At 43.3% G+C, this 57,671-nt stretch carries 53 protein-coding genes and 5 pseudogenes (1 of these 58 only partly in view); 19 read left to right on the forward strand and 39 right to left on the reverse strand.

The annotated features are described in order from the left end of the window. Positions 1-33: 33 nt before the first annotated feature. From F6K64_RS09920 to F6K64_RS09980, 12 genes and pseudogenes are all read right to left on the reverse strand, one after another. Complete coding sequence (locus F6K64_RS09920; RefSeq protein ID WP_008182081.1) at positions 34-210, reverse strand: hypothetical protein; 177 nt, start codon at positions 208-210, stop codon at positions 34-36. Positions 211-272: 62 nt separating this feature from the next. Continuing rightward, complete coding sequence (locus tag F6K64_RS09925; RefSeq protein WP_008182083.1) at positions 273-539, reverse strand: MerR family transcriptional regulator; 267 nt, start codon at positions 537-539, stop codon at positions 273-275. 103 nt (positions 540-642) lie between these two features. Beyond that, the gene (locus tag F6K64_RS09930; protein ID WP_008182085.1) at positions 643-1,440 is read right to left on the reverse strand and encodes a PD-(D/E)XK nuclease family protein; all 798 of its coding nucleotides are present in this window, start codon (positions 1,438-1,440) and stop codon (positions 643-645) included. Between the two features lie 347 nt (positions 1,441-1,787). Beyond that, positions 1,788-2,483: pseudogene (locus tag F6K64_RS38835) on the reverse strand (peptidylprolyl isomerase). A 165-nt stretch (positions 2,484-2,648) separates the two neighbouring features. Continuing rightward, a pseudogene (locus tag F6K64_RS38840) lies at positions 2,649-3,059 on the reverse strand (beta-barrel domain-containing protein); the annotation flags it as partial. 4 nt (positions 3,060-3,063) lie between these two features. Next, positions 3,064-3,210: a hypothetical protein gene (locus tag F6K64_RS09950; protein ID WP_207554292.1), complete on the reverse strand. Its 147-nt coding sequence runs from the start codon at positions 3,208-3,210 to the stop codon at positions 3,064-3,066. Between the two features lie 224 nt (positions 3,211-3,434). Beyond that, positions 3,435-3,626 (reverse strand): hypothetical protein, encoded by a 192-nt coding sequence (locus tag F6K64_RS09955; protein WP_008182093.1) that lies wholly within the window; start codon positions 3,624-3,626, stop codon positions 3,435-3,437. A gap of 189 nt (positions 3,627-3,815) precedes the next feature. Next, the gene (locus F6K64_RS09960; RefSeq protein ID WP_008182097.1) at positions 3,816-3,938 is read right to left on the reverse strand and encodes a hypothetical protein; all 123 of its coding nucleotides are present in this window, start codon (positions 3,936-3,938) and stop codon (positions 3,816-3,818) included. A gap of 18 nt (positions 3,939-3,956) precedes the next feature. Then, positions 3,957-4,388, reverse strand: a complete 432-nt coding sequence (locus F6K64_RS09965) for a biotin/lipoyl-containing protein (RefSeq protein WP_008182098.1) — start codon at positions 4,386-4,388, stop codon at positions 3,957-3,959. A gap of 191 nt (positions 4,389-4,579) precedes the next feature. Continuing rightward, a pseudogene (locus F6K64_RS09970) lies at positions 4,580-5,843 on the reverse strand (peptidase domain-containing ABC transporter); the annotation flags it as partial. Positions 5,844-6,035: 192 nt separating this feature from the next. Next, a pseudogene (locus F6K64_RS09975) lies at positions 6,036-6,398 on the reverse strand (ABC transporter transmembrane domain-containing protein); the annotation flags it as partial. A 345-nt stretch (positions 6,399-6,743) separates the two neighbouring features. Then, the gene (locus F6K64_RS09980) at positions 6,744-6,884 is read right to left on the reverse strand and encodes a hypothetical protein (RefSeq protein ID WP_154659743.1); all 141 of its coding nucleotides are present in this window, start codon (positions 6,882-6,884) and stop codon (positions 6,744-6,746) included. Between the two features lie 527 nt (positions 6,885-7,411). Here F6K64_RS09980 and F6K64_RS09985 point away from each other — a divergent pair. Continuing rightward, the gene (locus tag F6K64_RS09985) at positions 7,412-7,588 is read left to right on the forward strand and encodes a hypothetical protein (protein WP_008182110.1); all 177 of its coding nucleotides are present in this window, start codon (positions 7,412-7,414) and stop codon (positions 7,586-7,588) included. Positions 7,589-7,871: 283 nt separating this feature from the next. On the opposite strand, the gene F6K64_RS09990 is transcribed toward F6K64_RS09985, so the two are convergent. Further along, a complete protein-coding gene (locus F6K64_RS09990; protein WP_287265361.1) occupies positions 7,872-10,637 on the reverse strand; it encodes an FG-GAP-like repeat-containing protein in 2,766 nt (921 codons plus the stop codon). Positions 10,638-11,371: 734 nt separating this feature from the next. Here F6K64_RS09990 and cbiQ point away from each other — a divergent pair. Further along, a complete protein-coding gene (cbiQ, locus tag F6K64_RS09995; RefSeq protein ID WP_008182118.1) occupies positions 11,372-12,289 on the forward strand; it encodes a cobalt ECF transporter T component CbiQ in 918 nt (305 codons plus the stop codon). A gap of 196 nt (positions 12,290-12,485) precedes the next feature. Then, the gene (locus F6K64_RS10000; protein ID WP_008182120.1) at positions 12,486-13,385 is read left to right on the forward strand and encodes an energy-coupling factor ABC transporter ATP-binding protein; all 900 of its coding nucleotides are present in this window, start codon (positions 12,486-12,488) and stop codon (positions 13,383-13,385) included. Positions 13,386-13,489: 104 nt separating this feature from the next. On the opposite strand, the gene F6K64_RS10005 is transcribed toward F6K64_RS10000, so the two are convergent. Continuing rightward, positions 13,490-14,488: a beta-ketoacyl-ACP synthase III gene (locus F6K64_RS10005; RefSeq protein ID WP_008182122.1), complete on the reverse strand. Its 999-nt coding sequence runs from the start codon at positions 14,486-14,488 to the stop codon at positions 13,490-13,492. A gap of 413 nt (positions 14,489-14,901) precedes the next feature. Then, a complete protein-coding gene (plsX, locus tag F6K64_RS10010; RefSeq protein ID WP_071986850.1) occupies positions 14,902-15,951 on the reverse strand; it encodes a phosphate acyltransferase PlsX in 1,050 nt (349 codons plus the stop codon). A 508-nt stretch (positions 15,952-16,459) separates the two neighbouring features. On the opposite strand from plsX, the gene F6K64_RS10015 reads away from it, so the two are divergent. Further along, on the forward strand, positions 16,460-17,791 hold the full coding sequence (locus F6K64_RS10015; RefSeq protein ID WP_008182125.1) for a D-alanyl-D-alanine carboxypeptidase: 1,332 nt from the start codon (positions 16,460-16,462) through the stop codon (positions 17,789-17,791). A gap of 129 nt (positions 17,792-17,920) precedes the next feature. On the opposite strand, the gene F6K64_RS10020 is transcribed toward F6K64_RS10015, so the two are convergent. Then, complete coding sequence (locus tag F6K64_RS10020; protein WP_287265363.1) at positions 17,921-18,283, reverse strand: hypothetical protein; 363 nt, start codon at positions 18,281-18,283, stop codon at positions 17,921-17,923. A gap of 105 nt (positions 18,284-18,388) precedes the next feature. Beyond that, the gene (locus F6K64_RS10025; RefSeq protein WP_287265364.1) at positions 18,389-19,249 is read right to left on the reverse strand and encodes a sensor histidine kinase; all 861 of its coding nucleotides are present in this window, start codon (positions 19,247-19,249) and stop codon (positions 18,389-18,391) included. A gap of 515 nt (positions 19,250-19,764) precedes the next feature. On the opposite strand from F6K64_RS10025, the gene accA reads away from it, so the two are divergent. From accA to F6K64_RS10045, 4 genes are all read left to right on the forward strand, one after another. Then, the gene (gene accA, locus F6K64_RS10030; RefSeq protein WP_008179444.1) at positions 19,765-20,739 is read left to right on the forward strand and encodes an acetyl-CoA carboxylase carboxyl transferase subunit alpha; all 975 of its coding nucleotides are present in this window, start codon (positions 19,765-19,767) and stop codon (positions 20,737-20,739) included. 633 nt (positions 20,740-21,372) lie between these two features. Further along, positions 21,373-22,101: an SDR family oxidoreductase gene (locus tag F6K64_RS10035; RefSeq protein ID WP_008179450.1), complete on the forward strand. Its 729-nt coding sequence runs from the start codon at positions 21,373-21,375 to the stop codon at positions 22,099-22,101. Between the two features lie 121 nt (positions 22,102-22,222). Then, positions 22,223-22,945 (forward strand): GTP cyclohydrolase I FolE, encoded by a 723-nt coding sequence (gene folE, locus F6K64_RS10040; protein WP_008179451.1) that lies wholly within the window; start codon positions 22,223-22,225, stop codon positions 22,943-22,945. A gap of 180 nt (positions 22,946-23,125) precedes the next feature. Next, on the forward strand, positions 23,126-23,257 hold the full coding sequence (locus tag F6K64_RS10045) for a hypothetical protein (protein ID WP_287249212.1): 132 nt from the start codon (positions 23,126-23,128) through the stop codon (positions 23,255-23,257). 79 nt (positions 23,258-23,336) lie between these two features. Here F6K64_RS10045 and F6K64_RS10050 read toward each other — a convergent pair whose 3' ends face one another. Next, on the reverse strand, positions 23,337-23,534 hold the full coding sequence (locus F6K64_RS10050) for a hypothetical protein (RefSeq protein ID WP_008179452.1): 198 nt from the start codon (positions 23,532-23,534) through the stop codon (positions 23,337-23,339). A gap of 948 nt (positions 23,535-24,482) precedes the next feature. On the opposite strand from F6K64_RS10050, the gene F6K64_RS10055 reads away from it, so the two are divergent. After that, complete coding sequence (locus tag F6K64_RS10055; protein WP_008179453.1) at positions 24,483-24,713, forward strand: helix-turn-helix domain-containing protein; 231 nt, start codon at positions 24,483-24,485, stop codon at positions 24,711-24,713. A 19-nt stretch (positions 24,714-24,732) separates the two neighbouring features. On the opposite strand, the gene F6K64_RS10060 is transcribed toward F6K64_RS10055, so the two are convergent. The 8 genes from F6K64_RS10060 to F6K64_RS10095 form a co-directional block, all read right to left on the reverse strand. After that, on the reverse strand, positions 24,733-25,005 hold the full coding sequence (locus F6K64_RS10060) for a hypothetical protein (protein ID WP_131826936.1): 273 nt from the start codon (positions 25,003-25,005) through the stop codon (positions 24,733-24,735). A 29-nt stretch (positions 25,006-25,034) separates the two neighbouring features. Next, a complete protein-coding gene (locus F6K64_RS10065) occupies positions 25,035-26,507 on the reverse strand; it encodes a zinc ribbon domain-containing protein (RefSeq protein ID WP_044492192.1) in 1,473 nt (490 codons plus the stop codon). A gap of 29 nt (positions 26,508-26,536) precedes the next feature. Then, a complete protein-coding gene (locus F6K64_RS10070; RefSeq protein ID WP_008179455.1) occupies positions 26,537-27,133 on the reverse strand; it encodes an IS607 family transposase in 597 nt (198 codons plus the stop codon). Between the two features lie 141 nt (positions 27,134-27,274). Continuing rightward, positions 27,275-28,441 (reverse strand): endo-1,4-beta-xylanase, encoded by a 1,167-nt coding sequence (locus tag F6K64_RS10075; protein WP_229414292.1) that lies wholly within the window; start codon positions 28,439-28,441, stop codon positions 27,275-27,277. Positions 28,442-28,781: 340 nt separating this feature from the next. Beyond that, positions 28,782-29,846, reverse strand: coding sequence for a glycosyltransferase family 4 protein (locus F6K64_RS10080; protein ID WP_044492252.1), 1,065 nt, complete (start codon positions 29,844-29,846; stop codon positions 28,782-28,784). A 144-nt stretch (positions 29,847-29,990) separates the two neighbouring features. Next, positions 29,991-30,914 carry a sulfotransferase family protein gene (locus F6K64_RS10085; RefSeq protein ID WP_008179461.1) on the reverse strand — a complete coding sequence of 308 codons (924 nt, stop codon included), beginning with the start codon at positions 30,912-30,914 and terminating at the stop codon, positions 29,991-29,993. A 303-nt stretch (positions 30,915-31,217) separates the two neighbouring features. Then, a complete protein-coding gene (locus F6K64_RS10090) occupies positions 31,218-32,453 on the reverse strand; it encodes a glycosyltransferase (protein ID WP_044492195.1) in 1,236 nt (411 codons plus the stop codon). Between the two features lie 213 nt (positions 32,454-32,666). Next, positions 32,667-32,855, reverse strand: coding sequence for a hypothetical protein (locus F6K64_RS10095; protein WP_008179465.1), 189 nt, complete (start codon positions 32,853-32,855; stop codon positions 32,667-32,669). Between the two features lie 35 nt (positions 32,856-32,890). On the opposite strand from F6K64_RS10095, the gene F6K64_RS10100 reads away from it, so the two are divergent. Next, complete coding sequence (locus tag F6K64_RS10100) at positions 32,891-33,031, forward strand: hypothetical protein (RefSeq protein WP_161603126.1); 141 nt, start codon at positions 32,891-32,893, stop codon at positions 33,029-33,031. Between the two features lie 462 nt (positions 33,032-33,493). Here the strand turns inward: F6K64_RS10100 and F6K64_RS10105 are convergent, their stop codons facing one another. From F6K64_RS10105 to F6K64_RS10135, 7 genes are all read right to left on the reverse strand, one after another. Further along, positions 33,494-34,798: an oligosaccharide flippase family protein gene (locus tag F6K64_RS10105; protein WP_008179467.1), complete on the reverse strand. Its 1,305-nt coding sequence runs from the start codon at positions 34,796-34,798 to the stop codon at positions 33,494-33,496. 250 nt (positions 34,799-35,048) lie between these two features. Next, the gene (locus tag F6K64_RS10110; RefSeq protein WP_008179470.1) at positions 35,049-35,939 is read right to left on the reverse strand and encodes a sulfotransferase domain-containing protein; all 891 of its coding nucleotides are present in this window, start codon (positions 35,937-35,939) and stop codon (positions 35,049-35,051) included. Positions 35,940-36,556: 617 nt separating this feature from the next. Continuing rightward, positions 36,557-37,651, reverse strand: coding sequence for a glycosyltransferase family 2 protein (locus tag F6K64_RS10115; RefSeq protein WP_008179474.1), 1,095 nt, complete (start codon positions 37,649-37,651; stop codon positions 36,557-36,559). Beyond that, on the reverse strand, positions 37,648-38,895 hold the full coding sequence (locus F6K64_RS10120) for an O-antigen ligase family protein (protein WP_008179476.1): 1,248 nt from the start codon (positions 38,893-38,895) through the stop codon (positions 37,648-37,650). Before F6K64_RS10120 ends, F6K64_RS10115 begins: the two co-directional genes overlap by 4 nt. A gap of 540 nt (positions 38,896-39,435) precedes the next feature. Then, positions 39,436-41,109 carry an alkaline phosphatase family protein gene (locus F6K64_RS10125; RefSeq protein ID WP_008179478.1) on the reverse strand — a complete coding sequence of 558 codons (1,674 nt, stop codon included), beginning with the start codon at positions 41,107-41,109 and terminating at the stop codon, positions 39,436-39,438. A 378-nt stretch (positions 41,110-41,487) separates the two neighbouring features. Next, the gene (locus F6K64_RS10130) at positions 41,488-43,719 is read right to left on the reverse strand and encodes a GumC family protein (RefSeq protein WP_044492253.1); all 2,232 of its coding nucleotides are present in this window, start codon (positions 43,717-43,719) and stop codon (positions 41,488-41,490) included. Positions 43,720-44,121: 402 nt separating this feature from the next. Then, positions 44,122-44,274 carry a hypothetical protein gene (locus tag F6K64_RS10135; protein WP_287254809.1) on the reverse strand — a complete coding sequence of 51 codons (153 nt, stop codon included), beginning with the start codon at positions 44,272-44,274 and terminating at the stop codon, positions 44,122-44,124. Between the two features lie 154 nt (positions 44,275-44,428). Between F6K64_RS10135 and F6K64_RS10140 the strand changes: the two genes are divergently transcribed. The 5 genes and pseudogenes from F6K64_RS10140 to F6K64_RS10160 form a co-directional block, all read left to right on the forward strand. Then, positions 44,429-45,046, forward strand: a complete 618-nt coding sequence (locus F6K64_RS10140; RefSeq protein WP_502708035.1) for a sigma-70 family RNA polymerase sigma factor — start codon at positions 44,429-44,431, stop codon at positions 45,044-45,046. Further along, a complete protein-coding gene (locus tag F6K64_RS10145) occupies positions 45,043-45,378 on the forward strand; it encodes a hypothetical protein (RefSeq protein WP_287265368.1) in 336 nt (111 codons plus the stop codon). Before F6K64_RS10140 ends, F6K64_RS10145 begins: the two co-directional genes overlap by 4 nt. 89 nt (positions 45,379-45,467) lie before the next feature. Next, on the forward strand, positions 45,468-45,620 hold the full coding sequence (locus tag F6K64_RS10150; RefSeq protein ID WP_287265369.1) for a hypothetical protein: 153 nt from the start codon (positions 45,468-45,470) through the stop codon (positions 45,618-45,620). A gap of 26 nt (positions 45,621-45,646) precedes the next feature. After that, positions 45,647-46,108: a Spy/CpxP family protein refolding chaperone gene (locus F6K64_RS10155; RefSeq protein ID WP_071103333.1), complete on the forward strand. Its 462-nt coding sequence runs from the start codon at positions 45,647-45,649 to the stop codon at positions 46,106-46,108. Positions 46,109-46,129: 21 nt separating this feature from the next. After that, positions 46,130-46,243 (forward strand): annotated as a pseudogene (locus F6K64_RS10160) (YqiA/YcfP family alpha/beta fold hydrolase); the annotation flags it as partial. A gap of 147 nt (positions 46,244-46,390) precedes the next feature. On the opposite strand, the gene F6K64_RS10165 reads toward F6K64_RS10160, so the two are convergent. Next, positions 46,391-46,732: a zinc ribbon domain-containing protein gene (locus F6K64_RS10165; protein ID WP_229419835.1), complete on the reverse strand. Its 342-nt coding sequence runs from the start codon at positions 46,730-46,732 to the stop codon at positions 46,391-46,393. Positions 46,733-46,874: 142 nt separating this feature from the next. Next, the gene (locus F6K64_RS10170) at positions 46,875-47,918 is read right to left on the reverse strand and encodes a helix-turn-helix domain-containing protein (RefSeq protein ID WP_229419836.1); all 1,044 of its coding nucleotides are present in this window, start codon (positions 47,916-47,918) and stop codon (positions 46,875-46,877) included. Positions 47,919-48,155: 237 nt separating this feature from the next. On the opposite strand from F6K64_RS10170, the gene F6K64_RS10175 reads away from it, so the two are divergent. Next, the gene (locus F6K64_RS10175) at positions 48,156-48,596 is read left to right on the forward strand and encodes a YqiA/YcfP family alpha/beta fold hydrolase (protein ID WP_287265470.1); all 441 of its coding nucleotides are present in this window, start codon (positions 48,156-48,158) and stop codon (positions 48,594-48,596) included. Between the two features lie 399 nt (positions 48,597-48,995). Here F6K64_RS10175 and F6K64_RS10180 read toward each other — a convergent pair whose 3' ends face one another. Then, complete coding sequence (locus F6K64_RS10180; protein WP_287265372.1) at positions 48,996-49,190, reverse strand: hypothetical protein; 195 nt, start codon at positions 49,188-49,190, stop codon at positions 48,996-48,998. A gap of 98 nt (positions 49,191-49,288) precedes the next feature. On the opposite strand from F6K64_RS10180, the gene F6K64_RS10185 reads away from it, so the two are divergent. Genes F6K64_RS10185 through F6K64_RS10195 form a run of 3 tightly spaced genes read left to right on the forward strand, consistent with a single transcriptional unit; the run spans position 49,289 to position 51,940 of the window. Then, positions 49,289-49,930 carry a hypothetical protein gene (locus tag F6K64_RS10185; protein WP_287265374.1) on the forward strand — a complete coding sequence of 214 codons (642 nt, stop codon included), beginning with the start codon at positions 49,289-49,291 and terminating at the stop codon, positions 49,928-49,930. A 13-nt stretch (positions 49,931-49,943) separates the two neighbouring features. Then, on the forward strand, positions 49,944-51,155 hold the full coding sequence (locus F6K64_RS10190) for a BtaA family protein (protein ID WP_202970515.1): 1,212 nt from the start codon (positions 49,944-49,946) through the stop codon (positions 51,153-51,155). Positions 51,156-51,187: 32 nt separating this feature from the next. Further along, the gene (locus F6K64_RS10195; RefSeq protein ID WP_287265376.1) at positions 51,188-51,940 is read left to right on the forward strand and encodes a class I SAM-dependent methyltransferase; all 753 of its coding nucleotides are present in this window, start codon (positions 51,188-51,190) and stop codon (positions 51,938-51,940) included. 135 nt (positions 51,941-52,075) lie between these two features. On the opposite strand, the gene lnt is transcribed toward F6K64_RS10195, so the two are convergent. The 3 genes from lnt to F6K64_RS10210 all read right to left on the reverse strand — a co-directional run. Continuing rightward, positions 52,076-54,169 (reverse strand): apolipoprotein N-acyltransferase, encoded by a 2,094-nt coding sequence (lnt, locus tag F6K64_RS10200; RefSeq protein WP_287265472.1) that lies wholly within the window; start codon positions 54,167-54,169, stop codon positions 52,076-52,078. Positions 54,170-54,236: 67 nt separating this feature from the next. Beyond that, complete coding sequence (locus F6K64_RS10205; protein WP_287265378.1) at positions 54,237-55,469, reverse strand: glycosyltransferase family 39 protein; 1,233 nt, start codon at positions 55,467-55,469, stop codon at positions 54,237-54,239. Positions 55,470-55,972: 503 nt separating this feature from the next. Then, positions 55,973-57,671, reverse strand: partial view of a tetratricopeptide repeat protein gene (locus tag F6K64_RS10210; RefSeq protein WP_287265380.1) — the 3' portion only. It continues 131 nt past the right edge of the window; 1,699 of the gene's 1,830 nt are visible here — the last part of the coding sequence; the start codon falls outside the window, past its right edge; its stop codon occupies positions 55,973-55,975.

Consider the following 57,671-nt stretch of genomic DNA (forward strand, 5'->3'; position numbering starts at 1 on the left):
CATGACCGACCAACTATAAAGGCTCCTTTATTCTTACGGTAACTTCAAGGGAATTTCGACCATTATTTGTACTTCCGATGCTAATTTAGCGCAATTTTCCGGATTGTCAAGGTTTTTGTCAATATTTTCTTGAATGGGTTGAATGTAACGCCTCAAACCATAGAGCCGACAAGAGAAACAGTGAATAATCGCCATCAGATCTTCGACCATCTCCTGTTGAAGACTCAGAGATTCATTATTGGTGATGACGATCTCACAGTCGGAGTACTCAGCTAATTGGAGGATAAGGTATCCATAGCTTTCACTTGGTTTTCCAGGTCGGGTCTTTGAGCCGGGGATGACACCCGACAATACACAACCACAGACCTTTTAATATCGTCATTGAGTAAGCCTTTGAGTTGATTAATGTGTTTTTGGGTGTAAACTCTATGGTTCCCTAAAGTCCGATCGGCTATTAACTTTCCCGATATATCCCACCGTTGTAAGGTTCGGACAGTCACACCAGCGATTTTGGCGAATTCGTGAGGTCTGTAATGCATAACTAGACAGGTCTGGGTCGGTTTGTTTAGTCTTGTCTAATATTTAACGACTAAGCGTCAACTCTTACTGGTGCTAGGAGCAAACCCAGTCAGGGGTGGTAGCTCAAAGGGAAACTTCTTGGATATCAGCTAAATCGGGTAGTAATTCTGTACTATCGTTGCTCAGCCTATTCCCGTAACGCTGACAACGCACGGCAAAGGTACAATCACCACATCGACCAAGGGATGCTGCTACTTGAGGAAAAGCTAAACCTTGATCTTGGTACCCTTGTAGCCACCCAGCCAACTGGGTCAACAACTGAGTCAAATCCTCCCTAGTTTTCTGGTGTTGTGCGCTATTGTAGGTAAATTTAAGACTCTGGGCACAGGGTTGGGATTTGACAAACCAGTAACTCATGGAAATTTGTTCTGGCCAATAATCGCTAGTTTCTGCTAGGACGTAGAGATACAGGCGTGTTTGCCAGTCTTGGGCTAACCAATCCCGGTTTTTAGGTTGAGGATAGGTCTTCCAATCAAGAATTTGAGCCGAGTCTTCCCCTGCAATCAATAAGTCATAGATAACTGTAAGTAGATAACCTTGGAAATACAGGGTTCGGCAATGTTCCGCTTCCCGGAAGCTTTCAGGCTCTGGGTTGGAAAGTTCTGGTGCGGCATTGACTAAACCACTCAGCCAGTAGTCGAGTTGGGTATCCTCTTCTACTAAGGATGTAACTGGTAACCCAAGTTCCCGCTGTTGCATTAATAGGTGAAAGCGGCTTCCCCAAGTAAGACGCTCTTGTTGTTCGGGAGACACGGGTGTTCCCAGCTGGTCAAAGTAAATGTGTTGGAACTTACGGGGACAGGTTTGTAATACGTTCAGCTGTCCTTGGGATAGACGAGTTAGAGGGGCGGGAGGAGACACTGGTCAATGATCTAATCAAATCTTGGAGACATTGGGTTTGTTTGTGATCTATTAGCTAGTGTAGCGGAAGATATCGAATGCGATCGCATTTTCTTATAACAGTCGAAATCCCCCATCCTCCGTTTGAGGTGGGATGAAAGGCGCGTCAGAGAACTTAACTTAGAAATATAAATCATCAAAAATGCCCCCTGATCAGCATCAGAGGGCATTTAATTTCAAAAGCTTAAAGACCAAGATTAGAATTCTAAATTCTAAATTCTAAATTCTAAATTCTGCATGTATAAGTTTCCACTCAAGACCTAGGCAGCTTGGTAACCTAAGTCAAGGTTTTTGGTAACTTCAAATTGCTAAACCTGTTGCTTAGTCCATTCAGAAAATAAATTTAAGAGGATTTGAGAGCGCAGCTTATCATCCAATTGGGGTTCAATAATCTCCTCCACCAAAATCAAGTGTACTCCCTTAGAGGTCACAATGGGTTTGAGAACCTCCGGTGGCTTAGCTGCAAAGACAGCAGCAGAAATCTCCGGCTTGATCTGCTCACGAGTTACTACTCCTTGATATCCCCCATAGCGACGTAATTCTTTATCCTGGATATACTGATGAGCAACATCATAGAAACTCATCTCCCCTTTCTGAATACCATAAAAGAGTTCCATGGCTAAATCTTGATCATCTATGATTACCTCATACATCACCACACCCGCATAATCTAGCTGATTTTCAAAGAAATAGGGTTCAACTTTATCGGCAAATAAATGCTTAGCTAACTTTCCATAAATAGCGCCATTATATACCATAGCTTCAAACTATTATAAGGTCATACCATGTTTTTCCAGCCATGCCCAAGTTTTCTCAGCACTCCCGAGTTGGCTAACTATCCTGAATTTATCTGCTGCGTCTTGAAGTTCTTCTGTCTCTACTTTGATACACGCCTCAGCGGCAGCAGCTGCGATTAACTTGCGGGTAGTAATTGCTTCGATAATCTCAGGAATCTTACCAGATAGCTTGATTTCTTCAAGAATATCGTCTTTGGTAATCGTGATAGCTGGTTACATCGTGTTTATCCTAGTAATTTAAACTGTGAAAGTTATAGTGCTGCATCGCTTTGCAAATTGAATTTTTCAACACTATTACACGCCGTGCTATAAAAAGCGATCGCACTAATTGATAATGCCCTGAATTGACTGATATGACATCCCGGAAATCACCTATAATTTCAAACCTCCTTGCTGCAACTTCTTAAACGGATCGAGAATAAAATCAATAATCCGACGCTGGCGCACAATTACCTCAGCAGTCGCTGTATCTCCAGGACGGAATCCAATACACTCCTTACCTGTGGGAAGACAATCCTGATTTAACGCAATTTCTATGTTATAGGCTGCTACCTCAGAGGTAGTTGGAGAAATTTCCACTAACTCTCCTGCTATCACTCCATACTATTGAAACGGATAGGCATCAAACTTCAGTTTGACTGGCATTCCTTTCTTTAAATAACCACTTTCAGTTGTTGCCATCTGGGCTCGAATAATTAATGATGAATCCTCTGGGGCAATTTCTGCTACCATAGTACCCTGCTGCACTACAGCACCAGGTCTTTGAATCGGTAACTGAAATATAGCACTACCCATTAAGGTGTTTGACATTGTCTTGATGCAATAGCGAGTGGGGGAAACCACGGCAATAGCGAGTGGGGGAAACCCCCAAGACCGCGCTGCCTCCCCAAGACCGTAATGGTGCGTTTTCCGCATTAAGAATTAAATTCGCCACGGGTCGCACCTCTGCATCGCTCCTAAACTCTGAAACGTAAGTCTAAGCTTACTTCTGACTTCTGACTTCTAACTTCTGACTTGCGCGTAGCGCTATACCATTCCACTTACCGGTGCGTCTAAGACTCGTTGCTTTAACTGAAGCTGCAACGAGTCAATCTGACGCTTACTCTGAGCAATTTATGAATTTAGGGTAGTAATTTTATTCTCTATATTATTCAGTTGTTATTCTATTTTAAGTACTGATAACTTACCGGAATGAATCAAACTCTGATAACTCCTTTCCTGCTCTTTTAATCGTAACTTTGCTTGCTCAATATCTGCTTGTGCTTGACGCATAGTCCGTTCATAACTACTTTGTTCTTCCCTAATCCGTAACTTAGCCTGTTCAATATCAGACTTTGTTTGTTCATACAACCGTCGCCTTTACTGTACCACATCATCCTTATCTAACACATCAATTTCTGGCACAACTCCTTGTTGCCAAAGTTTACGATAGCGTTGCACCTCTCCCTGGGCATTAGCTAAACGAATCTCTAGTAACTTAGAGGCTGTTTTACTAAGTTCAAGATTTTGCCTGGCCTGATTTCCTTGAGCTAATTTTTATTATTTTTGTAAGTTATAGGAATTACTCAGATCAATTATAGTCTGTCGCACTTGGTCAATTTGAGCTGGCTTTTCCAAGGCTTGGGCTTGATTTTGTTGCTGCTGAGTTGTCAAGACTACCACTAACTGATTTTTTAGTAATTATAACTGCGATCGCCTACTCAATTGCCCCTTTAATTTATCGTTAACTTGCTGCAATTCAGTACGGACTAACCCGGATTTCAAAATCACTAAATTTTGTCCAGCCTCAACCTTTTCCCCCTCTTTAACTTGAATTTCATCCACGGTACCGGCTACAGCAGCATCCAGCCTCACAGTCTTACCCTTTGGTTCAAGTCGTCCTCTAGCTGTACCGGTTTCATCTACCTTATAGAGCATCGACCAGGGTAAAATAATGGAAACAAATACTACTAGAAAGTACAGTAATCCCCTTGTCCAAACCTGAGGCCAACTATCGAGTAATTCTTTAGTGGCGTAAGACCAATCATCAGTAAATTTAGCTAGGTTTGGGGCGTTTAAACTATCTTGATCATGATTAGTGTCTTGTAGCTGAGTTGGAGGATGTCCATTCAAGTGTCCAAGTGTCCATTCAATGTATTGGGCATAATTTTATTTATTATTTATTGATACTAGTTATTGGGTATTAGGATTATTCATGAATAAATAAATTAAAATTTATGTAATTTTTCAGGATTAATGACTCAGGATTAAGGACTAATTTGCTGGGGATTAAAATAGTAATAATGTCCCCTTTTTGTCATTAATTACTGATGGGTTACCCTCTCAATCAATACTCCTCTATCCAGCACTAAAATTAAATCCGCATTCCGGACTGTAGACAACCGATGAGCAATGACGAATGTTGTCCTATAGCAGTCGCCAGGGCAGTTAGGACATGACAAAAGTCTCACACCCTTTGTAAGCGCAAGAGTTTGACTTCTGACTTCTGACAAAGGACTTCTGACTTTTGACTTCTGCTATACCTTTGAGAATTTGATTTAAATTCTGCTGAATAATTCGCTCTGATTCTGCATCTAAATGGGAGGTGGCTTCATCTAAAACTAATAACTTAGGATTGCCTAACAAAGCCCGTGCGATCGCAATCCGTTGCCGTTGTCCACCAGACAACATTCCTCCCCCTTCTCCTATCTGGGTTTCATACCCCATAGGTAAATTTTTAATAAACTCATCAGCACCTGCTAATCGTGCTGCTTCTATAATCTCTTCTAAACTAGCGGCAGGATGACCTAAGCTAATATTTTCCCGAATGGTTCCACCAAACAAAAACGTATCTTGGTCTACTACTCCCACTTGCGATCGCAAAGACCCTAAGGACAGACTGGTAATATCAAGGCCATCAATCAATACTTTCCCATCTGTGGGTGGATACAATCCCAACACTAATTTAGAAATCGTCGTTTTCCCTGAACCACTGCGTCCCACTAGGGCTACCATTTGTCCTGGTTTCACTTCAAAGGAAAGATTTTCCAGTACATTTAAATCACTCTCTGGGTGATAGCGAAAGGTAACGTTATCAAAGGCAATGTGACCCTGAATTGATGGTAACGATTGACGGGCTTGATTCAGTAAATCCTCCTCTGGTTCGGCATCCAACACATCATTAATCCGTTCCATAGCAATTACTACTTCCTGGAATTGATTCCATAACACGGTTAACCGCTGGAAGGGAGTAATAATATTTCCTAGCAGCATATTGAAGGCCACTAATTGTCCAATGGTTAACTGATTCTGAATCACTAACCACGCTCCATACCACAGCAGGCTTGTGGTTACTACGGCTTCAATAGCATTACTGAAAATTTGCAGCCGATTGCTGATAACTTGCCCATCAAAACTTGTCTTAATTTCCTTATTTAATAACTCCTCCCAATGCCAACGTACTGTTTGTTCTACTGCTGTGGATTTAACGGTACTTACACCGGAAAGCGCTTCAATTAGATAACTATTTTCCTTAGCCATCGATTGAAATATTTCCCGGGAAATCCTACGTAAAAACGGAGTCGCAATCGTAAGCATTCAGCTATCAGCCGTCAGCCGTCAGCTAATTAACTAATCAAGGGGAGATAGTAAACAAGCTTACGAACGAGTATGGCTGGTTGACATCCCTGCTCGTTTTACTGATCCGACCCAGTGCAATTAAAGCGCCTACTCGCTGATAGCTGATAGCTGATAGCTGACGGCTGAATGCTTACTCGCAATCAACGCTAGCAATAAGAATGGCGGCACAATCACTAAGGCCAATAATGCCATTTTCCAGCTGTACCAAACCATCAATCCTACATAGATAAATACCGTTAGTAAATCCAGCAGAATTGATAGCGCCTCACCGGTAAGGAACTGCTCAATCTTGCGGTTTTCCTGAACCCGTGATATGATGTCACCAACATAGCGGGACTCGAAAAACGAGAGAGGCAACCGCAGTGTATGGCGAATAAATCCTACAATCAGTGCTGCATCTACTTTATTAGCCGTATGGTCTAGTAGATATTGCCGCAACCCCATCATTGCCACTCGAAACAGGCTAAATATCAGCAGCCCTAACCCCACCGCCATTAAGGTAAGTCGGATCGTAGACTTTTTTGTAGCAGTTTGCGCTGAAACGCTGTTAAATATTTACCTGTACTAGTACATGCACCCTCAAGATCAGGTTTCGACTGATGTCCTGACATATCTGTAACTAAAAAGTCTTTAACTCATTGTTTTGATGATCGAGGGTGGATGTTGGCTTTTATGTTGGTTTTAATAGTCAAATTTACTTAGTATTGTGGACTTTTTGGATGATTTTGGGCAATTTTTGGATGATTTTGGCGAGTTTTTGGATGATTTTTATCCAATTTTAGATTTTGGTCGAATTTTATATTGTTTGTGTAAAGTTTGATTTAATTTTTGGATGAAGATAATCAGGCACTAGGGATTAAGTACTTTTAGGGAGAAGTGAGAGTAATGGAGGAAGTGGGGGGAGTGGGGGGATGAGGAGTCAGAACAATAGTAATGGGGCAAGGTGTAGGGAATAAGAATGCGATCGCACCGGTCCTGCCTACTTTTCAAATCCCTTGTCACCCCTTCAGCCCTATCCTTTTAACTCTAGTACTGATTCTGATTCCACCCAAGATTTATCTTGGGTGGAATTGTTTTATGACGTTTGCTCAGGTCTAGCTTTCAAGGGAGCAACGCAGAAGCCAAAAAAGTATAACTAATTTAATTTTAGTTATAAAAACCTAGAGATTTGGCCAAGTTTACGTAATAGTTATCCTGACTTGATCCACTAGTAGGGGTATTTTTCAAATCAACCAAGACATCACTGAATTACTTTTGTCACTTTTTTCATTGATTACCCCCTTGAAATCCTGGAATAAATCCCAGATTATAGTCATGGTATAAGGCAATAAAACCTCTAAACACCCTAGTATATATATTGTTAAAATCGACCAAGATATAACTGAATTACTTTTGTCACTTTTTTCATTCATTAATCCCTTGAAATCCTGGAATAAATTCGAGATGAGAGTCATGGAATGAGGCAATAAAACCTCTAATCCTAAACAAGACAACTTGACTGAATATAAAATTTGCGAATGGCTAACATTACAATCTCTGACCTCGCTATTTCACCTGTTTATGAAAGCTTCATTACTGAACTTGATGAGCAGAATATCAACGGGATTATCGGCGGAAGAACAGTAACAACAACTGTCTCTCCAAATGGTGAAGTTAAGGTTGTTGTTAAAGAGTGCTCAGCATCAATAGCATAACTATAATAATTTCAATCCAGTAAACCATCGATAACTAGTATCAATGGCTAGGATTAAAATCTCAGCTCTATATTCGGCTGAACTAGAGGAAAATTATCTGTTAACTTAAGTATCAGCCGAAGAAATTTATGCTATGCTGGGAGACGCTGCTGAAGAGGTGTTTTACCCACTAAATACCTAATTAGGTATCAAATAATCCTCTGGTATCTATCAGAGGATTATTTGATTAATTCAGCTACTTCTCCATAGACACTACCGAACTAGGTTAGTGTTTAAACAGTGTTTAAGCAATGTTTAACCAACTAGTAGCAAAGAAATTATTGTTATTATTCCAAAGTTCAACTATATCAGACTTATTATCACCATTTAAATCGGTAACTAAGTAATCAGTATCATTTCGAAAGTCCCCTACTTGTGTATTACTGCCCAGGCTAAATCCTCCGCTACCATTACTAATCCAAGTGGCAGCAAAGAAATTATTGTTATCATTCCAAACCTCGATTAGATCAGAGTCACCATCCCCATTTACGTCAGCGACTAAGTAATCAGTATCATCTCGAAATTCTCCTACTTGTGTATTACTGCCCAGGCTAAATCCACCGCTACCATTACTAATCCAAGTGGCAGCAAAGAAATTATTGTTATTATTCCAAACCTCGATTAGATCAGAGTCACCATCCCCATTTACGTCAGCGACTAAGTAATCAGTATCATCTCGAAAGTCTCCTACTTGTGTATTACTGCCCAGGCTAAATCCACCGCTACCATTACTAATCCAAGTGGCAGCAAAGAAATTATTGTTATTATTCCAAACCTCGATTAGATCAGAGTCACCATCCCCATTTACATCAGCGACTAAGTAGTCAGTATCGTTTCGAAAGTCCCCTACTTCTGTATTACTGCCCAGGCTAAATCCACCGCTACCATTACTAATCCAAGTCGCCGCAAAAAACTTATTGTTATTATTCCAAAGTTCAACGAGATCAGAGTCACCATCCCCATTTACATCAGCGACTAAGTAGTCAGTATCGTTTCGAAAGTCCCCTACTTCTGTATTACTGCCGAGGTTAAATCCTCCGCTACCATTACTAATCCAAGTCGCCGCAAAGAACTTATTGTTATTATTCCAAAGTTCAACGAGATCAGATTCACCATCCCCATTTACATCAGCGACTAAGTAGTCAGTATCGTTTCGAAAGTCCCCTACTGCTGTATTATTGCCGAGGTTAAATCCTCCGCTACCATTACTAATCCAAGTGGCAGCAAAAAACTTATTGTTATTATTCCAAAGTTCAACGAGATCAGATTCACCATCCCCATTTACATCAGCGACTAAGTAGTCAGTATCGTTTCGAAAGTCCCCTACTTGAGTTGTTGAACCTAGAGCAAACATGGAAGAGGAGGTAGTGTTGAGCAATACTGAGACGTTGTTGGAGCCAGAGTTGGCCGTCGCAATGTCTGGTTTACCATCGCCGTTGAAATCCCCTACGGTGATGGAAGAGGGATTACTGCCCACATCAAACTGACCAGAAGGGGTAAAGCCTCCTGCACCATTCCCTAATAGCAGTGAGACTTGATCATCACTTGCTGCAGCAATGTCCAAGTTGCCATCACTATTGAAATCCCCCACGGCGACTTCAGAACCTCCACCCGTTGTAAATGGCATGGGAGAACCAAAGCTACCATTTCCATTCCCCAACAACACTGCGATTTCGTTCTCAGCACCAGAACCACTTCCTATCACTAAGTCCAGATTGCCATCTTTGTTGAAGTCTCCCACAGCATCAGGAGCAGCAAAAGACACACCTGTTGGAATCGATATACTAGGCTGAAAGGTTGTTGTCCCGTTCCCTAACAGCAGCGAGACTTCGTTACTGCCACTTCCTGTCACTATATCCAGGTTACCATCGTTGTTGAAGTCCCCCACAGAGGTAGAAAATCCACTAACCCCGGTTGTAACGTCGTTAGTAAATGGAAAGCTCCCCGTCCCATTTCCGAACAACACCGAGACTATACCTGGTGAGGAAAATCTTCCCACCGCCAAATCCAAATCTCGATCGCCGTCGAAGTCCCCCACGGCTACGGATAGAGGACTATCCCCTGGGTTGAGTTGGGTGACAGAACCAAAGCTGCCATTTCCACTTCCTAGCAAGACTGAGACCGTGTTATCCGTAGAGGATGTAAAAGGAGTACCAAAGTCTGCGGTCACCAAATCCAGGTTACCATCTTTGTTGAAGTCTCCCACAGCAATGTCAACGGGCAAATTTCCTACGGCAAAGTTCCCACTTAAGCTATAGCTTCCTGCGCCATTATTTAACAGCACCGAGACGTTATCAGAGTCTGAGTTAGCTGTTACCAAATCCAAATCACCATCACCATCAAAGTCTCCGGTGGCAATAGCAGCAGGACTAGTTCCTACTGGAAAGTTGTTAGCGTTGCTAAAGGACACAGCAAAAACTCCTTGATATACCTGCATCAATTCTGGCAAAAATGCTGAATCTACACCAATCTGACCCGTACAACATTCTAGATTCCAATCACCACCCAAGGCAGCATTACCCGTGCGGTTCGCAGAAGCCGCAATGTCAGTACCAGTTATTTGGTGTAGTCGTTCCAAAAATTCTGTACCAGCATCTCCACCAGCAACATTGCAGCCGTAGAGGAGAATAGGAGTGGCTGAATCAGTCGTTGACCAAGTTTTTAATTGAGGGAGGTAATGGTTTAAAGTATCTAGACTAAGTTGGCTATTCCCTAAATACAAACACCCCGGTGAACCGTGAGAAACGATGTGAATAGCAGAAATATCAGTGCGTCCTTGCAGAGCCTTGGTAATTTGTGCCACGCCATCCTGTGTAGATTCCAGGACAATTACGTCACTTTCCGGTACCGTACCATTAACTAAACTCTGATAATCATCAACCCCTGAGTCAATAAAGATAATAGTCCTAGAGATTTTGGAGTCACCTATTAAAGGGTTGTGTTGATCAGTTACGTAAAAGTTTAAGGACTTATCGAGATCGTTGCTGCTTACATCTTTGGTGGTTAGCATTCTATAATCCTGATTTGGAATTTTAGATTGACTATAAGGCGTTGTATTTATGCGAGATGATTTAATCCGGAACACCTCTCACTTGGTTAATCAATCCAAAAACCTAATTTTTCTACAGTTTTATATAAAGTTTTGTAACTATTTTGATAAACTTTTGTAAATTATACCAAACTATATAACTAACTGAATATTGGAGGCTCTAATTACACTATATATAATTTAATTATTACACCTCTTGCATAAGTCTCATAAACCGTGGGTGTTGACAAGGCATGCATGCATGCATGCTAGAGGCAAAAGGGATAGATTTTGATTTCATATTTATTTGTGTATAGTTAAAAAAGAAAGGCTAAACGTGTTTAAGACAAAAGCACAGCACTTTGATGATATAGTGCTTGCTCATATCCTCGTGATCACTTGTGGACTAATCTAATTTGGGCGAATCTCATGTGCCGATCTGAGCTGATGGGAATATGGGGGCATGGGGGCATGGGAAGAGGTATTGACGTTTTTCCCCCAATACACTGTATGAGTGAATTTAAATTCTGATTAGCTTAGGGATTGATCCTAACTGAGTCATAGGTCATGGAGAAAATATGAAGGATGAAGGGTGAAGTATCAAGTATGAAGTATCAAGTATGAAGTATCAAGGGTGAAGTGGAGCGATAGAATCTATGGCTCCTATGTTGATTAGACCCAATTAGCAATCACCAATAACAATCATAAATGACTAAATGAAACATGGACTTGATGCCTACGCTCACTTGGACTCCCCCATCCACAGTTGGGAACCTCGTGCTAAGCTAATTGCCCTATTAACCCTAATTTTCGCGTTTTCCTTTGTACAGCATTTGATAGTGCTACCACCGATGGTGGCTCTGACCCTAATTTTTTATCGAGTCTCTCGCCTGCCACTGTCCTTTCTGTTGAATCGGTTGCGCTATCCGGGATTTTTTCTGTTAGGGATTACACTGCTACTCCCCTTCACAGTAGGCACTACCGTGATCATCCACCTTGGTCCAATCGCTCTGCGACAGGAAGGACTGCTAACCCTAGTGCTGATTGCCACCCGTTTCCTATGTATTCTCACCATTAGTGTGATTTTATTTGGCACCGCACCCTTTTTGACCAACATCAAAGCTATGCGATCGCTTGGTCTGCCATCACTGCTAGCGGATATGACTCTGTTGTCTTACCGCTATATTGAGCAATTTAGTAACGACCTAGCTAAAATGAAGCGGGCAATGCAGCTGCGAGGTTTTCGTGCCAAAGGACCAAAGCTTTCATGGCAGGAATTTGGAGGTCACCCAGTTGCTTCGCTACTGGAATCCTTCGCCCGTACTTACCGTAACCTGAGACTTTTAGCTTCCCTAACCGGAACACTTTTGGTGCGCAGTTACCAGCAATCCCAGCAAGTCTATAAAGCGATGATTTTACGAGGGTATAGTAACACCTCTCAATTTATGGTTTCTGAAAGTTCTGGTGTGACAAGAGAGACTAGAACACAGAGCTTTTCATTACCCCTTCCTAGGGGAAAGCGTATGGGGTCTAGTACAAACACTGCTAGTTTCCACCACTACATTGCTTTGGGACTGACTAGCTTGATTTCAGTAGGATTTGTGATCGCCGAAATTCTGTTAACAGAAGCATGACCGAAGCGAATTAAGACTCATCAATGATAACTAATTAATGGTAATCAAATCAAGGTAATATTGATTCCGGTTAACGACTTATAAGTTTAGGGTTTGGGTTGGGGTTTTGTTAATTTAAATTAAATAAAATTAATAATTAAATTAACACTTAACACAATTCCCTCACCCCGACTATAAGTGATTAGCCGTAATTAATATGGCTGCTGAATTTATCCTAGCCTACACCGAACGCTATCAGGCGAAACGACTTCATTCTTGGCCTTTCGGCCACGCTACGCGAACAGACTTCATCCTTCAGACTTTTACCGTGACCCAGCAACAACAAGAATTTTTTTACCGAGAAGATTACATTGAACCCTATCAGTCACCTACTTCCTTACACTACGCCCTTGCCATTGATAGTCTGTATTTTTCTTACCCAGACCAACCGGATAGTTTACGCAATATCAATCTCACCATTAAGCCAGGAGAACGGGTGGGTTTAATTGGTCCGAATGGTGCTGGTAAAACTACCCTATTTCTGACCATCTGTGGCATTTTAAAACCAACTAGGGCAAGAGTGATGCTGTTATTTGGCAAACCTGTGGTAGCGGGTGAGTTTCGCCCAGAAATTGGTCTGGTGTTTCAGAATCCCGATGACCAGTTATTTTCCCCTTCGGTCTGGGATGACGTAGCCTTTGGACCAGAGAATATGGGGTTACCAACGGTTGAGGTTGAACAGCGAGTTCAAGAAGCCCTATCCCTGACGGGTGTGGAACACTTAGCGGCTCGAGTTCCCCACAACCTGTCTGGGGGTCAGAAGTGTATGGTAGCGATCGCAGGGGTTTTAGCCATGGGTCCATCCCTAGTGCTTTACGATGAACCCAGTGCGAATCTTGACCTTCGTTCCCGGCGTCGCTTGATTAGCTTTTTGAAAGGGTCCCAGGAGACAATACTGATTTCCTCCCATGACCTAGAACTGATTTTAGAAGTATGCGATCGCGTTTTGCTACTTGACGAAGGGCAAATTATTGCTGACGGTCCTCCTCAACAGGTGATGGCTAATCAGGAGCTGATGGAGGCTCATGGTTTGGAAAAGCCTCACTCTATAGTTTAAGTTATCAGTAATCAGTGAAAAGTTAGTCGTTGGCGGTTGACTGTTGATTGTTAACCGTCAAGAATGATTAACTTGGTCAGCAGGATGGTGCTGGAGTAATTCAATTACCTTCCCCACTTAAAAACCGCTGCTCCCCAAGTCAATCCTGCACCAAAGCCGGAGGTAGCTATAATATCTCCTGATTTAATTTTCTCAAGCCGCACTGCTTCATCCAACACTATAGGTATAGAAGCCGCTGACGTATTACCATATTGAGCGAGATTACTTAGAACCTTGTGCTTAGGAATCTTCAGACGTTGGGCAACTGCATCCAGAATCCGCTGATTAGCTTGATGCAAGACCAGCCAATCCACCTGTTCAGTGCTGAGATCGGCTCGGAATAATGCTTTTTCAATCACTTCTGGTACCTTTTGCACTGCAAAGCGATAAACCTCTTTGCCACTCATGGTAATGGGCTGATAAGTCCCTTTACCAACAGTCAAACCCTTGACAATTTCCTGCTGTTGTGATTTATAGGCTAACTGAAGACAGCTATTTTGGGTACCATCACTACACAGTGCAAATCCCAGTAAGCGATCGGATTGATTTCCCTGCAAAACTACAGCCCCAGCACCATCTCCAAATAGTACACAAGTACTTCGGTCTGACCAATCCACCCACCTTGAGAGAATATCGGCACCAATTAGTAAGACATTTTGGTAAACGCCAGTGCGGATAAATTGGGACGCTGTAGCCAGTCCAAAGACGAACCCTGAGCAGGCTGCGGTTATATCAAAGGCAACTGCTTTTGATGCTCCCAGGAGTGCCTGAACTTGATTAGCACTGCCAAACAGATCATCCGGGGTTGAGGTGGCTAGGATAATCATATCTAGGTCATCAGGAGCAATTCCAGCCATAGCGATCGCATTCCTTGCTGCCCCAGTAGCCATCTCACTTAGACTCCCTTGTGCATGCACCAGATGCCTTTGCCGAATTCCGGTACGGGTGGTAATCCACTCATCCGATGTATCAACCATTTGGCTTAGTTGATGGTTATCGAGGGTAACCTCTGACGCTGCGGAACCGCTTCCGGTAATAGCAATGCCTGTTCCTAGTTGATTCAAGGCTATTCTCCATCAGTTGCATCCCATGTTTTTCTCTTCCCAAGTTCGCTGCTTAGGGAGAAGGCGGAAAGACTGGTGATTGGTCAATCTTGCCATCAATGCCACACTCAACTATAGCACACAAGCCTTAAACAACTATGTTGTGAGGCTTGTGGGACGCTCAAGCTAACAATCTGCCATTATCACGGAACCCTCTTGTAATTACCGTTATCGATCGCCACCCTAATACGGTGGGCAATTCCGCTAAGGAATTCTAACACGAGACTTGATCAGCTAGTCAAAGTTTAGTCCCCATGCTTGACACTCTTAAGGTTAACGGTTAACCATAAACTTTCAACCGCCAACGGTCAACCGTCAACAAAAAAACAGTTGCGCTAATGGTAGCCTTGAAATGCTGATCAGTCGATCATGCCTTACTCCTCACTGCTGGAATTAGTAGCCACTGATTTCTTAGACTTTTTGAAGTGATTAGCTTTAATCCGCTCTAGTACTCGGTGATCAATGGCTTCTTGAGCCAACCGAATGGCGTTAAAAATCGATGGGGCTTGGGAGCTACCGTGACTAATAATACAAATTCCTGCCACCCCCAAGAGTAGAGCACCGCCATGTTCGGCATGATCCATACGCTGCTTAATCCGCTTCAAGTTGGGTTTTAACAACGCTGTACCTAGCTGACCTTGTATCCCTTGAGGCAGTTCTTCTCGGATAATTTGCAGCATCACCTCCCCTACTGCTTCGGCAAACTTGAGCAGTATATTGCCCACAAAGCCATCGCACACAATTACATCAAACTGACCTGAGAGTACATCTCTACCCTCAGCATTGCCAATAAAGTTTATTCTGGAATTCTTTCGTAGCAGTTGATGAGTGCGGATGGCCAAATCATTGCCTTTACACTCTTCCTCACCAATGTTTAGCAGACCCACCTTAGGCTCTTCCATGCCCAAGACATACTTGCTATATACTGACCCCATGATGGCAAACTGCTCTAGATATTTAGGGCGACAATCCACAATTGCCCCCACGTCCATTATAATCACTGGCTTGCCAGCCATGATGGTAGGAAACACTGCGCCAATTGCGGGACGGTCAATCCCTGGCAGACGCCCTAAGCGCAATAGAGCCGCTGCCATGGCTGCCCCAGAGTGCCCAGCACAGACTACAGCGTCAGCACGTCCTTCCTTGACTAAGTCCATGGCTACGTTAATAGAAGCGTTGGGCTTACGCTTCAAGCTCACCAAGGGTTCTTCACCCATGGCAACGACACCATCAGCAGCTACAATTTCTATCTGACTTGATCCGTGGTGTTGGGCAATAGAGGATCTGATTTGCTCAGGATCCCCTACCAACAATACCTCTACCCCTAACTCAGCTTGTGCTCTAATAGCTCCAGCAACTATTTCATGGGGGGCATAATCCCCGCCCATAGCGTCTATTGCGATTCGTGCGCCAGTCGATGCCATTGCTCAAAGTTTATAGAAACCTTCCACATCTTACCAGAACCATTACCTGGAATAGTAAACAATGTGATCTGTTTAACTTGAGATTTGGGACCCGAAAGACTTGCATGGTGACATGTTCTCAACAGAACTGTTCAGATACATTTAACCCGGTAATTCCGCCCCATAGCCGGAATCCGTGTATAGCACGTCAATTAACAATTGACGAGGAGGTATCTGTGTTGGCTTTGCCGGAAAATCCCAAAAGCGCTTTTGCTTACAGCCAATGCATTTACTACAGAACAACTTAACTGTTGTTTGATACAACAATTGCTCTTAGCTCGATTATTGCTTAGGTCGTCTTGATCAGCAGACTCCCAAATCTCAAGCTTCTGTGGCTGTTAAGACAATTATACCAGATAAACCCTACGACAAACCGGAAACTTCCTGAGAATCATTGATTAGGACTTAACAGTAGCAGCATTCAGTATCTAAAATAGAGCAGCCTCAAGAAACAAATGTGGTGTAGTGAATGCTAAAACAACTTGCTGCTGGGATGCTGGCCGGTGCGTTTGTCGTTATATCTGTGAAACTTTGGAGAATTCTGCAACCGATCAACCTTGATCAAGCTCAACTGATGGCTTGGCGGGATACCTCCTTGTTTAGCTTGCCAGCTGAACCAGACCCGTCTGCTGAAGCGATTGTGGCTGAATTCATAGAAAAATGGCGTGTTCAAGGTTCAGCAGTTAAGCAAGGAGTATGGATTCAATCGGGACTGACTAGACTGGCGACCCACCGGGGAAATGTTCCAATACCCGCAGCTTCAATCACGAAAATTGCCACTAGTCTAGCGGCATTACAGCAATGGGGACCAGCTCATCAATTTGAAACTAGAGTCAGTGCCACCGGAATAGTTAAAGATGGGGTATTGCAGGGAGATTTGGTAATTACTGGTGGTAGCGACCCGTTTTTTGTGTGGGAAGAAGCGATCGCATTGGGTAATAGCCTAAATCAACTGGGAATCCGCCGGGTCACTGGGAATTTAGTCATCATTGGCCATTTCACTATGAATGATAAGGACAACCCAGAAATTGCTGGTGGACAACTCTTGCAAGCCTTAAAATCCAGCAGCTGGTCTTGGCAGATTCTCCGCCAATATCAAGCCATGCCCAAAGGAACCGAGAAACCCCAATTAGAAATTGCTGGGAATGTAGTTGTATCTGATACTCCCATTCCCAAGCAAGAATATCTGTTACTCCACAAGTCTTTGCCCCTGGTAGATATTCTTAGAGAGATGAACATCTACAGTAACAACGACGTATCTCAGATGTTGTCTCAAGCCATTGGCGGTGCTCAGACAACCGCTCGGTTGGCGGCTAGGTCAGCTGGTTTACCCGGTAGCGAAATTCAGTTGATTAATGGCTCTGGCTTAGGTATGGAGAATCGAATTTCCCCCCGTGCTGCTTGTGCTATGCTCATGGCTATTGAGCGCTTTTTACAGCCTTACCAGCTTAATCTTAGGGATGTCTTCCCCCTAGCTGGACGGGATACTAAGGGGACCATGCTCGACCGTAACATTCCCCCAGGGGCTGTGATTAAAACCGGAACTCTCAGAGAAGTTAGTGCTCTAGCTGGTTTTCTCCCAACACGCGATCGCGGTTTAGTGTGGTTTGCCATCATTAATGGTGGCAACGATATCCTAGAATTTCGGGCAAAACAGGATCAGCTACTGCAACGCCTGTCTGTCGAGTGGGGTGCCCTTACCCAAAAGAGTAGCAATCAAACCCATAAACCATTGATCATTGGTGATCCCAAGCGTATTGAAAAAATCAGCAGTACCTTGCTGATTGAAAATAAAAAATAGCAAATAGATATTGAGTCGGCTTGAAATTTTGTTGAAGGTTGAAGGTTGAAGGTTGACCGTTGACGGTCAACCTTCAACAGTTAAGTTCAAGGGTTGAGCAACGGCTCCAAAGCCAGTCTCAGCAATAAATTAATTTAGCTGTCCGGCAAAATTCATCCCACACCTAATGCGTAGCATTAGGTGTGGGATGAATTTTGCACAGGGTATTATAAAATTGCTATAATATATGTACTGATAAACAAAGCCGTTCGCGTAGCGTGACTCGTCCGTGCTGTCTGCAGCTGGGCCGTTGTTTGAAGTATTAACTTCTAGAGCAGTTATCAATTGGGTGAGGTACAAGGTATAGCAATTTAGGGAGTAGGGAGTAGGGAGTAGGGAGGAGGGAGTAGGGAGTAGGGAGTAGGGAGTAGGGAGTAGGGAGTAGGGAGTAGGGAGTAGGGAGTAGGGAGTAGGGAGTAGGGAGTAGCGGTAATAAAATTGAATGTACCTCATAAGTGCGATAAACGCGATAATCTTTATTGATAACTATATAATTATAAGGAATTTTTCAGGATTATAGATTAATAGTTAAAGGGATGCCCTATAGAATTTAGGATATTACTCTGAGAGTAGCTCGATCGGCAACATTACTGTAAAAGTCGTCTTTCCTGGCACAGACTCCACCAAAATCTGACCCTGATGTTTATCCACAATCTTTTTAACAATATCTAGCCCCAAACCACTCCCTTCTCCAGGGGGTTTAGTGGTAAAAAAAGGCTGAAATATTTTTGGTATAACCTCCGGGGGAATTCCTTTACCACTATCAGTGAAACTGACTTTTATCTGATCATCCTCCTTTCTAACATCAATGGTTAAGCTTCCCTTACTATCCATAGCTTGAATGCCATTATGAATTAAGTTCGTCCAAACTTGATTAAGTTGGTCGGAATAGCAAAGAATAGCAGGCAAGGAATAGTCATAATTTCTAATCACTTCGACCCCGTATTTTAGTTGATTATAATAGAGAGTTAAAATAGTTTCAATCCCTTCAATAATATTTGCTTCTATTTTGTTACCACTAGAATCATCATGGGCATAAGTTTTCAGGGCAAACACCACTTTAGCAGCTCGTTCAGCAGCGGTAACAATGTTACGGGTACTGGTTTGGAGATTAGCAAATTGATAGGCAGTTTGTAAAATTTTTTCTCCCTCTGGGTCTTTGAGAAGGGGCAACAAAGGCTCTAGGTCATCCGAAACCCCAATTCCCACTAAAATATTGGCGAGTTTTGCTGCTTTCTCAATCGAGTGGGATGTCATCTGGCCGGTCAAGACTTTTCTAATTTGACGTTGTTCCCGAGTAGATAAAGGAGTCGTTTGTTGGCTAGACCGTTCTAGTAAGGTAAAGAAATCCGACTGACGTTCCTTGGAAAGTGCTTGAAAAAAGGAAGGTATAGCAGTGTCACGAATTTTCCTGATCAAAAATCCCAGGGAGTGTGGAAACCCCGCCTATGGGCGACCGGGGAAGAGAAATGAGAGACCGGGGCGGAAAAACGAGCCGGGGTATTTATTCCCCGTCAGCTTCTTATGATGTGGATATTCAATGGTATTACATCCCAATCTTCCCCATCCTCTTGTTCAGATCTCTATTTTCCCCAGTAATTCACCAATCTGGGAAAGTTTCCGGTCAATAGCAATGACAGTATGTCTAGATTTGGGGATTAAGCCAAGGCTGCACGAGATTAGCCCTACGCCTACTAATAATATCGTTGCCGTTTACATCGTCAATTGTAAACAGTGATGGGGAGATGGAGAGATGGTGGGATGGGGAGAGCGTCAATTGAGGCAAATCCAAGTTGTCAAAAATTCTAATGCTACGAGATTTGATATAAGAGAAGCGTGGGATTCGCATCTCATTTTGATGGTAAGCTAATCTTGAGTTATGGCCTGTAATCTGACCCAGAAACCCACTGACCATTGACTAATTACCAGTAACTATGTCACCAGCAAAAAACAGAACCTTTAGTCTCGACTTTGAAAAGCCACTGGTTGAGCTGGAAAAACGAATTAAGCAAATTCGGGAACTCGCAGAGGAAAACAATGTCGATGTTTCTGACCAAATCCGCCAACTCGAGACAAGAGCAATCCAACTGCGTCAGGAAATTTTCAATAGTTTATCACCAGGGCAACGGCTACAGCTAGCCCGTCACCCTAGGCGTCCAAGTACCCTCGATTATATTCAGGCAATTACTGATCAGTGGTTTGAGTTGCATGGCGATCGCGGTGGTTATGATGACCCAGCCCTAGTAGGAGGGATTGGCTCTTTGGCGGGTCGTGCTGTGGTAATATTAGGACATCAAAAAGGTCGGGATACTAAAGATAATGTAGCTCGCAACTTCGGGATGGCTTCCCCTGGGGGCTACCGTAAAGCGATGCGGCTGATGGAACACGCTAATCGCTTTGGTATGCCGGTTTTGACCTTTATTGATACCCCTGGTGCTTGGGCTGGTGTGAAGGCGGAAGAACTCGGACAAGGAGAAGCGATCGCTTATAACCTCCGAGAAATGTTTCGTCTGGATGTCCCCATTATGTGTACAGTTATTGGTGAAGGAGGTTCCGGCGGTGCTTTGGGAATTGGTGTTGGTGATCGGGTTTTGATGTTTGAAAACGCTGTCTACACTGTAGCTAGCCCAGAAGCTTGTGCCGCCATCCTTTGGAAAGATGCTAGCCAAGGACAGCAGGCAGCAGCAGCGTTAAAGATTACCGCTTGGGACCTCAAAGAATTAGGGATTATTGACAAAGTTTTATCGGAACCCATAGGGGGAGCTCATGGGGATCCCTTGGCAGCAGCCTCTATCCTCAAAGATGCCCTCTTGGAAAACCTGGCAGAACTAACTCAATTAACGGCTCAACAGCGCCGGGATTTGCGCTATCAGAAGTTCCGAAATATGGGTATTTTTGTAGAAAGTTAGTCTTGAAGGAGTGAACAGGTAAAGGGGCCAGATGTATATCTGCCAAGTGGCCAAGGCGTTGCTGCTCAACTGTTGATGATCTCAAGTATAGTTAGGTTCGTTAGCAATTACAGCTACCAACTTAAGGCGTGACAAGTGATATAGCTATATATAGCAAGGGGCTCATCCTCTGGGGCATTGAGCTAATCATGCTTGCCATTTTCTCCGATGTTTACCTTGGTAGCCCAATTACCAATTACCCTATCCCGATTTTTCTATCGTCAAAGTTTATTATTGACAGCCCACTTGCTAGCTCAATAGTTTGCCGATGATGATACAATTAACAAATGTTCACAATATTCTCAGGTAGTTAGTCAGTTTGCTAAACAATTTCGGACACACCGAAAACCTAGCTGTGCCTTTGGAGATTAACTGCCCTAAGGGCGTGTCTATAATCTCGGTGCCTAACCAACTCACTAAACCTAAGCTTAATTCGACTGGGTCAACCTCTGGTGACCTGGTAGCTGACCTAGCGAATTTAAAGCTAGCAGATTTAAACCAAATACCTGCCTTATGTGGGCATTTGCTTCGGAGCAATCCTGAGTTTTATCCAGACCGTAGAGAAGCATTTGTAACAAAATCTTGTAAAATTTGATGACATCGACGACTGTGGAGCGACGCGCCATAATTACTGGGGCGAGTAGTGGTATTGGCAAGGAAACAGCTTTAGCCTTTGCTAAGGCAGGAATCGATGTAGCCTTAGTCAGCCGTTCCCGGAAGAACTTAGAGATGGTTGCTGCTGCTGCTAGGGCGGCTGGGGTGGAAGCTAAGGTTTATCCATTTGATTTAGCTGAGCTGGAGCAGGTTAGATCTTGGATAGAAGAAATCACAACAGATTTTGCTCCGATCACTATTCTCGTCAATAATGCGGGAATGGCTTACACTAGATATCTCAGTGAGACACCGCTATCAGATTGGCAGCGCTTAATTGACCTTAATCTGACCAGTGTGTTTCAGTGCATCCAGGGGGTTCTGCCTGCTATGCGTGCCCAGCACCAAGGCACGATCATTAACGTGGCATCAATTGCTGCTAAGCAACCCTTGCCGGAATGGGGGGCTTACAGCGTTAGTAAGGCAGGTATGATTGCCCTGTCCAAGACTCTAGCAGCGGAGGAAAGCCGCCATGGTATCCGGGTAGTAAGCATTTGTCCAGGTGCAGTCAATACCCCTTTATGGGATGCAGATACAGTTCAGGTGCAATTAAATCGGTCAGGGATGTTGACCCCAGAAATTGTTGCCCAGTCAATTTTGCACACCGTCCAGCTACCACAACAGGCTGTGATCGAGTCGTTGACTCTGATGCCCAGTGCCGGGATTCTTTAGGGTATAGGTAATAATAGCACACTTTTGGTTAACTGAAAGGTTATTGCTGTGTCAATTTAACCTGTCCCTATGGTCTGGCAATATCAAGTTCATTTTTGTTTACAATCTAATCAGATTAATCATGACTATTGCTTCTTCCAATGGTTTCAAGCGTGTTGAATCTGTTTCAACTGCTAAAAGTATCAATGGTAATGAGAACAATCAGCTAGAGACCCGTCCTGACCGCAATACCCAGAATGGTCACCAGCCCAATTTACAACCTCCTTTGGAAGAACTGAACCAGGAGATGATCAACGCTGTAAGCACTATATTATTGGGTGTTGGTGAAGACCCGCAACGAGAGGGACTGCTCAAAACCCCTAAGCGGGTAGTCGAGGCAATGCGATTCTTGACTGGTGGTTACAACCAGTCTTTAGAGGCAATAGTCAACGGGGCAATTTTTGACGAAGGTCACAATGAAATGGTACTCGTCCGGGATATCAATTTCTTTAGCCTCTGTGAACACCACATGTTGCCATTTATGGGTAAGGCTCACGTCGCCTATATCCCTAACCAAAAAGTGGTAGGACTGAGTAAAATAGCCCGTGTGGTCGAGATGTATGCACGGCGACTGCAAGTCCAGGAACGGCTGACTCGCCAGATTGCCGAAGCCATTCAAGCTGTCCTAGATCCCAAGGGTGTGGCTGTGGTTATGGAAGCTACCCATATGTGCATGGTGATGCGCGGTGTGCAAAAACCAGGGTCTTGGACCGCCACCAGTGCGATGGTCGGGATTTTTCAAGAGGATCAAAAAACTCGTGAGGAATTTCTAAACCTAATTCGTCATCAGCCGAATTTCTTTTAGGGGTTTGACTTAAACGGTTAACTAATCCTACTCAAAAAGTCATTAGTCATTAGTGATTAGAACTCTGGGAAAATTAACGTTTAGCTCAGACATGACAAGGAGTAGAGGCATGATTTTCACCAGAGTTCTATTAGTCCAATGTGAACAACATACATTAGTAACTGTAGTTACTGATGACAGATGGTAAGCTATAGCGCGTGTCGCGTATCAGCTAATGCGCTACGCGCACGCTACGCGAACAGCGAAAGGCCTTTCGCCACGCTACCGGAACAGTTTATGCCCATAGCGCACGCTACACCGAACAGCTTTTGAATAAAATAAGCTGACGGCTGATAGCTGACGGCTGAATGCTTACGACAGATGAGTAATGACTAATGACTTACCTTAGCCACTAGTTAACAACATCCTCCCTAATAGTCTCCACATCAAACATAATGGAAAATTTTGCCTCAGGCATCATCTGCTTTAAAACTCGTAGATGTTCTTCAGCATTGCCGCGCCGTCTGAATCGGCCAACGGTGATATTGCTGAGCTTGGGTTGCAAAAGGACAATGATCCAGGGATTGAGCTTTTCTCTATAATTCAACATAGGTTTTCCTTATAGGTTTTCCTTGAGACACTTGAATTTGGAGCCAAATTAGCTTCCACTACCATCAGCGACCCATCTTAGACGTTGGGAAGCTCGTACCATGGGGTAACCCATGTGCGGACGCTTACTTAGGGAAACAGCCCCTCATCATGAGCGGGCAGGATTGATGACCGGGTTATTAGTACATATGTACTAATTTGGGGGTGAAATTGAACGCAGCCTGACAGTTCTGCTGATTTTTTGTCTAATTCTTCTCACTTTTTGTCTAATCAGTTATAATAGACGAGCAAGTAATGGTGAATTAAAGTCTATTAAAGTTGATGACCAAAGCCGAAAATGCACTGGTTAAGGACAGTGGAAATCAAACCTCCTGTGGATAAAGCAATCAAAATCAGAAATTTGACGGTGGGGCATCCCGTCAGAAGTAAAGCTTGCCTTATACCCGAACACGGAAGCGTTTCTGTAAGGAAATAGCGATGGCTGGGGTTGGCGAGAAGCCTACACCTATCGATAGAGAGGTTTGGTAAATGTCACCGTAATTAGTTGCGGGTTAGATTGCCCTGATGAGGCAAGTCTGCAGGTGTTGAAGCGGCTTACTTTCGATTGCGCGATGATTTGCCTCTAGCTTGGCATAGCTTGGGGAATATTAGCTGTTTGGTGCAAACATTTTACAGAAAATTTATCTACGGTATGGTTAGTGGTAAGGTATTTTACTGAACTAGCTAATAACCCTATGTGAGGTCGCCAAACTGCTTGCTGCTGTCTGGCAAACAAGAAAAGGGCAGAAAACAAAGTTAACTGCCCTATTTTAATTAGGGCTTACGCAATTTAGCCATCGACACAGGACATGTAGGTTTTAGAGGGTAACAATAACACTACATGTAGAGTTCATCCGCAAGCCCTATTTAAGCAAACCGTTCAAGTTTTCTTGAACAATAACAATTTATTATGAAAAGCCAAGAAGATCAACCTCTAACCCTGGTAAAACTCAGGGAACATGTCAATCTGACTCAAATGAAATTAGCCATTGCTGTTGGTGTCAGCATTACGACGATTAGTGACTGGGAAAATGGCAAAGCCGAACCACGTTTAAAGCACGTCAGGCTCCTGATTGAAATACTGGGTTGTTCTTTCGAGGAACTTTGTGAAGCCTTTGACCAAGCAAAACAACGTCGTTAGTAAAGCGACGGGTGCGCGGTCAAAGGGAGCCAGTGTGTTCAAAGGGAGCCAGTGCGGTCTTGAGGGGGACTCCCAAGACCGCACTGCATCCGATCTCCCGACTCCGATCTCCCGACTCCGATCTCCCGACTCTCATTAACCCAGGACTTTCTACCTCACCCAATTGAGAACTGCTATTATATATAAACCTATATATATACATAGGGAGACTCTTAAACCGGGAGAAATTGGGACAAGCCCGTACAATCCGGTCAAGGTGCATTTTATTGTTGTCTAAGTGAGGAGTGGTCATACAGTAATTGGAGTTAAACCTGCCACTCACTATTTAGACGTTCCTGACATCCCGGCCAGGAGCTGCTTGAAAGTCTGAGTTTTAGTATGTTTAGAGTCAAGCCATCCAAGCTCGACTGCATTAGCTAAACTCAGTCCCAACCCTTTCAAGTAACGCGCAGTACGACGCAACAACACTGCCTGAACCTCAGCCCTCGAAGAGAACCGAGAAATTTCGAAGTCCGTACCCCGAGCAAGGATGTTTTTGGCAGCATTGTGGTCAGCCTGCAACACGACCCCATCAAATCCGGTAAAATTGTCCCCAGTCCTTTTCCCTAATAGGGTTCCATTCCTAGAGTCAATTTGCGACGTGTAGCTAGGCTGAACTTCCGTGACAACCGATCCAGTCCAATTAGCCCATTTTTGTAAGGAATCTCGCATCAGTCCAATCATCCAGCTATTAAGCTTGCGAGACATGGCCTTGGACTGGCGCTTATTCGTAATTGGTTGTGTTAAATCTTCTGCAAAAACTTTTAATGCTTTTCCTCCAAGTAGTGACTTGGAGGCTTGGCCAATAACGGCGAGTATTTCACCAAGGTCTTTCCTGTAACGGCGGTTCTCAGTCTTTCTGCCAAGATTGTTCTCCAGGATTCGAGCAGACTTAGCCGGATCAATTTCTTCCAGCTTTCTGTGCAGTGCCCAAAGTTTTCCTCGGTTCCGGTTTTTTGCGCATATTCGATCTGATTTCTTTGACGCCAACCTGCCCAGACCTTTGCCATGAGCTTTCCCTTCCGAATCAAAGAAAGCCTCTGTGTACCCCTTATCAATTCCGATAGATGGACGCTCCAAAGGAACGTCAACTCTTCCATGATCTACCAGAAAATGAACTTCAAAACGCTGAAGCAACTGGTTGTGAATTAGTCGGATCTGCCCTTTGATCTTGCGGTTAGATCTGACTAGTACCTTGTTCCTTTTTCCTCTCTTGAGACCAGCTAATTCCAGTTGGTAGGTGTTTCGAGATACTCTCTTACACTTGTAGCCGCCTTGTTGGTAGACTATTTTATTTCGGATCCAAGAATGCCCTCTTTGGTACTCCTTTCTGACCAACCTATGGAGCAGTGGACTGTCCATGAAAGCCAAGGTCTTCAGTTGTAGGCATTGGTCTTTCCTGACCTTTAGATTGGCTTTTCCAGGAAACCTTTTATAAACCTTTTTGACAACAGCATCAATTGAGGCCGCTTGTTGAGCAGTGATAGCTTTTGCCACATCACTGACCGTCCATTCCATCAATTTAGAAGGCAGACCTAGTGAATCAGGAGTCCTGAAGGTTCTGACCTCGGGGTAGGACTTTTTCCAGTCGATTCCCCAGTGATTGATACTCCCTAATTTGTGATCAGATTCAGACCTAACAATCCCAAGGTTTTTCATAGTCGCTAGCAACTCATTTTCAACCGACTTGGTCATCCCCACTACGGGGACAATTTGAGTCGATATTTTCTTGTTTGTTGTTGACTGCTTTGGCATCGTTAGGTCTTTGTCGTCTTACGTCTATTTTATCCTAATTTGTCTAATCTGTCTACTTCTTTGACGGTATTTTTTATTTCTTTTTCGTACCGACGAAGGAAGTAGAGCTTAGAGCTGAAGCAATGCATTATGGACATAAAATCATCGATCAGTTCCTGTTGAGGAGACTTATAGGTGTGATTCAATACTATGATTTGGCATTTGTGCAGGGAACAAAACCACTCCACGAAATCAAAACCAAATCGGCATAGTCGATCTTTGTGAGCAACGACTATGGTCTTTATCTGTGAACCAGCAACCTTTTCCATTAACTGGATGAACTTACGTCTCTTGAAATTTAATCCAGAACCGTACTCTGAGTAGCACCGACACTCTGGATAACACTGCCCCAAGTACTCAACCTGAGACGCAAGATCATCCGACTGAGACCTGGTAGACACTCGGGCATAGAGAATAACGGAACGTGAATCCTCTCCGTCTACTAAGCGCTCAATGGAACTGGCCAAATAGCGTCGGTGCCCGCCGGGAGACCTAATACATTCAATCTTGCCTGCGTCTGCCCATCTAGATAAAGTCTTTGAGTTATAGCCATATCTATCTTGGGCTTCTATGGGAGTGAGATCCATAGGATGTCTAATTGATACCGATATATCCTATATTATCCCATTTTTAAGGGGTCTGAACGTGAGGCTACATAGGCGTGAAAATGAACCATTAACCCAATTGATATCTCAGCTGAAAGTTAATTTCCCCAAAGGTCTAATGATTCAACGCTTAGGAGCATTATCAAAAGCACGAGCGATCGCATTCCAGGCTAACTTGGGCTGGAAATCTGCATCGAGAGGTAGAGGTCGCACTGGGGCACCATCTGACCGGGGATGGAAGCTACTTAAGTATGTGTAGCGATCGCTAAATCCCCAGGTCACTACTGCAATCACGGCTGGCTCATCAAGCACAACAGACAGATAATCTTCATAAGCTTGAGCCACCATGCGATCGCGTACAGTCACATCCTTTGGTAACTTGTCATCTCTGACATCTAGTTCAGTAATCAAGATTTTAAAACCCATACTCGCCACATCTCGGAGAAACTTCCGCAGGCTGTGGGGGTTAATCCGTTTATTCCCTCGCAAGTGAGCCTGGATTCCCAGGGCATGACAGGGGGTTCCCTGAGACTTCAACCCCTCTAGTAGCTTCAATACAGCCCTACGCTTGGCTTGCTCATCACTCGAATCATAACTCAGTCCATACTCGTTGTAGAGTAACATTGCCTTGGGGTCAGCAACAGCTGCAATGCGAAAGGCTAGGTCAATGTATTTCGGACCTAAAAATTTTAACCATGGCGTTTTGCGTAAACCATCTGCCCGTCCTTGGAAGGTAGCGATCGCTTCATTCACCACATCCCAGGAGTGCATTTGTCCAACATAACGCCCAGCCACTGTCTTTATATGTCTAACCAAGAACTGTTCAGCATTTTGGCGGTTTACTGTCTCCTCAAACCAAGGGGGTAACGAGATGTGCCAAATTAGGGTATGTCCCCGAAACAGCAATCCATGAGTCTTGGCAAAGTCTGCCATCCAATCCCCAGCCGTAAAGTCAAACTGATGGGGGTGAGGGCACAGGGGAGGGGAAGAAGGAGTAGAAACAAACCACTTGAGTCCCCATCCGGGAACCAGCATGGCACACTCTTGAGCAAAACGGGTACCTAAGGCTGGGTTTGAGGATAGGTCTGGGAATCGACTCTCGGCTCCATAAATTAATCCTTTTGCTGCTGCACGCTCTTTTAAAGAAGCTCCTTGAGCTACTGCAAAGTCTCGCTTCGGGTCATCAATAGCTTGAATTGAGTTACTTTGTCTGATAGATTTACACCTTGTCAGAGGGCCGACACTGGCTAAGCTACCTAAACCCAGTAATAATTCACGTCGTCCAATCATTAACTTGTTTTTACTCCTAGGAATCATCACCTAATATGCCTAGCTTTCATTATTTCAGTGATTTATCGCTGAGGGGGTGACAAAATAGCCTAAAAAGCTTATTTTGTAAAAAATGCCGGAATTTATGGTAAAAAAATATCGGTTTAGTTATCTCAATAAGACCAATAAACATGATAAGCTTACCGTAAGCATATGCGCTACGCACACGCTACTTGAGGTGCTTTAAGCTCATGCTTACGGTTTTAAACCGATTTTTTTAACCCCAAAAAACTAATTGATCTAGTGAGATAGCACAGGAATTTTTCAGGCATCAATGAAATTGATAATTATAGTTCAGCTATTACGATTTATTCATTCTTTTTATGGAGTAGTTGGCAATTTCATTGTAGGCATTAATCGTTTGATTGGCTAGTTCTTGCCAATCAAAAGCGTCTAGGGGAGCTTGTTCTGGACGGGGAGTGTTTAACGCCCAATCTAAAGCGTTTTCAATGTCATAATCAGTAATTTCTCCTGTATAGGTATAGACCCATTCTTCACCAACTTGGTCTTGAACTTCAGGGAGAGCGCCAATTTTAGGAACTAATATGGGTAGGTTAAAAGAGAGGGCTAAGAAAGCACTACCAGAGTTTAAAATCTCGCGGTACGGCAAAATAACTAAGTCAGCAGCACTAAAGTACCATTGCATATGGTCTTGGGGTATGAAATTTAGGTTAATTCGGACTCGTTTATCTAAGGCGGATTCCCTTTCAATTTCTGCTGCTAATTCAGGAAATTCTGGACTACCCACAATGTAGAGTATGGCTTCTGGGTCAAAAAACTGTCGGAAAACTCGCATCAATTTAGGAGCATTTTTGTAAGGTCTAATTTTACCAAACAAAAGCAATACTTTCGCCGAAGTTGGAATTCCTAGGTAATGGCGAGCTTCTTGAGAACTGACTTGATTAGAATACTGCCCTCGGTAGTGACCATGGGGTACTACAAAACCAGGAATATTCTTTAACTGAGGGAAGCGCTCTTGGGCAGATTTCATCCCAGTTTTGCTAAGGTTAATGTAACCATCCAACTGCCTTGTAAAGGCTTTCCAAAACCAAGCCTCTAGTTGCGGGTAAAGCTGTTCATGAGAGGCTAAGTTGTGTACTGTCCAGACAATTTTTGTACCCCGCCAGCGAGCCAAAATCATCAAGAAGAATAGAGCTAACGTTTTTGCGATCGCTCTGAAGAAGTTAGGTTCATTTAAGTTTCGTTCTGGCCAGTGCCGATGCCAGATAGAATAATCATTTATCAGCAATTTTTTAGGAGAAAACTCATGGACATCAACCCCCAAAGTAGCCAGGTGGGTGTAAACTAGCCACGTATAAGGGTTTTTGTCACGATCTTTAAAGGCTGGTTGGGCAAGAATTTTCATATTGCACCTACTCCATTGAGCTTTGGTTAACTTTAGAGCTGCCGTTACTTGCAACCTACTACGTAAACCTTGAAATCCAGTACCAGTCAAGGTGTCTACCGCCAACTACTTCATAGCTTTAAAAAAACCTAAACGATCTCAGGTTTATAGTGACCAGAATTGATCAGACTGATAAAATGGTATATCGAATATTTTAACATAATTACGCACAACATCGACTTCAGATTGGGTCATCGTTTGTTTCCATTTATTTATTTGTTGGGTGCTTATACGTACCTTGGAATAACGACCAGGTATATTGTTAGTTGAACTCTGGAGTACATGGTTTTCTACCCGCCTATTCCATGGCAATTCAAACTTCTCAAATAGCTCTTTGAACTTACCAATAGGGTCTAAGCATAAGTCCTCATAAAAGACCAATAACCATTCAGGATTTCGAGACAATGCATCGGCTACAACACGATGTCTTGCTGCCCAGATAGCTGCAAAGATTTCTATGGGCGTTTTTGCTTGCTCTATCACTGAGCGGTAGGGTTCGAGATGATCTTCAAATAAGCTAGATTGATCTAATAGAGTATCTCGGGAAAGCTCAGCAGGAGTTTCTTTGTTAATTTCTGATAATACGGTGGGGCAAGGATGTCGAACAATTACCAATAGTTTTGGATTGTAGCGCTTGAAAACCCACTCGATGGACATCAGAGATGCTACATCTTTCACGATAATTTGATAATTAGGCAGTGCTCTAGCCCAGAAACCTCGGTACCAAGCGCCTCCAAAAGGTAGACCTTTGAAGACATTATCAAAAGCATTTTCAAGCAAGTCATCTCGCTCACCAGGTCGTGTATATCGGAACCATGTTTCCATGTTACCTTTTCCAGTAATCTCTGGATTACATGGCTCGTAGTAGTATATAGCACGATTTGCGGTGGACAATGTTTTCCCGACCCAACTTGTACCGCTGCGACCATGACCTAAAATCAAAATTGGGCGTTTACCAACTTGCCAGTGATTCAAAAACCACGAGGTAAGATAGTAGCTGGTATTAGTAATTAAACGTTGTTTCCTCATTTATCTTTTACTGAATTGACAGTTAATATTTTGATTTTTACTCAAGCAATCAGAGGTTTAGTGGTGTTTTTTTATATAAACCTCGAAATACTGCTCAAGTCTGCTAACTAAAAGGCTAACTAAAAGGCTAACTAAAATTTAATCACCACTAAACACTAAAATAGTAGAAAAACTATCAATTTTTAGCGATATAGTGTTTCTCATAGTTATGAGGTAAAGTAAATTTTTCTAACCCCTACTTCCTAGTCCATAGTCCAATTAAACCCAAGGGCTTCGTACCTCACCCAATTGAGAACTGCTAGATCAAGATTTAGCTTGAGCTAACTGGTTAGACTTTGAAAGTGAAACCAGACAATCTAGTTCCGAAATAACGCCTTCTATTGCTTTATAACCAAATAAGTCCTCAAGCACACCTGGATTAACATTATCCCTAAAAGGATGGGACAAAAATCTGATAATTGCTTCTGCAAAGGATGACTTATCTACAGCAATTTCAAAGTAGTGATGAACCTCTTCTGGTAGACCTGCTATTCCCTGTGGTGTAGAAACAATCGGTCTACCAGAAACCAGCATTTCTAGGGACTTTATACTAACGCCACTCCCAGCTGAAACTGGATTAATGAGAACGCGCCCGGACTTGTATACTTCTGTAGAAGACACTGGATTTATTTTCAGATCAACTTCTGCAGTTTCCTCACATAGCTGCCTAACGTGCTGGACAGGATTTGAACCCGCTATTAAAACAGTAAATGTTGGTAACGCCAAACGTATCATCGGCATAACTTGGGTAATAAACCAGATTATTCCCGCTACATTGTTGTCCGAAAAGAGGTTACCCAAAAAAACGATATCATAGACAGGATTGGTGCTTAGTTTATCTCTGGATATTGCTTCCCTATTCTCTTCATGAAACTCAATCAGAGGCGGTAAGTAGCGACCATTGGTCAATCCTTGACTTCTCCAAAAATTTAGGTCATCTAGGGAGATATCGTAAAATAAAGTACTATTTTTTAGTAAATTTGTTTCATAGGTTTCCAAGTTAGACAGTGATAAATATCGTTTGAGCTTGTTTAACCCTTTGGCAGACGCAAGTTTTCGCTTATAGTACAAATGCTCGATATTGTGAGAGCGAATAACCAGCAGCAGATTCAAGTGTTGACTTAACTGATTTGCTACTTCTCCACCGTGAATACCATCCAGGAATATAACATCAGGATTAAACCCAGCCACATCAGACAGTAATAGCTTGAATTCTTTACCTCTAACAATTCTAGATGTAACTTCCAAAGGATACTTGAGTAAGTCAATTATCCGCCGAATAAAAGAACCGACTGTCCTTGGAAACTTTATAAAAAAAACTTGCTTGGCATACTTCCTAATTTCCAGGACTTCCTCTGGTTTTGGAGTATGGCTACACCAGCAGATAACTTGTATATCAGTCCCTAAATTAGAGAAAGCTTTTATCCTTCGCCACATGTCTAATCGCGCCCCATGGATGGGCGGATAGGGAATATCATGGCATACTAATGTAATCTTCATAATAGCGCTACTCTTCCTCTCAGTTGTTTGCTCCTATAGAATTAGTCATGATAATTATCAGCAGTGACTTGGAATTATTCAATAACCTAGATTTTTCATAAATTAAGCAGATTTAAACTAATGTATAATTTCACTATATTATCAAGATATATGCTCAATAATAGTTAGGGAAATTTCCCACTTGATCTTGACAAAATATATCGAGAGCACTAGTTAAATACAAATTATTTTTTTGTTAGCAATATCCAAGGATTTGAGTAGTTCAGATTTTGAAAAGATATGAATCGGAAATCCGTCGGCAATATAACCCTTTGTATTAATCGGAGCAATATAGTAGTCAGGGGTTGGAAGCGATGCAGCGCGGTCTTGGGGAGGCAGTGCGGTCTTGGGGGTTCCCCCCATGAGCAACTGCCGTGGTTTCCACGGGGCTTACAGCGATGCAGCGCGGTCTTGGGGGTTTCCCCCATGAGCGACTGCATCAAGACAGGTGCGGACGCAGGTTCCGCACACAGAACCCAAACCATGAGCGACTGCATCAAGAATTGAGGAATTTTGGTGATGCTAGTCATACACTATAAATACTTTAGAGTCACTGGAGGAACTACTTGATGAACAGGAGTAGGCAAAGTCTTGTAGACTAAGTATTCACCTAACTCCTACCTGCCATAGTAGGGCGGTCTAGTTGATCACTGGCTATCTTTGATTCCTTACGAGATTTGTCAAAAGCACGAGCAATAGCATTTTACCCAGACTTTAGTTAGAAGTCCGAGGTAGGAATTAAAAGCAAGGCAACGTGCTGATTGGCTTTGCCAGAGACTTATTGCTAGCTCTAGTTGATTGTAAGAGAATATCCGTAAAAATTATGTAAAGCTTTATTAAAGAAAGTGAAATTTCATCCTAAGTAACAGCAAATTTTTTGTAAAAATCAGCCAAGGTCATGAGTAATGGTGATCCGATTACCGATTACCCATGAGCAATTAGCTATGAGCAATTACCCAAGAATGTTATGTTGCATCCCTCTTAGAGAAAGGGGATAAAGATTAATGTTCCGATTCTTGAAGGCGCTTGCTTCTAGTCACCTCTTGCCGATATAAGACAAACACTAATAGCCATAAGCTGAGCATCCTCAAGGAATCTGAGGTTAAACTTGACCAGGCAGCTCCCTTCCATGAATACAGAGGAATTAACCAAAGGTTTAACGAAAAGTTCAACAGAGCTGCCGTTACTTGTATGCTACTACGCAACCCTTGAAATCCAGCACCAGTTAGGGTGTCCGCCGCAAAAAACTGCATGGCTTTAAAAAACGGTATCGGTGCTAACCAACGTAAGGCATTGACTACCTCACTATAGTCTTCACCTATGATGTAGGGTACCATTGGAGCCGAGATAAACAACCCGATACCAGCAGCTATTCCGTACATACCAGCAATTGGTGATAGACGCTTGGCCAGATTGAGACTTCCCCGGATGCCAGCGGCTCCCTTCTGAAAAAACTTGGCATAGGAAGCGGCTAACAGAGATTGTACAGGGACAAATGCCACATCAATTAAACGGTATGCAGCAGCATATATACCTGTAGCTTGTAATGTAGAAAGACGCGCCAGCATGGTTTTATCTACATTGTTGTTAACCGTTTCAGCACAAAGGTTGACAGAAAAGTAGAATCCCTGAAGCATCTCCGGCTTGATCTTTGATATTGCCAATTTAGGAGTTCCTAACATCCGATGTACCATCAGAAATCCAACCCCAGCTGCTATTGCTGTACTAGCCAGATATAAAGCTGCCCAAACTACAATATCTGATGTCTGAAAGAAGCTGACAAAACAAAGTGTTGCCACTAAGTTTTTTAGACTGAGTAAAAAATGAATCTGGGCGGTGTGCTTAAGCTGACTGACCGCGATAAATGCCTGACCAGCGGTGGCTAAAATTTTCAAAAAGAGTAAGTCAGACAAAAATACCAAAAATATTAGCAGGGGCGACGTTCCTTGAGGTAAAATAGCTGGAGCTATAAGCATAACTAAGGCAATTAGCACCAAACTAGAGGTAAAAACCATCAACAGCGCATTGCCCCAGTATTCCTTGAATAAGGCTCGGTTTCTAGAGACATTTTTAATTAAAACATCTCCACTACCCCAGGTAGCAAAAGGTGATATAATCGCCGCTAAAGCCGTCAAACTAGCAAACAGACCATACTGTTGAGCACCGAGGGTACGAGCAATAATCACGAAATAGGCCGCTTGGACAATCATCTTCAGAAATTTAGCCAATAGCATCCACAAGGTGTTACGTACTAGGGATTTCTGAAATATGCCAATGAGCCTGGATTTGAGGGATTGAAAATTCATATCAAGTAGTTTGGATCATACCTTTTTGCTGCCAGGATTATCTGCCAAGTTGGTAACTGATCGAAAATCATCTCTGATTACCCAGACTAAGAAGACAATCAGCGAATTATTGGTATGACTTATACCAAGTTGCCATCGAAGATATTACTCTAAAAGTTAGCATCATAATATCTCTGAAGGCAACTTATATATTATCTGATTTATCCCTACTTATATGGCTAATTTTTTATTATCCTCACCCTTAGGCTGACTAGCTGCTTAATCCCACTAATTCTTTGCTGTGCCATGCCGATATCTCCCGCCTTAATAATTTGAAGAGCTTTTGATTGTCATTGGCATAGATAGTGTAGAGTTTTTGAATCGCTGATGGACTGGGTCGAAGCTTTTGGTGTTGTAAGGGTAAGCGCTGATCAACACGATTAATCAAGCCACGCATAAATGGGAAACGGGTTCCGAGATAACGAGCAATTGGTGAACTAGTGCTTTTATGGACTTTTTTATACTTTTTACTAAAATCAAACGAAGAATCTATCTCAAGGAATTCACAAACCTTTTTCAGAGAATCGTCTGAGTTTTGAGCAATGTCTTCTTCAAAGACTAGAATTAGCATTTGCTTAGGATCGAAGTAGTCATAGTAGCCTTGCAGTTGGCGATAATATCGTCCCATGTCGATGATGCCATAGCGCTCAACTAGGGGTTGTTGATCACCAACTAATAGTTCATCAAGGTCATCATTGAGAGATATAGCTCCATTTTTGATAAAGTGATTTATAGCAGCAATGGCTCGTTCAACTGGATTTCTTAGGACTACAATAAGCTTTGCTTCAGGCAATGTTTCGTAGATCAGCCGATGGGAATAGGGAATTTCTTCGAGGGGGTCATAGTAGACTTTACCCTGGGCATCAGGCAATGGATCGATCCATAAGTAATTAGGAGTTTTTTCTCCAATAACTTTTTCTCCATTAACATCAGCAAAATGGTTTTTATACCATTCAATACCTTGATTGAGATTATAGGTCTTATTAAAGTAATGAATCTCATTTCCAGGTATAAATACCTCAGGATGTTCCCTGAGATTATGGGCTAACCAGGTAGTTCCAGCCTTTTGGGCTCCAATGATTAAAAAGTTCGGTAAAGTCACTAAAAACTGTCTCGTAATATCGAACTGCTATTTCGCCGTTGTTAATTATACCTAGATTAAAATCTATAAAACAATTGACTATATTGCTGATTATCCTAAGTAATTTAGCTGATTATCTCTACGCAAATTTAGGTATTAATACGGATTATTTTCCCTAACTAGAGAATAATTTGAGTAAGAAATCATGACCTTATTATATAAGACTATTAACTAGTATACTTTTGGGTAATTATTACTACCCAGCTCCTACCAATTATTTAAGATATATTAACCAGGAGTTAATCAGGGTAAACGCATCTAATTTGGTATAAATGGTAACAGACAAAAATATCATTAACTCAATTTTTTGGGTAAATTCCCATAAATCCCATCCTAAATCAGTTTTTTTGTTCAAAGTCAGCGGAAAATTCGTTGACTTTGAACAAAAATCAAAGTCGGATTTGCGTACGCAACCAGAATGTAGAGTACTCTCAAATCGACCTTGGATAACACGGCCAATAATTGAGAATAAATTGGGCTTATTGATAATAACCAGGGTGATTCTAGATTTTTGATACTATTGTTTACTTTTTAACTGTAAGTTTTGATACAAATTTCGATGCGTTTACCCTGAGGAGTTAATCCGTAACTTGTTGATAAGTCAAGATGCGTATAACTCTGCGGATTATTTTTGCTAGCCAGAGAATAATTTTAGGACGAGATGCTGAACTAAGGGGCCAATAAATTACTGGTTTTACAAGACTATAGGGCATTAGTCCTACCCACAGGAACCAATGACTCCAGAGTAGCTTCTTTTTCCAATTAAATTTAGAATATTTCCAGATTGAGCAATATCCTTTGTAAGCTAAGACTACAGGGGAATCAGAAGCAAAAGGATGATGGTGAGGATCTAGTCGTAAAGAAGCGATACGGTGAATCAAATGATTGGGGTCACGAAAGCTCAAATCCGGGCATACGTGATAGCCGAACTCAGTCGCCTTGCTTACTAAATAGTTATACTTGATAAAATCATGGTTGATAGACCGACGAAACCGTTCAATGGGAATGGTTCCCTTAGAAAAAGCCCACAAATTCTTCCCATGTTGTCGGTATGCCCCAAGGGGTTTTTCAATCGATACCACTTGCCCATAAAATGGGTTCAGGGTGACTAGATAACCATCAGCAGCTATGGTAAAATCAGATTCGGGTATAGGAAAAATTTGAGCTAGTGCTGACCGTGCAAAACTATTGCCACTGGTTACAGTACTGCTGTACTTTCCCTTCTCCAACAAAATTGGCCAAACGGTGCCACTATCAAATGTTATGTCTGGAGCTGGATGGATACCAATAAATTCACTAAGGGCATTGACCAACTCTAAACGATATTGCACCTGAACTACCCCTGGTTTCCAAACGGCTACCACTTCGGACACCGCATTAGGGAATAAGTAATCATCAGCATCTAAAAAAATTACAATCTCCCCACGGCTGACATAAAAACCGGCATTGAGCGCTGATGCTTGCCCACCATTTTTTTTGAGGATAGGAGTAATTTGCTCACCGTAGCTATTGATAATATCCTGAGAGTTGTCAGTGGACTCATCATCCACCACAATGACTTCGGTATTTGGATAAGTCTGACTCAGGCTACTGTCAATTGCTTGAGGTAGAAACTGACCGTAATTGTAGTTGTTGATTACAATGCTGACTAATAACTGACAGTTTTCATTCATTTCAATAGGTTTTGTTGTCGCTCTAATGGAATAAGCACCGAAAGAGCTACAGATGTGTATAGCACCCAAAAGATATTGTTTTGTATCATCACTGATGTCTCTGTGATATTGGCTAACACGGTATAGGTTAATAACAATAATGGCCAGAGATTCTCTGATGTTTTACTTACACGAAGCCAAGCAATAGCTCTTAGTAAACTAAAACTAAATCCAATTAGGTAGATTAATACTCCCAAGATTCCTAAAGCTAGCCATAGGTCGAGCAAGCCGTTGTGGGCGTTGGGAGCTGGCCACAATACTGCACGCCAGACATAGGCAGATTCACCATTCAAGCCATTCCAGAATGAACCATAGCCATAACCGAACCACGGCTGTTTCTCAATCATGTCCAACACGAAGGGCCATAGCTTTGTACGACCGGTTAAGGTAGCATCTTTACCGATTGCACCTAGCAAAGCGTCTGCATTATCTAGCAACCAGATTAAGACGCTGCCTCCGAATGTTGTCATGGCAAATATAGCCGGAATCAGTAAGTAATATCGCCACCGTAACATCCGGTATAGATATAGAGATAATAACATAATTATAAGACTAACCAGTGCAGTTTTTGAAGTTGTAAATAGTAAAAGAATTACGGCAAAGCCAAACCCCCCCCACAACAGTAAATTATTTTTTTTGCCCCGAATAGCTAGGAGCAAAAATACGACTGCACTGGGCACCATTACTTTGCCAAGAACATTTTTATGGACGTAGATTCCTCGCCAAGTTCCAGCATGAACTCCCCCCATAATCCCGTATTTCGGCAGAGCCACAATAAACAGAAAACTGAGCAATATTGCTACTCCGAACGCCCAACCCAGCATTTCTAGCTGTTCTTTCATGGTGTAGCGACTGGCGAGGTAAACACCAAACAAGGTTGTGCCAATTAGGGCAACAGCACGGTTGATAGTCGTTGTTGGTTCAGAAGACCAGAAAACAGATACTACTGCTATCCCCACCAACAGACTCAGCCACCTATCTTTACTGAGGACATAAAGTACCTTTTTCCACCGTAGTGTTAGGAGGAAAAAGGTAACGAGATAAATTAATACGAACAGCAATCTACTGAGGGAGGAATCAAATTCTTGTATGACATCCCCCTCACTTCTGCCTCCTGATAAAATTACAGTGAGTACTCCTCCTGAATAGAGCACCAAGGAAACAGTAGTGAAAATCGGTTCAAAAAATGCCAAAATTTTTCTCATGAACCTTGGTTTATAGCAAAAAATTGTAGGTATACTATTGTAGTCATAATGTTATATGCAAAAAGTTACTAATTCAGAACTTATATCATGTTTGGAGGCTTCTTTGTGGTATAATGAAACTAGCCATATAAATGTAGCAAGCTTGCTGGGGAAGGAATAGGCAAGTTTCGCCACGATTATGGCATTTCAAAACCATGATATTGCTTGACTTCACAGGTTTTTTAAACCCTGACCTAAGAGTAATAATACTCCTAAACTTGATATTAAGCAGTGATTATTTTCTACAAAAGCTTACTTTATACAAAAATTGTTTTAGTGAAAAGATAACCTGTATACAAAACCTGATCTAAATCTGCAAGTATAGGATTTCAATGGGTTAATCCTATACTTGCGAACTAGGGCAATGGATGGCATTGTTTCAAGTTAGTATTATCTGGCCAGCTAAGAGTGAATCTACACCCTTAAACCTGCTGAATCTAAGAGGCTCAGGAATTACCCAGATAGGGAAATGAAACCCTATCCCTAGGGTTGATTTATATGTCAAGCTGAGATGGATAAAGTCGGACTAACTAGAGATTTGCCATCAAAGTAGTCAGGAATCGGTGCTCCCATCAACCTCAAGATGGTTGGGGCTATATCTACAGGATGAGCCTCTGGCAAACTAGAACCTGGGGTTATTCCTGGTCCAGTTGCCATCAAGAAGCCTCTGGCTCGGTGACCACCAGGACGATTATAGGTAATTGGACCAATGCGTCCCACATCAGGACTATCCACTACATCTGTGGGACACTCGTGCCATACGACTACTAGGTCAGCATCTGGCAGTTTGGGGTTATCATCTGTGGCTACGTTATGGGTGCGCACTACTTGTTTAACTAATGGTTCTCCTGTCCTACCATCGGTAAGGCGATAAAGGAAGTCTGTTAGGTTATCGCACAGAGCATCATACTCGGAAGGCTCAACAATACCATCTCGTTCCCGTCCTTTGAGGTTGATGCGAATATGTCCATCAGCAAAGGCCGGTAAAGCAAAGGCTTTCATCTTGGGCCACAGGGGAGTATATAGAGTAGCTGGCATCCAACCCAATTGCACTCTGTGCTTCATGAGGGGATAAGGAGAGAGTAAACCGTGCTGGCCAGATTGTAAAAAGGCTTTATGGGTCCAGGTGTTGAACAACTGCTTAATGGGATTGGGTTCATAAATCTGTCGCCATACTTCCCCTGGCCAAGAGTTGCGGATTGGACGAGTAATTGGTGGTGGGGGAGTGACTCCGATTTTGCTGGGAGTAATGGCATACTTGCCAGGGAAGTTATACCGATAGACCAATTCTGGCAGGAACATCATGCTCATCAAGTCGGTAACATTGGCAGCCATGCCATGAACTGCGAAACACAAGATATAGGCATCCTTAGGCGCAGCAGCGATAATTTTTGCGATCGCATCATCCACCGCTTCAAAGATTTTCAGCATGGGGTCTCCAGCCTTACCATTCTTTTTGCTCTGGTAAGGGTAGAGCTGGTGATCTGGTTGGCTGCGGTCCCACAGGTCATGACCAGCACTGTGAGTTTCACCGAAAGCGGTCACGAACAAGTCCCACGGTTCACGCTGAAGTAAATCCCGACAAATCTCTGAGCGGGTGGAGATACTAGTTTTTAGAGCTTGCTGAATCCATTTAAAATAAACTGGATCCCACCAGCGACCATTATCTTTATGGAGCACTGGGTTTTTGCCGTATTGGGCAATAATATTGGGCAATAATTCCGGCGGTTGGGAATGGCTTGGCACAAAGGGATAATGTCCCCCCCAACCCAAAATTTGTAAGCCATTAATTTGATCTGACAGTGCTGATACTGGTACATCAAAGGCAGCAACCCGGTAGTCATCCCCTAAGGCATAAAAGGGATTATATTCTTTATAATCGTATCCACTATAAATTTTGTCGCAGACTACTTTATAAGTGTCTGGATAAAATTTTATCGTATCCCAAAAACCGGTTTTATCTGGTAAACAACCGGTAGAAAACATCACCCACAAGGGTTCAGTGGAGGAAAATTCAACTGTCTTCTTGTTGTAGTTAACGGTATTGTTCAGGCGACCATAGATTCCTTGTTGCCGTATTTTGTTGAGGGTCTTCAGATGTCCTTGGGACATCCAATTCTCCAACAATAGCGGGTCAGCTGCATCCAGTCCAATAGCAATTACAGGGGTTTTCATGATAGTTTTTTAGATAACTTTTTAGATAAAAGTAAACCTAATCTATAAAAGCATGACGATCATGTCGGCTTGACTAATCATCAATATTACTAATCGGTAAATTGGTAGTTGATGATTATCTAGTTTAGGATTACTGATTAGTAATTACCTATTCCCAAACATCCTATTTGGTTGGGTAAGTAATTAACCGGATTTGATAGTTTAATAATAATGCTTAATTGCTCACTATATTCATCAGTTAAGTAGTTATTTATTAATTCATAAAAAAATAGGTGTTTAGTCTATTTATAGTCTGGATTGATCCAGGGTATTCAATCATTAATTTATAGTGTTTTTTTGTCTAGGGAATAGGGAGTATTCATAATTCATAGTTTTGAATCATCTCCGGGAAACATTCGAGGTTTTTTTAGTCTGGGCTTGACGCTGTACCAATCTTCTTACTGAGCCATAATGGAAGTATTCCTGTGACTGGTAAAAGTAACCAATGGATTCATCTTTTTGAATGACACCATTAGCCACCAAACCCAAAACCGTCTGACCGGAACTATCTAACATTTGTTTAGCCACATTAGCATTAGCGAAATCCAGCACACCTGGTCGAGCCACCAACAACATGCCATCAGTCATTGGACTTAAGCAAAGGGCATCAGCAGTCAGAAGTAAGGGTGGGGCATCAATAATCACAAAGTCATATTGGGTTGAACATTCCTGAATCAGGGAAGCCATTTGCTTTGAATCCAGGAGTGCCAAAGGATTAGGAGGCATTACCCCAGCGGTGAGAACATCAAGATTTTCCATGGCTTTACAGATGGCAAGCTCTAGAGGCACTTCACCAATCAGTACCTGGCTCAAACCAGCCACATTCATTACTTGCCAAATATAATGCTGACAGGGGTGACGCATATCGGAATCAATCAGCAAAACCCGACGCCCCAGTTGAGCCATAGCAGCGGCCAAGTTTGCTGATACCGTAGATTTGCCTTCCTTGGAAACGGAGCTAGTGACTACAATAACTTTAAGTGGGTGATCAGACCTGAGAAATTTCAGATTCGCTTGAATCATTCGGTAGACTTCACTCACCATGGAATGAGGCTGCTCTGTTACGGGCAATTCCCCTCCGAAAAATAGGTCATCCCGACGACGGGAGAGCTTCTTGTGCTTGAAAACTGGAATCACCCCTAGCACAGGATATCTTAACAACTGCTTGACTTCTTTGAGAGTTTTTATAGAGCGGTCTCTCATTTCCAAGAGCAAGACAGCAGTCGTGGCCAGTGTGACCCCCAACATCACCCCTAGAGCCAACACCTTTATTTTCTTATCACCTAAGGGCTTTTTAGGGACTATTGCTGGCTCAATGATGCGAGCATTAGCGGTATCTTGGTTTTCTGCGACCTTTAATTCATTGAGATTTTTCAACAGGGTTTCATAGGTCAAGCGGGCAGCTTGGACTCGTTGTTCGAGCTGCTGCTGAGTTTGCTCCAACCGAGGAAGAACATTTACCCGTTGTTCATAGGCAATTCTAGCCTTAGCAAGAGTTGATAATCCTTCTGCTAAACTTTGACGTTTGACTTCTGATTCAATAAAATCGTTAATCAGTTTTTGTTTGAGCTGGTCAACTTCTAAAAGCCCTTGAGTAATTTGTATCTGAGTACCAGCCAGACTTTGAGAGCCTAGTATTTGATTAATCTGCTGTTGTAAATGACCTCTGAGGGAGCGTTGCTGCTTGGTGAGCCGAATCATGATCGGGTGATTTTTACCGTAACGATTTTTCGAAACCGCTAATTGCCGCTCAACCTCTTGCAGTTCTTGGAGTACGCCCTGTACTGAAGTAGACTGACTCAGAGCACTGATAGCAATTGCTTGCTGGGGATTAAGACCGACCTGGTTTCTCAAGCCAGCAGCTTGGGCATTGGCTTCTTCAAGTTGAGCTTGAACTGTAGTAATTTGGCTGTCTAAGTCAGCCATCACCGCTACCAAAGACCGGGCTTCTTCTGTGAGGGATACAACCTGATTGCGTTCCTTAAATTGCCGTAGAGCAGCTTCTGCTTGCCTGACATTGGCTTCACTTTGAGGAAGTTGGTTAGTAATAAACTCACGGGCTTTTGCTGCTTCCGACTTTTTGGATAGGATCTGATTCTCTATATAAAGCCTCATTAATTGATTGATCACCGCAGCCCCTTTTTCTGAGTTCTTACCCTTGTAGGAAAGCCTAACCACATCGGTGCCACCCACAATTTTGACAGTGAGCTTTCTTTTGAGGGCTTCCGGTTGCAAAGGTAGACCTTCGTTATCAGTGAGGTTGAGTTGATCAATGATCTGTTGCAGAAGCGGGTGGGAGTAAATCACCTCAACTTCAGTACTCAGAGGGTTCTGGGCATCAACCAGAGGGCGTAACTGGTCAATTTCCTCCCCCAACCCAGTCAAGAAAGCGGTTCGGTCTATCTTAAACAGTAGTTTTCCTTCAGCTTCATAGGAAGGCTTGAGAAACAAGGTAGACCAGGCAGCTGAGATAACTGTAAATAGGAAAATAGCAACTGCTGGCAGCCAACGACGTTTCAATAGCAGTTTGTATTGGCTAAGATCGAGATCTATAGAACTTCTAGACTCCATAAGTTCTTCAGGGGCTCCCCCTAGGTAGATTGCACAATAAAATAATTTTTGGTATTGGTGCGAATTAGCTACCAACCCTGCCATCGGTTAGATGCAACCTATATATGGAAATACTAATAAAATTTAATCATATCAAAAGTCACTCGACATTAAAGAGTTGGTAAATATATGCAAATTTTCCGTGATTCTTGTGAACATAAGAAAGTTAAGGGGCTGACCGGGTGTCGGGTATCGGGCCAACGGGGGTAGGGTTTTGCGACCGATTGTTGTGTCAGTAAGACCAGCAATCCCTAGAGCTGTTGAGTCTTCTATCTTCTGACTTAACCCAAACCCGGTCAGCCGTCAGCCATCAGCCGTCAGCCATCAGCCGTCAGCTTATTTTATTCAAAAACACCGATTGCGCTACTTGAGGTGCTGCGCGAACAGTAGCGATGCAGTGGCCTCACGGGGGTTTCCCCCACTCGCGCTTTGGATCAAGACAGCGTGCGCTATGGGCATAAAGTGTTCGGTGTAGCGTGGCCACAGGCCTTTGGCTGTTCGGTGTAGCGTGGGCATTAGCTGATACGCGACACGCTGATAGCTGAATGCTTACGGTCAGCCTAACCCCGCTGGCTCCATTTCTGGCTAAACTTTTACCAGATTGAACCATTCTGTTGGCCAGTGAGTCTAAATAACATCGGAAAACAAAGCGGTGAGGGAGAACCCAGAGTTGTCAGTCAGATCAGCCCAGGCTTCTAAAGAAGATTCTGCTGCTGCAAAAACAACCAGCACAGACACAGAGTTGGTATTGCAGTGCCAACAGGGGAACCAGCAGAGTTTTCGCCAACTATACCGACGCTATCAGCAGCGCGTCAGGTCAACTATATATCAGCTATGTGGTGCTTATGCTCTTGATGATTTAGTACAAGAGGTGTTCCTACGAGTTTGGAAAGGTTTACCAAAACTGCGGCAACCCTCACAGTTCTCCACCTGGCTTTACCGGATCTGCTGGAATGTGGCATCGGATCAGCGGGGCAAGTTGCAACGGCAACGTGCCTTCAGCCTTCAACTTCCAGAAGACACAGCTGATCTACCCCTAAAAAATGCCAAATCCTCCTACACTCCTGATCTGATGCAGTTGCACTATCAGGACATGATTCAAAAAGGAATGCAGCAGCTGAGCTTAAACCATCGTGCTGTGCTGGTGCTACATGATTTAGAGGATTTGCCACAAAAGGAAGTTGCTAAAATTTTGGGCATAGCTCTCGGAACGGTTAAGTCTCGTCTTTTCCACGCTCGAACTTCCCTAAGGAAATATATCATCCAACAACAAGGAGAGATGCCATGACTCAGTTTCAACCTGATGACGAACAATGGCAAGCATTTCTGCGCCAACATCGACCTAGTCCTCCACCAGCAGCATTTGACTTGGAGGAACGAGTTATCAATGCGATCGCTAAATCTCCACCCCCTACTCGTAAACCAGAGCTTTGGTTACTTCCATCAGCGATCGCTGTTGGTTTACTGATGGCTTGGAGTGGTTACCGCACCCACAACGTAACCACTCTAGAAGCTTTCTTAGAGAAAAATTGGCATGGAGTTGTGGGAGAGACATCTGTTAGCAATGTCAGTCATGGTCCACCAGCTAATTGGATGATCTTAGCCAATACTGGACAATAAATAAACGCCCATAGTAGGAACGATCACCTCAGGATCACCTATAGAGGATAACGTTTGACGTGTGAATAGGTTGGCTCTAGCCAACGGCTGTGGCAAGGGAAAAGTGGGTTTTTAACCTTCAATCTACCCTACGGGAAGGCCAAGGGCGAACGACCTTCAACCTTCAACCTTCAACCTTCAACCTTCAACCTTCAACCTTCAACCTTCAACCTTCAACCTTCAATATTTCTTACAAACTTTAAATTAAAGACATTTATAGGTAACTTCCATGTTGTTACGTCCAGGTTATGTTTTGTCAATTCTCATGGTTACCCTGACTGGCTGCACTGCTGTAGCTAATACCAAGCCTATAACCTCTCAATTGATTCCCAACCCTGAGGGTCAACAACAATTAAAATCGAGTAAGCATAGGTTAATGAGGCAACTCAATCTCAACCAGGTGCAAAGGCAGCAGCTACAAGCCATTAAGCTGGAGTATGAAGAGTCTATTATAGATCTTCGCCAGGAACTGAGTCAAGCGAAACAGAAATTAGGTGATTTGATGGTGGGTACAGCTGACAGAGAAACTATCCACACTCAATATCAACAGGTTCAACTATTGAACCAGCAGCTAGGAAAGTTACACCTTGAGAGTATGTTGCAGATGCGAGAGGTGATGACTCCTGAACAACGCATCCAGTTTGCTCAATTCATGAGACAGCGCCGCCAGCAAAACCCTCTATCCGATTAGGGAGAACCACAAAGGATAAGGATTTTGAGATTTTTTATTTATCTACACGGTTTTGCATCTAGCCCTGAGTCAGCCAAGGCGGTGTATCTACAGCAAGCTTTCGCTGGCCTCAATGTCTCTCTAACAATTCCTGACCGATACTTTTTAGCTACCAAAATCTACCAAAGTAGATCTTAGCCCGCCAATGCAAGCTGATTACGAGCGCCAGGGGGTATCTCCCAAGGCACGAAGAAAAATTCCTCGTGCGCCATTGAGATCACGTTCGCGAAGCGTGACCAAAGGTCAATCCATTACGTGACCATCAATTTTTGACTTAATAGTTTTGCTGCCGCCAATATTAACTAGTTCACCAGTCCAGCTAACAGTTTGGCTGGTATAGGCTTCACAGACATCAACCACAAGTTTTCCTGTTTCCTGGGCTTTATGCTTAAGAAATTCTTTGAATCGGTAATGAGCAAATGTTAGCATATTGCGAACCGTTTTAGACCTGATTTTCCTACCTGGCTTTCTTGACATTTGAGATGTCTCAAAGGTGGGAAGCAATATCACATCAAAATGATCCACCAGGAATCGGGCAGCTTTGTGATGTAATTCGTTGACTAAATTTTGGATCTTTATTACCATGCGTCTAGCCGCTTTTCTCCTTCGACGTTTCTGCTTACCTTTGGCCTTACTGATTTTTGAGATCAGATTATCCAAATGGTGGCATAAACGCTGAATTCTGGAAAAGTCACCATGGCCGATTTTGCCTACAGAATCTTCACGCTCATAATGTCAAAAAAGTCCTGACACCGGGATCAAGAGCAACTACCTTACCTTGGTTCTCGGTTTTAGATCTAGTTACTTTGTGGGGAACTACCAGGTAATAGCCCCCATTGGTGCTAGTTAATCGACAATCACAAATATTGTCGGGAAGTGTTTCAGCAAAGGTTAGCTCACCAAGCAAAGTGTGGTAAATTCCCTTGACTGAGACAGCCGACTTAGGAATGTAGCAAGACTGAACGGGATTCTTGCGAGATCTGAATCTAACCCGATTTATAAGTCCTGTCTTTTTATACTTTTTTTTAGCTTCCCTGACAGCGGTGCAGGCATCCTTAATCGCCATAGACTTGATTTGATAAGGTACTGCCTTACACCACTCGGGTAAACTGTTTAGGATATCAGTTTTGATAGCCTTCCAGTTGGCTTTTATTTCACCATTTTCAAGGATTTTAACGGTCTTATTGAACACATAACGGGATACTCCAAACCACTGCCGAATGGTTGCACGTTGATCAGCATTTAGGAACAGTCGGATCTTTTTTGATTTTTGTGCCGTATTTTCATTGTCCGTGGACTCGGCCAGAAAAGACGTGAATGATTCACAGAAGATTGACCTTTGGTCACCCTTCGCGAGCGGCGCTGATTTCTGATTCTCGACAGCCTTCAGGGTTGTCGAGAACCAGGATTTTTCCACTGTTGAGACTGACCAAATACTCAAACAGTTCAAACCCGAATCGGGTAAGTCTGTCGAGACAGGCAACAACAATCGTGAGCTGATCTGAGTGCATAAGTCGCTCCAGTATGGTTCTTTGACCTTTGCTTTTGTAGTTGAGACATCACCAGAGGTCGCGGATGATTTCCGCTTGTGGGAACTTCGAGTGCATATAGGCGAGTTGTCTGGCCAGGTCGTCTCTTTGTTTGCTGCTGCTGAGGAGGCAGTAACAGATTGTGACTGATTGCTTTGTTTATCCTTTTCCAAAGCTAAGCTTGCTTTCTGTGTCAAAAAGTCTGGTGCCGCTTGGGGTTCGCTCCCATTTGATCGTGCCATTATCTGCATACTTTCTCAGAGTGTTCTTTGAGACGAAACCTTAGAAGAAAGAAGCCTTTCTGGTTAGTAGGCTATGCGTAAAAGGGTTAAATCTTTATTATTAAGGCTTCTTTCTTCTTACGGTAACTTCAAAGAGAGTCCCGTAAGTTCGACCGCCTGGCAGAGTGGTACTAGTGCCATGTCTTTAATCTCCCCTATTGTCGGATATTTTGGTAGATACTGTGATATTTTTACTAACTGTATACCAACCTTAATCAAGATGACTTTAATCATTTAACAATAAGTCGCCAGCTTAGTCAAGTGGCAGCATTACTGCCCTTAGAGGGAACACCAGTCACGTTAATCGGTTCTAGTTTGGGTGCTTTTACCGCTGCACACTTAGCACAAAACAATCTACAAATTAAGCGACTGGTTCTACTAGCACCAGCATTTGGCTTCCTTGGCCATTGGTTGCCGAAATTAGGCGCAGAACAGCTCAATCAGTGGCGCACCGAGGGATATCTAGAGATTTACCATTATCGAGAACAGCGAACGCTGCCCTTGCACTACCAGTTTGTAGAAAATGCCCGTAATTATGAGGGTTTGGAGCTAGGGCGACAAGTACCTACTCTGATTTTACATGGGTGCGATGATGAGGTGATTCCTATGATCGAGAGTCGTGATTATGCTAGTAACTGAAGTTCCCCCAAAGTTTGAACTACTCGAAACCTCAATCCCAAGCTCTGTGGCGTTCCTAGGCTTGCCGGTACTTATTGCTACTGGGTACAGTCTTATTGAGAATGCTCACAACGTTGAGCTGAAGGGCGTTTGAGCGATGCAGCGCGGTCTTGGGGAGGCAGCGCGGTCTTGGGGGTCTCCCCCATGAGCAACTGGCGTGGTTTCCCCCACTCGCTATTGCATCAAGAAGCGATTTGGTTCTCAAATAAAAATGCGACCAGTGCCTATACTTGGATTATATTCCAATTGAAGACATACTTCAAGAACCAACATGGGTACACAATTTTTTGGCTCAATCACGCTTATCCCTTACGGGGAGAGCCTTTAACTAGTATAGTAGTACAAATGAACGGGGGAACTTCAGTAGTAAACGCCCTTGGGTTGAATTGATAGAATTGGAGAGCGATCATGGTTTGCGGGATGTAATGGCGTTAATTTGGGCAGCAGTTCGGGAATTTTGTGATCTTTAGGTCGGTTGAGGGGTGAGTGTTCCATCCGATCCAACAACAGGTTATTGCGGACATAATCACAATAATTATTTCCCAAAAATTCCACTATAGGCTATAATTACTCTGTCCAAAAAAAATGAATCGAGATCGAAACTGAGGTTGACTCTCGAGTTCACATCTACTGTCATTGAGTTGAATAATTTGATGTTAGATTCAATTAGATTGACAAGCCCTCGCCCTAGCCCAACCCAAAATTTGATTGAGTCTCTCTATCCCTTTAAACCAGGAGATCTGATTACTTTTTCTGGACTGAAGATCGATGCTGCTCTGATTCGATGGTTCACCGGAAGCGATTACAGTCATACGGTGATTGTTCTGGATACCGATCTGGAAGGGAACGGGACGGCAAAGGTGGCCATCGCTGAGTCCACAAGTTACACAAGTTTGCCCGATTTTAGAAACCAAAAATGTAAACCAGGAGTACAAATTCACTACCTGGAGAATTGGCTCAATGCTTATCGAAACTACGGACGAGCCTGGTGGGTTCCTTTGGCAAAACCATTAAGTTCGGAAGGGATCGATAAAATGCAAAATTGGCTGTGGAACCTTCATGAGCGCCAAGTCAGGTATAGCTGCTGGAAGTCCATCGGAGCTTGGCTGAAAGTTAACCGATATTTGGTTCCTTCTGATAGCCAGAACATACAAAGAATATTTTGTTCGGAACTGGTAACCCAAGCCTTACAAATCGCAGGCTCAATCGATAGCTCGATTCTGGCTTGCCAGCAAACACCCCAAGAAGCAGTTACTTTTGGATGCTTTGAGGCTCCCGTATTACTGGAAATTTAATCAGGGTTAAACTGTGTTATCAAAATTGCAATCAATTAAAGATATCTGGCGATATCTTGGTTTTAGTTGGGTACATCAGCAGAATCTCGTTTACGTTACCTGCTGGGAAGATCCCAGACTCGATCGTGTTGCCTTAAACTTGCAAGCTGACGATACCGTTGTGGTGATTACCTCTGCGGGATGCAACGCTTTGGAATACGCTCTCGACGCACCCAAACAAATTTACGCTATCGATGTCAATCCCAAACAAAATGCGTTGCTCGAACTCAAAATTGCGGCGATTCGAGAACTGGATTTCGAGCAATTTTTTCAATTGTTCGGTCGCGGTAGGTTGGAGCAGTTTAACGAGATTTATACTCAAAAGCTGCGCTCCCATTTATCTTTAACCTCCCAAGGGTATTGGGACAAACAAGGAACTAAATTATTCGACAGCGGACGCTCGTTTTATTTTCGAGGAACTACGGGTAATTTTGCTTTCGCTATCAACTACTACATTGATCGCATCCTGAAAATTCGCCCAAGTTTCGATGCCATTCTCAATGCCAAAACCCCAGAAGAACGGCAAGAAATTTACCAGCGCGAGATCGAACCGGTCTTTTGGAAAGATTATCTCTATCGCTTCCTCAATAGCGATTTAGTCCTGTGGATGCTCGGTGTTCCCGCACAGCAACGTCAACAGATGGAACGCTATCTCGACGAAGGCAGTATCGCGACCTTTGTACGCCAACGCTGCGAAAATGTCTTTACTAGGATCCCCATTCAAGATAACTATTTTTGGCGAGTTTTTCTGAATGGAGAATATTCCCCCGATTGCTGTCCCCAATATTTAAAGGAAGAAAATTTTATGCGCCTAAAATCCGGGTTAGTAGATCGCATTCAGGTGGAAAATAGCACAATAACCAACTTTCTGGAAAATTGTCAAGCTCGAATTTCTCGGTTCGTGCTTCTCGACCACATGGACTGGCTGAGTCAGTATAATCACGAAGAATTGCAAAAAGAATGGCAAGCTATTTTGACTAGAGCCAGTGATAAAACTCGCATTTTGTTTCGCAGTGGGGGATTCAAAGTGGAATACCTCGATTCGGTGCAAGTGCGTTATGGAGGTAAAGACCGGTTTTTACCAGACTTATTGATGTACAATACTGCATTGGCTGACCAATTGCACCCAAGCGATCGCGTCCAGACCTACGGCAGTTTTTACATAGCAGATTTGGTTACTGCTTAAAACCATTTCCACTGGCGAGGGAATACAAAAAAATGAGTGTTTTATCCGACTTGATTAGCGATCTCAAAACGGTGTATCATCTAGCCAAACCGATCCGAGGGGATAGCCATCAAGAGCGATTGGAAAACTTTTATCGTACTCAATCAACGGATTACGATCGGTTTCGTCGGCGTTTGCTAAAAGGACGAGAAGAACTTTATCAATCCCTTGCCGATGGCGATAGCAATGGCAGCGTCTGGGTTGACTTCGGCGGCGGTACGGGGTCGAATTTGGAATCCATTGCCGATCGCCTCTCTAAGTTTAGTAAAATTTACATTGTGGATTTGTCCCCTTCCCTGCTGGAAGTGGCACGAGGGCGAATAGCTGATCGCGGCTGGACAAATGTAACCACTGTCGAAGCGGATATCACTCAATTTTTACCGCCAGAAGGGGTGGCGGATATCGTCACTTTTTCCTATTCTTTAACCATGATTCCCGAGTGGTTTGCGGCCATTGAGCAAGCTGAACAGATTTTGAAGCCAGGGGGAATAATCGGGGTTGTGGATTTTTATGTGTCTCACAAACATCCCCCTCAAGGATGGCAACGTCATTCCTTTTTAGCTCGTCACTTCTGGCCGATTTGGTTTGCCACGGATAACGTTTTTCTTTGTCCCAATCGCTTAGGCTACTTGCATCACAAATTTGATACTGTGTCTTTGACAGAAAAAATGGGAAATTTACCATTCCTACCTGGGTTTAAAGTTCCCTATTATAGGTTTATTGGTCGCAAACGAGCTAAAACGTGAAGTTGATCTAATGGTGGTTAGTGGTACAAAAGTAGTGATTTTAGCCCCGGAAACCTTGACGCTTACCGCAGCAAAACCACTACATGTTGATCACTACCTTGTCAATGAAATAGGCAAATTAAATGCAACGGCAGTTCAATTGACCAATCCAACACCAACTCCAAACCAAGCCAACACCAACCAGCCAATTCCCCCTAACCCTAATAACACCGGAGTCAACCAATTCCCCCAGCGCACATACAAAGTCTGAGTCTGTCGTCGATAAATCGTATCTGCGTGCAACTCATAGGTATTAATCCCCGATAGCCATAGTGTTTTGCCATGGGGGTCTACAATACCGGAATACCCGGTATTGGTTGCTCTAACTGTCCACCTATCTGTTTCAATGGAGCGCATTACATCTTGAGCATGGTGCTGGGCAGGCATAGTATTACTGTAATGGGCATTATTGGATGCAGTCAGGATAAACTGCCCACCAGCGGCAGTTTGATAGCGGAAGTGCTCAGAAAAAGCTGACTCATAACAAATTCCTACCACTGCTTGACCAAAGGGTGTTTCTAATAACTGGTCAGGCTTACCTGCTGCTAAATGAGCATCAAGAGGGGATAATCGGTCAATTAAACGTCCTAGGAATTCTTCAAAAGGAATATATTCTCCTAATGGCACTAATTTCACCTTATCGTAACGGCTGAAAGTCTCACCAGTACCGGTGACAGTAAACAGACTATTGGTAAAGCTACGCCCTCTTTGCCCATAGCCTCCTACCCAAACTAAAACCCCTTTATCTAATATTGCTGAGTAGAAGGAACTAACAGTACGAACCTGTTCTTCCCAAAGAAAAGGTAAGGCAGTTTCAGGAGTTAGCACTGCGTCTACCTTTTGATCTGCCAATGTCTGGTATCCAGTAGTGTAACCTTTTATAGCACGCTGCCAGCCAGCGGAGTAAAGTTTGATTTCATTGGGGATGTTTCCTTGAATAATACCGACTTTAATAGCAGAATCTTTTGATTGCTCAATTGGTTTGCTATACAGTAACCATCCGAGCAAATGTAAGCTGATTAATAACCCGATTGCTATACCTAAAACGGTTAAAGGTTTGTAGGGGTTGAAGGTTTGTAGGGGTTGAAGGTTTGTAGGGGTTGAAGGTTGAAGGTTTTGAGGGGTTGAAGGTTTAAGGTTTTGAGGGGTTGAATCTTGAAGGTTTGTAGGGGTTGAAGGTTGAAGGTTTGTAGGAGTTGAAGGTTGAAGGTTTTGAGGGGTTGAAGGTTGAAGGTTTGTAGGGGTTGAAGGTTGAAGGTTTTGAGGGGTTGAAGGTTGAAGGTTTGTAGGGGTTGAAGGTTTAAGGTTTTTAGGGGTTGAAGGTTTAAGGTTTTTAGGGGTTGAAGGTTCAAGGTTGGTTTGTTGTTCGCGTAGCGTGGCCTTTTGGCCAAGGTTGTTGTGATCACTTTCAACATTAAACCTGCCAACCTTCAACTGATTAACCTTCAACCTGCCAACCTTCAACTGATTAACCTTCAACTGATTAACCTTCAACCTGCCAACATTAAACCTGCCAACCTTCAACCTGCCAACATTAAACCTGCCAACGTTTAATCCGCTAACCTTCAACCTGCTAACGTTTAATCCGCTTTCAGCTATTAAACCATTGACGGCGACAATAGCTGCTGTAACTGTTATTGGACCGGATAATTGACCGAGGTGCAAAATTATCAGGTTATGGGGACTTTGGGTATAGGATAAGGAAGACCAGTACAGGGGACTCATACTCCGCAGGGTTTCTATGCCACACCACAAGCCTGTACCGATTAGAACCCGCAAGCAGGAGGTTAAAAGAACATAGTTTTGAGTGGGGGTAGGGAGATTTATATCACGATTTAGATCAGGATTTAGATCACGTTGTTGTGTAGCTTTGGTGGATACCCATTTAATTGATTGAGTTATGGATATTCCTATGGCCCAGACAGCTACTAGGAGTGCTCCCCACAGGGTAATGAATATCCAGCAGAATAATGCGATCGCAATACTAGCTAGCCATGGTACCCCCATCCAGTCCATCGGGTGAATACCAGTAATCCAAGATAGAGCTAAGCCGTGATAACCGATACCCCAGATCAGACCAGATAAAGCATTGTCACGAATACTCTGACCCCTGACTACTATGAACCATAGCGGCACTAGGGCAATCCAGGCTAGGGGCCAAGCTTCCGTTGGTGATGGTGTCAGTCCCATCAGGATGCCACCTATTAATGGTAATAGTAAACGATGTATAGACAAAATGAACTATATAAATAAAATCTCAAGTTGGCGCACCACCTGCTACACGATACAAAGTTGTGTAGTAATGCACTAGACCGCTACCCACTGCTATGGCGTAGATCAGAGTTACTAAAACAGCTACCCGACGTTGCCAACGCCAAACTTGCATCAAGCCTGCTGCTAGAAGAATTAAGAAATAGGGGGATACAATTAGTAGATAGCGAGCTTTCCATATGGAACTGGAAACATAGGATATCAATAAGATAGATCCGGCAGGTAATAATGCCCACACTTTAATCCACCAGAGTTTCGTTGAGGGGTGCCTGCTCAATAGAGCTATAGCAAGCAAGCCGATTGCCATGGCTGTATATGCCATGTAATAGAGCAAAGGTACAAGATTTGAGGTTAACACATGCTCTACAAGCCACTCCATGATAGACTGCTGATTGAGCTGTTTCATCAGGTCGTTGGCACTGATGCCTGACCCTAGTAAGTGTCTCAATGGCCAAAAAGCTGTCAAGTGGGTGACTTCAGAGATAATTAAGATAATGTTGGGTTTTGGGTACTGTGTAACCCAACCTTTGAGGAATTTAGTGGAAGACTCATTAACTGCTGATACCAAAGGAAGCCAACAACTCCCAATCAGCAGCAGCCTGATTCCAAAGGCAAATAATCGGCGCTTTTGATTACGGAACTGCCATCCAATTAATACCATATCTGGCAGAAACAAGGTCACACTAACGGGAGTAGTCACCAGGGCTAGAAACCTGGCCACAGCCCACCAGTTGATGGCAGCAAACCTGGGATTTTCAAGGGCATGAGCTAGAGCCAAGGTACCCCCTAAACTTAAGAAGGGGATTAGGGTGTACATCCTTACCTCTTGGGCATGGTTGATAAACAGAGGTGAGAGGGTTAGTAAGAGGGCGGCAATCAAGCCAACTGGCTTTCCTGCTAAGCGACGACCCAGCAGGTAGATTAGGAAGATACTGCCTAGTCCAAAAATCACAGATAGCCCACGCAACCAAACGGTGCTAGTGCTAAACTGCATCCAAATGTAGAGAATCATGAAATAAAAGGGACGTGTCAGATTCTTGGGAGGCAGTGATATCCCACTCTGGGTTTTGTTAATGCTAAATAGTTCATCGTACCATAAGCTCTCTGTGCCGAGTTGATAGATGTACAACCCAGTAGCGACTAGTAAAATTAAGCCGATCGGCATCCACTTCTCGAGCCAATTTGCTCTTATTCCAAGTGCTGGTGTATTCAGTTTCATGGTGATGGACAGTTAATTCAAATTAGTTAAGTAGTATTATTTAACTAATATTAGTTAAATCAAATTAGGGATTGTGAGCGCAATCCTAGTATTCTGTGAATTTAGTTTTGAGCATTAGGGGAAATAGCAATCCGTGTAGGAATTGAGATAATTTTGATGCCATATTCCCTACTCCCTGTTCCGGTGATCCGCTGTTCCCTTTGCTAAAGTGTTAGATTTTCGTATTTAATCCCTAGGGCTATCAGCTCTAATGCTTAATAGCAATTAAACGTAATAGTAGAGGATTTTCCCGTTTCTAAGACCAAAACCCAAAATCTTTATCAGATATTTAAATAAATCTCTGATCTTTATCAAATAATTATATTTCCTGATACCAAGTTGCGGTCAAACGTACAACTTTCTCTTCCGCCAATCTCCCTATCTCCCTATCTCCCTATCTCCCCATCTCCCTATCTCCCTATCCAACCAATCTACTCTCTTTGAATGCAACTCGGTATGAGTGATCAACGACCTAATTTTTCCCTTGCCTGCTGACGCAGATTCTTAGCATTGGGGTGATTCGGCTGGATTTGAAGCGCCTTTTCCATGGCATTGATCCCTTGATCCAATTGACCAACGTCCCATAAGGCTGCCCCTAGATTACTCCAAGCATCAGCAGAATTAGGATTGAGTTTAATTGCCCGATTATATGCTTCTATGGCCTCCCTGTAGCGACCGAGTTTATGGAGGGCTACTCCTCGGTTAATCCAGGCGTCAGCAAAATCGGGCTTGATTGCGATCGCTTTCTCGTATAAAGTTAGCGCTAGAGTTATGGCTGTTGGGGTGTTTTGGGATTCGATAGCTGCACCTTTACTCCACAATGCTTCGGGGTAGTCAGGTTTAAGGGCAAGGGCTTGATCGCAGGCAGCCAGTCCTTCTTGAGTACGCCCCAAGGAATTCAGGCTATAGCAACGACCCCAATGAGCTTCTGCTAAATTTGAGTTGCTTGCGTTCGCGTAGCGTGGCCATAGGCCAATCGCTTTTTCGTAAGTCATCAGTGCTTGCTGGTACTTTCCTGCTTGCCGCAAGCTATCCCCTTGGCTGTTTAATTCTGTTGCAGTTGGTTGTGTTTCGGTAGAGGATGTCGATTTAGCAGCTGATTCGGTATCGGATCCGGGAGTAGTTTGTTCGACTGAGCTGGTAGTAGTAATTTCAGGGGTGTTGCTAACTACGGCTGGAGTTGCAGGTTTTGACTCAGAGGTGGTGGTCGAGGTTTCCGCAACGGTATCGCTAATGTTGTCAGTTTGAGTGACAGGTTTGGGAACTAGAAAAGTCTTAGTACCGATAACAGCAATACCGATACCCATCCCTGCTAACACAGTAATCATTAACCAAGGCTTCATTAACCATCTTGGGATGATCTCTGATCTGGCCTGGGTTTGTGCTGATGTTGCTGAAACAGAAACAGTCTCTTCCGGAACTGTAGCAGACATAGCTATTGTTGGTGCAGCAGTTAGCCTCTGAACTGCTGCAAACGCTTCTACTGCGGTCGGATAGCGGTCACGGAAGTCATAGCGCACCATACAGTCCAGGATATCCGCTAATTCTGAGTTAACTTGGATGTTAACTTGGATGCGATCGCGCCAGTTGATTTCCCCTGTTTCGGAGTTTTCTTTCAGGAACTTGGGATGAATTCCGGTTAATGCCTGGATACCTACCATACCCACCGCATAGATATCGCTGCTAAAACGGGGATTGCCACCGAACTGTTCTTTGGGGGTGTAGCCATGACTGCCAATAGCAATGGTTTTGGTTTGCCCGGTTTCGGGATCGATAATCTGGGTGCTAGCTTGCTTAACTGCCCCAAAATCAATCATGACAACTCTACCATCCTTGCGGCGGCGGATTAGGTTTGGGGGTTTGATATCACGATGGATCACACGTTGCTCATGGACAAATACTAGGACTTGTAGAATATCTTGCAACAGACCAATCACTCGATTTGATTCCCAAGGCTGACTGATTTCTTGGTTGAGGGGTTGTCCATCAATAAATTCTTGCGCCAGATAAAACTCGTGATTTTCCTCAAAGTGCGCCAGCAACTGGGGAATCTGATCGTGGTTACCCAGCTGGTAGAGGACTTGGGCTTCTCGCTCAAATAGGCGTTTGGAAATTTCCAAACACTCAGGATCCGTCACCTGGGGTTTTAGCTGTTTAATCACA

Origin of the sequence: Moorena sp. SIO3A2, from assembly GCF_010672265.1 — a bacterium.
GTDB lineage: Bacteria > Cyanobacteriota > Cyanobacteriia > Cyanobacteriales > Coleofasciculaceae > Moorena > Moorena producens.

What these genes read in the sequence shown, in the direction of transcription:
- F6K64_RS10070 (WP_008179455.1), bottom strand. Translation starts at nt 27,133, where the DNA reads ATGGATCTCACTCCCATAGAAGCCCAAGATAGATATGGCTATAACTCA.
- F6K64_RS10080 (WP_044492252.1), bottom strand. Translation starts at nt 29,846, where the DNA reads ATGAAAATTCTTGCCCAACCAGCCTTTAAAGATCGTGACAAAAACCCT.
- F6K64_RS10020 (WP_287265363.1), bottom strand. Translation starts at nt 18,283, where the DNA reads ATGAGGTACATTCAATTTTATTACCGCTACTCCCTACTCCCTACTCCC.
- F6K64_RS10155 (WP_071103333.1), top strand. Translation starts at nt 45,647, where the DNA reads ATGTTGTTACGTCCAGGTTATGTTTTGTCAATTCTCATGGTTACCCTG.
- F6K64_RS10000 (WP_008182120.1), top strand. Translation starts at nt 12,486, where the DNA reads ATGGCTGCTGAATTTATCCTAGCCTACACCGAACGCTATCAGGCGAAA.
- F6K64_RS09920 (WP_008182081.1), bottom strand. Translation starts at nt 210, where the DNA reads ATGGTCGAAGATCTGATGGCGATTATTCACTGTTTCTCTTGTCGGCTC.
- F6K64_RS09990 (WP_287265361.1), bottom strand. Translation starts at nt 10,637, where the DNA reads ATGCTAACCACCAAAGATGTAAGCAGCAACGATCTCGATAAGTCCTTA.
- F6K64_RS10115 (WP_008179474.1), bottom strand. Translation starts at nt 37,651, where the DNA reads ATGAATGAAAACTGTCAGTTATTAGTCAGCATTGTAATCAACAACTAC.
- F6K64_RS09925 (WP_008182083.1), bottom strand. Translation starts at nt 539, where the DNA reads ATGCATTACAGACCTCACGAATTCGCCAAAATCGCTGGTGTGACTGTC.
- F6K64_RS10075 (WP_229414292.1), bottom strand. Translation starts at nt 28,441, where the DNA reads ATGATTGGACGACGTGAATTATTACTGGGTTTAGGTAGCTTAGCCAGT.
- F6K64_RS10125 (WP_008179478.1), bottom strand. Translation starts at nt 41,109, where the DNA reads ATGAAAACCCCTGTAATTGCTATTGGACTGGATGCAGCTGACCCGCTA.
- F6K64_RS10015 (WP_008182125.1), top strand. Translation starts at nt 16,460, where the DNA reads ATGCTAAAACAACTTGCTGCTGGGATGCTGGCCGGTGCGTTTGTCGTT.
- F6K64_RS10045 (WP_287249212.1), top strand. Translation starts at nt 23,126, where the DNA reads ATGGTAAGCTATAGCGCGTGTCGCGTATCAGCTAATGCGCTACGCGCA.
- F6K64_RS10065 (WP_044492192.1), bottom strand. Translation starts at nt 26,507, where the DNA reads ATGCCAAAGCAGTCAACAACAAACAAGAAAATATCGACTCAAATTGTC.
- F6K64_RS10135 (WP_287254809.1), bottom strand. Translation starts at nt 44,274, where the DNA reads ATGCCCACGCTACACCGAACAGCCAAAGGCCTGTGGCCACGCTACACC.
- F6K64_RS10085 (WP_008179461.1), bottom strand. Translation starts at nt 30,914, where the DNA reads ATGAGGAAACAACGTTTAATTACTAATACCAGCTACTATCTTACCTCG.
- F6K64_RS09985 (WP_008182110.1), top strand. Translation starts at nt 7,412, where the DNA reads ATGGCTAACATTACAATCTCTGACCTCGCTATTTCACCTGTTTATGAA.
- cbiQ (WP_008182118.1), top strand. Translation starts at nt 11,372, where the DNA reads ATGAAACATGGACTTGATGCCTACGCTCACTTGGACTCCCCCATCCAC.
- F6K64_RS10095 (WP_008179465.1), bottom strand. Translation starts at nt 32,855, where the DNA reads ATGGGGGGAACCCCCAAGACCGCACTGCCTCCCCAAGACCGCGCTGCA.
- F6K64_RS10035 (WP_008179450.1), top strand. Translation starts at nt 21,373, where the DNA reads ATGACATCGACGACTGTGGAGCGACGCGCCATAATTACTGGGGCGAGT.
- F6K64_RS10185 (WP_287265374.1), top strand. Translation starts at nt 49,289, where the DNA reads ATGTTAGATTCAATTAGATTGACAAGCCCTCGCCCTAGCCCAACCCAA.
- F6K64_RS10145 (WP_287265368.1), top strand. Translation starts at nt 45,043, where the DNA reads ATGACTCAGTTTCAACCTGATGACGAACAATGGCAAGCATTTCTGCGC.
- accA (WP_008179444.1), top strand. Translation starts at nt 19,765, where the DNA reads ATGTCACCAGCAAAAAACAGAACCTTTAGTCTCGACTTTGAAAAGCCA.
- F6K64_RS10120 (WP_008179476.1), bottom strand. Translation starts at nt 38,895, where the DNA reads ATGAGAAAAATTTTGGCATTTTTTGAACCGATTTTCACTACTGTTTCC.
- F6K64_RS10130 (WP_044492253.1), bottom strand. Translation starts at nt 43,719, where the DNA reads ATGGAGTCTAGAAGTTCTATAGATCTCGATCTTAGCCAATACAAACTG.
- F6K64_RS10050 (WP_008179452.1), bottom strand. Translation starts at nt 23,534, where the DNA reads ATGTTGAATTATAGAGAAAAGCTCAATCCCTGGATCATTGTCCTTTTG.
- F6K64_RS10090 (WP_044492195.1), bottom strand. Translation starts at nt 32,453, where the DNA reads ATGAAGATTACATTAGTATGCCATGATATTCCCTATCCGCCCATCCAT.
- F6K64_RS10100 (WP_161603126.1), top strand. Translation starts at nt 32,891, where the DNA reads ATGCAGCGCGGTCTTGGGGGTTTCCCCCATGAGCGACTGCATCAAGAC.
- F6K64_RS10165 (WP_229419835.1), bottom strand. Translation starts at nt 46,732, where the DNA reads ATGGTAATAAAGATCCAAAATTTAGTCAACGAATTACATCACAAAGCT.
- F6K64_RS10205 (WP_287265378.1), bottom strand. Translation starts at nt 55,469, where the DNA reads ATGAAACTGAATACACCAGCACTTGGAATAAGAGCAAATTGGCTCGAG.
- plsX (WP_071986850.1), bottom strand. Translation starts at nt 15,951, where the DNA reads ATGGCATCGACTGGCGCACGAATCGCAATAGACGCTATGGGCGGGGAT.
- F6K64_RS10195 (WP_287265376.1), top strand. Translation starts at nt 51,188, where the DNA reads ATGAGTGTTTTATCCGACTTGATTAGCGATCTCAAAACGGTGTATCAT.
- F6K64_RS10170 (WP_229419836.1), bottom strand. Translation starts at nt 47,918, where the DNA reads ATGGCACGATCAAATGGGAGCGAACCCCAAGCGGCACCAGACTTTTTG.
- F6K64_RS10060 (WP_131826936.1), bottom strand. Translation starts at nt 25,005, where the DNA reads ATGACCACTCCTCACTTAGACAACAATAAAATGCACCTTGACCGGATT.
- F6K64_RS10105 (WP_008179467.1), bottom strand. Translation starts at nt 34,798, where the DNA reads ATGAATTTTCAATCCCTCAAATCCAGGCTCATTGGCATATTTCAGAAA.
- lnt (WP_287265472.1), bottom strand. Translation starts at nt 54,169, where the DNA reads ATGGGACTGACACCATCACCAACGGAAGCTTGGCCCCTAGCCTGGATT.
- folE (WP_008179451.1), top strand. Translation starts at nt 22,223, where the DNA reads ATGACTATTGCTTCTTCCAATGGTTTCAAGCGTGTTGAATCTGTTTCA.
- F6K64_RS10055 (WP_008179453.1), top strand. Translation starts at nt 24,483, where the DNA reads ATGAAAAGCCAAGAAGATCAACCTCTAACCCTGGTAAAACTCAGGGAA.